Below are 40,720 nucleotides of genomic sequence, written 5' to 3' on the forward strand. Positions count from 1 at the left end.
CCCGGGTCACCACCCCCACCAGGGGGGTCAGCAGGAACAGCACGGCGAACCCGGCGGGCACCAGCAGGGTCAGCGGTGGCCGCCGGGCCACGCCGGGCCCGGAGCGGGTGGGGGTCATGCCGGTACGGGCGAGCGGCGTGACGCGTCCGGGAGGCGTTCCGGCGTTCCCGGGTGGTCGGACGAACAGCCCCCCGGCTCTGTTCGTCCGACCACCCCGACGGACGCCGGCGCGCGGTGGCGGGCGTCGTACGGGGGCCGGGCGCCCGGGGCCGGGCGGCTCACGGCTTCTCGAAGCCCTGGTCGGCCAGGTGGCGCCAACCCTTGGCGGAGGACAGCCACTTGGTGTACTCGCGGGCCTGCTCGGGATGCTTGGAGTTCTTGAGGGTGGCCGCCGGGTAGGACGCCAGCGCGTTCTGCTCGGTGGGGATGGCCACTTCGGCCACCTTGCCCTTGGCGCTGTGGGCGTCGGTGACGTACACGATCCCGGCGTCCGCCTCGTCCAGTCGCACCTTGCTCAGCACGGCTCGTACGTTGGCCTCCTCGGAGGCCGGCTTGACGTTGACCCGCTCCTTCTTCAGCACCTGCCGGGCGTAGTTGCCGACCGGTACGTCAGGGGCGCCCAGCACCACCTTCAGCCCCGAACGGGACAGGTCCTTCAGGGAGTTGACCTTCTCGGGGTTGCCCTTGGGGGTGACGATGGTCAGCCGGTTCCTGGCGATGACCTTCGGCGTACCGGTGTCCTTGTCGAGCTTGTCCATGGTCGGCTGGTCGGCGGTCACCAGCACGTCGGCCGGTACGCCCTGCCGTACCTGGGCGGCCAGTTCCTGGGAGCCGGCGAAGGAGAAGCGCAGCCGGACGTCGGGGTGCTCCTTCTCGAAGCTGGCCTTGCCCTTCTCGAAGGCGTCCGTCAACGAGGCCGCCGCCAGCACCGTGATGGTGCGTCTGTCGCCGCCGTTGTCGCCGGAGTCCTTGTCCGAGCCTCCGCAGCCGGTCAGTGGTACCAGCAGGGCCAGTACCGCGGCCCCGGTCCAGGTGGTCAACGTACGGCGTCGGGTGGGGAGTCGGTGTATCGGAACGCGGACCGTCATCAGGGGATGCCCTTCGGCTCGGAGATGGCTCGGGGTGCCTCGCGGGTCGTTCGGTTCACGGCAGGTCGATGTGGACGTTGGTGGACTTCACTCGTGCCACCGCCTCCATCCCGACGGTCAGCCCCAGTTCCTCAACGGCCTCCCGGGTCAGCAGGGACACCAGCCGGTGCGGGCCGGCCTGCACCTCGACCTGGGCGGCGATGTCGCCGACCTTGACCGCGGTGATGATCCCGGGGAAGGCGTTGCGGACGCTGGTGTAGTTGTCCGCGTCGTCGCCGTCGTCGGCCAGGGCCACCGCGAAGGCGGCCAGGTCGGCGCCCTCGATCTGACGCTTGCCGGCGCCGTCCCGCGAGGTGGGGAGGCGGCCACTGTCAGCCCAGCGGCGCACGGTGTCGGGGCTGACGCCCAGCAACCGCGCGGCCCGCCCGATGGAGTACGCGCACATGCCGCGAGATTACGGGTGCCCACCTCGCAACAGCAAGGCCATCCCCCGGGGTGTGGCTCGCAGATGCGGCCGGCACGTACCAGGGGTGCCGGAGGTGCCGGAGCGGGGTGGGGCACCACCGGTTCAGCGCGCGACGGACGGCGCCCCGGCCTACCGGGGCGCCCGGGGCCCGGCTCGCGCCCTACAGCGCGCCCCTCCTGGTGAGGTGGGTGAACGACAACCAGCCGGGCAGCACCGGCAGCCAGAAGGTCAGCAGCCGGAACAGCAGCACCGCCGGGGTGGCGATCTCCTTGGGCAGCCCGAAGGTGATCAACCCGGCGATCAGCGCCGCCTCCACCGCGCCCAGCCCGCCGGGGGTCGGGGCCGCCGAGCCCAGCGCGTTGCCCGCCAGGAACACCACGGCCAGGCTGGTGTAGCTCAACTCCCCGCCGAACGCCCGGATCGAGGCGTCCAGGCAGAGCACGAACGCGGTGCTCAGCAGCAACATGCCGCCCACGCCGGCCAGCAGCTTCTGCGGCCGTTGCAGCACGTCCAGGATGCGGGGCACCACCCCGGCGAACAGCGACCGCAATCGGTCCGACACGAACCGCCGCGAGGCCGGTATCGCGGTCACGATCAGCGTCAGCACCGCCACCGTCAACAGCCCGGCGATGACCGTACGGGACGGGGAGACCGTCGGCCCGTGCTGGGTGCCGGTGACGTAGCCGAAGGCCAGCAGCAGCACCACGTGCATCCCCAGGCCGAACAGCTGCGAGGCGCCCACGCTCGCCACCGCGTGCCCCGGCCGCACCCCGGCGCGCTGGAGGAACCGGGTGTTGAGGGCCACGCCGCCGATCGCCGCCGGCGCCACCAGCTTCACGAAGGAGGCGGCCACCTGGGCGATCACCGTCCGCAGGTACGACACCTTCTCCGGCACGAACCCCAGCAGCGACATCGCCGCCGCGAAGTAGCTCATCGAGCTGAACACCGCCGCCGCGGCCACCCAGCCCCACTCGGCGTCCTTGACGACCTGGCTGAACTCCACGTGGGACAGCTGGGTGGCCAGGAAGTACGCGGCCAGGGCACCGGCGATGAAACTCACCAGGGTCCGGGGCTTGATCCGCTCCAGCCGGGCCGGCTGCACCGGCGCCTGCGGGCGCACCAACAGCACCTGGCGCCGGATCTGCGCCAGCAGGTCCTCCTCCCGCGCCTCCTCCAACGCCTCGTCCAGCGCCCGCTTCTCCGCGTTCTTCTTGGCCCGCAACGAACGGCGGTCGGTGTGCGCCCGCTCCTTGTTGGCCCGGCTGGCCTCCAGCACCGCCAGCCGCTCCCGCTGCGCCCGGGCCTTCGCCCTCGCCCGCAGCACCGCCCGGGTACGGCGGCTCAGGGCGATCGGCTGCAACAGGGGCAGGGCGTCGGCCACCGCGTCCGGCCCGAGTACCGCCACGGCGCTGTCCACCGCCCGTACCGCGCCCACCCGCAGACCCAGGGTGGTCAGCAGCTGCGCCACGTCCATCCACAGCGCCAGGTCGCCGGCCGCGATCTCCCCGCCCCGCAGGTCGGTCAGGAACACCCGCCCCTCGCGGTCCACCAACAGCGCCTCGCCCACCAGCCGGCGGTGCGCGATACGTCGCGACTGAAGGGCCTCCACCTGCCGCCAGGCGTTCCTCAGCAGTTCGTCGCTGATCTCCTCGTCCGGCACCTCGTTGAGCGCCCGGCCGCCGATGTGCTCGTACACCAGCATCACCGCGTCCGGGCCCAGCTCCGAGGTGGCGATCAGCCGGGGGGCGTTGGCCCCGGCGGCGATCGCCGCGTAAGCCAACAGGGCCTCCTGCTCCAGCGCCTGCCGCAGCGACTGGAGGTTGCGCTGGGTGAGCCCGCGCAGCGCCAGCCGGCGCCAGGCCCGGTAGAAGTACCCCTGCGCCTGCTGTTCCCGGTCCACCACGGTCACGTCCAGGGGTGGGCCGTCCTCCAGGGTGACCTGGTAGCGCCGACCCCGGTCGACGTTCTCGTGCTGCTCCTCACCGGTCCCGGCCTCGCCGCCCCGGGGCTCCTCCACCCGCAGCGCGCTGACCGGCCGGAACCCGACCCGGCGTAGTCCGGCCAGCAGGTGCTGTCCGGTGGGTTGGACGTTGGGGGAGCCGACCGCGTACAGCGTGCCGTAGGCCACGGTCCAGCCGATCAGCAGGGTCACCACGATGGAGAAGGGCGTGGTGTAGCCGCCGACCAGCACCGCGAAGGCGTCCAGCAGCAGCACCGCCCACAGCAGTACCCGCCAGCGCGGGCGGCGGGCCATGCCGACCGCCGTCATGTAGGCGATCACCGGGGCGAGGTAGGTGTGTACCGGGGTGGTGAGGTCCCCGGTCGGCGCCGTCTTGATCAGGGTGTCGTGTACCGAGGCGGGGGCGGCCTCGGCCACCCACAGGTCGGTGACCAGGGAGGCGCCGTGCGCCAGTACGGCCGCCAGCACCCCGTCCGCGATCCGCAGCCCGTCCCGTTTGACCAGCCGCTCCACCGCGAACGCCACCGGCACCACCAGCACCGCCACACTGGCGGCGAACCCGGCGATGCTGATCAGCAACGGGGGAGCCTGGCCGGCCCCCTTGTCGATGTCCTCTTCCAGACCGGCCGTGGTGCCGTGCGCGAAGGCGGCGATCACCAGGACGAGGGCGATGGCCAGCAGCCCGGCGGCGGTACGCCACAGGTCCGAGGGCCGGTGCACCCGGGCCGCCAGCAGCGGCTCGTCGCTCTCCACCCGTTCCGGGTACCGCACCCGGGGCGCGACGAGCCCGACCACCGCGTCTTCCACTCCGCCGCCTGGAGCGCCCCCCGAGGGGGTGCTGTCCTGGCCGGGGTCGGGTGCGGTTCTCGGGGTCGGCGTTCCGGGGGAGGCCGTGGCGTCCCCGGTGGGGTGGGCGCCCCTGTCGTCGGGCTGGTCCGGGCCGGTACGTGGGCCGGGGTCCGGCGCGGTGTCCTCCGGGGCACCGTTCGAAGGGGTGCCCTGGGGTGCTGTTCGGGGGGTGTCCGTGCCGGGGTGGCCGCCGGGGTCCGGCGCGGTGTCCTGCGGGGCATCGTCCGAGGGGGTGCCCGAGGTGGTGCCCGGGTGGGCTCCCGTATCCGGGTCGGCGTCGGAGGGGTCGGTACCCGTGACCTCGTCCGGGGCGCCCGCCCCCGGCCCCGGGGCGGACCCCGGTTCGGGTTCGGGTTCGGGTTGTGGCTGGTGGACGTCGGGGGAGCCGTTCGCCTCGGCGGGGGTGTCGGCCGGACCCGGATGCTCCGCCTCCGCGCCCTGGCCCTCCGGCTCCCGGGCCCCGGACGCCCGCGCCGCGGACTCGCGGGAACTCACGGCTTCCCGCCGGGAACGCGCGACCGACCCCGAGCCCGTACCGTGCTCGGGCGGCTCCCCACCCGCCCCCTCGCCCCTCGTCTCATCCTGATCCCGTATCACTGAATGGTTCCTCGGCTCGCCCGGACCGGCCCCCGAGAAGGCGGCCCGTCCACGGCAACGGGGATGGCACCCCGAATGATGATGGTGGCACGACCGGGTGCCATCGCGCGGCGGCAGGGCACCCCTGCGCGCACCTCCCCGACGGTCACGCCCGGACCGGCCCGTACCTCCCCGGCCGCCCCCGGAACACGGGGTGAAGCCGGGGCCCGTACTCCGTGCCCCCGGCACCCGGCCGGCTGTCGGCGCCGTGCGGCAGGATGGGCCCCATGCCTGGGAACCAGAGCCCCGACCCACCGCTGCCGCAGTACGCCGAGCGGGTCCTCGCCGTGGCCGAAGCCATCCCACCCGGACGGGTGCTGACCTACGGCGACATCGCGGCCTGGCTGCGCGAGGAGGACGAGGAACTCCGCGACCTCCTGCCCGACCAGCGCGACGACCGACCCGCCCCCCGACGCGGAGCCCGCCAGGTCGGCCGGGTGATGGCCCTGTACGGAGGAGCCGTGCCCTGGTGGCGGGTGGTCCGCGCCGACGGCCACCTGCTCCCCGGAAGCGAACGCAGCGCCCTCCACCACTACCGGGGCGAGGGCACCCCGCTGCGGGAGCCCCGCCGCACCACCGGCTCCCCGGCCAACGGCACCCGTCCCCGGGTCGACGTACCCCGGGCCCGCTGGCAGGGCACCGGCCAGGACTGACCCCCGCGCCCCGCACCCCACCCGGGCGACCCCCGCACCCCGCACGACAGCTCCTCCCTGGAAGACCGTGACCACTCTCCCCTCCACCACATCCCGGGGAACCACCGCCGGCTACCGACTGGTGCGCCCCCGGCCCACCCCGAGCGGCCCCCCTGAAGGGGACTCCGCACAGCGCGCCGTGGTTGAGCATCCCGGGGGACCACTTCTGGTGCTCGCCGGTCCGGGCACCGGCAAGACCACCACCCTCGTGGAGGCGGTCACCGCACGGATACGCCAGGGAGTCGACCCCGAACGCCTGCTGGTGCTCACCTTCAGCCGCAAGGCCGCCGTACGACTGCGGGACCGGATGGCCGAACGGCTCGCCCACAGCACCCCCCAGGCCGTCCAGCCGCCCCGGGCGACCACCTTCCACTCCTACTGCTACGCCCTGGTGCGCGCCCAGCAGTCCACCGCCGACCCCGAACTGTTCGCCGAACCCCTGCGCCTGCTGTCCGGCCCCGAACAGGACCTGTACATCCGCGAACTGCTGGAGGGGGAACTCGCCCTGGAGGCGGCCGGCAGGGCCCGGGTCCGCTGGCCGGACGAACTGCGCGCCTGCCTCACCACCCGGGGCTTCGCCGACGAGGTCCGCGCCGTCCTCGCCCGCAGCCGCGAACTGGGCCTGGGCCCCCGCTCCCTGGACGCCTTCGCCCGCCGTATCGGCCGGCCCGACTGGCGCGCCGCCGCCCAGTTCCTCGCCGAGTACCTCGACGTACTCGACGCCCAGGGAGTGCTGGACTACGCCGAACTGGTCCACCGCGCCGTGCTGTTCGCCGAACGCGCCCCCCACGGCCCCCGCCCCTGGGACCACTACGACGCCATCTACGTCGACGAGTTCCAGGACACCGACGCCTCCCAGATCCGCCTGCTGCGCGCCCTCGCCGGCGGCGGTCGCACCCTGGTCGCCTTCGGCGACCCCGACCAGTCCATCTACGCCTTCCGAGGCGCCGACCTGGACGGCATCCTCACCTTCCCCGACACCTTCCGCCGCACCGACGGCCGACCCGCCCCCGTCGTCACCCTCCGCCAACACCACCGCTCCGGCGCCCGACTCCTGGCCACCACCCGCCACCTCACCCAGCGGATGCCCCTGGCCCGACTGCCGACCGAGGCCACCCGCGCCCACCGCGCCCCCCTGCCCCACCGCCCGGGCGGCACCGCCGAGATCTACACCTACCCCACCGCCAGCGCCGAACTGGACAACATCGCCGACCTGCTGCGCCGCGCCCACCTCGAACAGGGCGTGCCCTGGCGGGACATGGCCGTCCTGGTACGAGCCGGCGGACGCTCCCTGCCCGTCGTACGCCGCGCCCTCACCGCCGCCGGCGTCCCCCTCGACATCGACGGCGACGACCTGCCCCTGCACCGGGAACCGGCCGTCGCCCCCCTGCTCACCGCACTCCGCGCCACCGCCGAGGCCCCGGCCCCCGACGAGCACCCCGACCCCGAACCGCCCTGGATCAGCCCCGAGACCGCCCTCACCCTCCTCACCTCACCCCTGGGCGGCATGGACACCGCCGACCTCAGACGACTGGGCCGGGCCCTGCGCGAGGAGGAACGCGCCGCCGGCGCCCGAGTGCCCGCGCCCTCCGACGAACTCCTCGCCCGCGCCCTGTCCGATCCCCGCCGCCTCGCCACCCACGACCCCGCCCACGCCCGGGGCGCCCACCGGCTCGGGCAACTCCTCGCCGAGGTCCGCCGGCAACTGGCCGAGTCCGCCAGCCCCGCCGAACTGCTGTGGACCCTGTGGTCGGGCACCCACTGGCCCCAGCGACTGGAGCGCGCCGCCCTGCGCGGAGGCGTCGCCGGCCGGCACGCCGACCGCGACCTGGACGCCGTGTGCGCCCTGTTCGACGCCGCCGGCCGCGCCGAGGAACGCGGCGGAGGCGGCCGGGGCGTGATCAACTTCCTCGACGAACTCGACGCCCACGACATCGCCGCCGACACCCTCACCCCCCGCGCGGTACGCCCCGACGCGGTCACCCTGATGACCGCACACCGCTCCAAGGGACTGGAATGGCCCCTGGTCGTGGTGGCCGGAGTGCAGGAAGGCCTCTGGCCCGACCTCCGTCGACGCGGCTCCCTGCTGGAAGCCGACCGCATCGCCGCCGACGGGCTCTCCGAACCCCTCAGCCCCAAGGCCCTGCTGGCCGAGGAACGCCGCCTGTTCTACGTCGCCACCACCCGCGCCCGCGACCGCCTGGTCGTCACCGCCGTCCGCGCCCCCACCGAGGACGGCGACCAGCCCTCCCGCTTCCTCGACGAACTCGACGTACCCGTCAAGGACGTCGCCAGCCGCCCCCGACGCCCCCTGTCGGTGCCCGCCCTGGTCGCCGAACTCCGCGCCACCACCGTCGACCCCCAGGCCACCCCCGCACTGCGCGAGGCCGCCGCCCTCCGCCTCGCCCGCCTCGCCTCCCTCCACGACGACGGCCACCCCCTGGTGCCCGCCGCCCACCCCAGCCGCTGGTGGGGCCTACGCGAACCCACCCACTCCCACACCCCGCTACGCGACCGCGACCAGCCCCTGCCCCTGTCCGGCAGCGCCCTGGAACAACTCGCCCGCACCTGCTCCCTCCAGTGGTTCCTGGACCGCGAGGTCCGCGCCGGCGCCCCCGCCACCTCCGCCCAGGGCTTCGGCAATGTCGTCCACGTACTCGCCGACCAGGTCGCCTCCGGCAGCGCCCCCGCCGACCTGTCCGTACTGATGGAACGCCTGGACTCGGTGTGGGACGCCCTCGCCTTCGACGCCCCCTGGAAGTCCGCCCAGGAACACGAGCAGGCCCGCGCCGCCCTCGAACGCTTCCTGCGCTGGCACGTCGCCGAACGCGACCGCACCCCCGTCGGCACCGAACACGACTTCCAGGTCGACCTGCCCGCCGGCCCCCACACCGTGCGTGTCCGCGGCACCATGGACCGGCTGGAACGGGACGCCGAAGGCCACGCCTACGTCGTCGACTTCAAGACCGGCAAGAGCCGGCCCACCGGCCCCGAGGTCGCCCGCCACCCCCAACTCGCCGTCTACCAGCTCGCGGTACGTGCCGGCGCCGCCGACCCCCTCTTCGCCGGCGAACGCCCACCCCTGGGCGGCGCCGAACTGGTCCACCTGCGCCTGGGCGCCACCGCCAAGGACGGCGGCCCCGACGCCCCCGTCGTCCAACGGCAGGAACCACTGCCCCCCGACCCACCGTCCCCCACCACCGAGGGCACCACCGAGGGCACCACCGAGGGCACCACCGAGGGCACCACCGAGGGCACCACCAACTGGGTGGGCGAACTGCTGGCCGCCGCCGCCGGACGGGTACTCGACGAACGGTTCGCCCCCGAGACCGGCCAGCACTGCGCCCACTGCGCGTTCCGCGCCTCCTGCTCGGCCCAGCCGGAGGGGCAGCAGCTCATCGAGTGACCCGGCTGCGAGGATGCGGCCAGCAGGACGGCGCCCACCCCGCCCGGCCCACGCCGGACGCGGGCACAGCGGACACAGGCGGACACACACCGGTACAGCGGACCCACGGGAGTGACAGCAGTGACAGCCAAGACCCCGACCCTCCTGGCGGCCACCCTCTGCGTACTCGCCCTCACCGGCCTCACCGGCTGCGTCACCGCCGGCGACAAACCCGACCGCCGCTCCACCGACTCCGCCCAGGGCGACCACGCCCAGGACGGCAGCGCCCAACACCTCGCCACCCAGGCCGTCAAGGCCACCAAGGCCGCCCGCTCCCTGCGCCTCAAGGGCACCGTCCACACCGGCGGCGCCCCCGCCCTGATCAACCTGTCCCTCACCGCACGCGGCGACTGCACCGGCACCGTCGACGTCGGCCCCGGCACCGCCGAAGTACGACAGAAGGGCCGCCACAGCTACGTCAGAGCCAACAGCGCCTTCTACGACGCCGTCAGCGACGACCCCCGCGCCCGCCTCGCCGCCAAACTCCTCAAGGACCGCTGGGCCAAGGTCCCCAGAGCCGCCGGCAAGATCGCCGACAGGTCCCTGGACGGCCCCGGCGACCCCACCGTCTACTGCGAACTGTCCACCCTCCTGGACAAACTCGGCGTCGAGGACGCCCGCAGAGCCGTCAAACGCGAGGCCACCACCGTCGACGGACACCGCGTCATCCCCCTGGTACGCAAACGCGACACCGAGACCCAGACCTCCTACGTCGCCGCCAAGGGCAAGCCCTACCTGCGCAAGGTCGACCGCCGGGGAGGACCCGACACCGGCACCCTCACCTTCGGTGACTTCGGCACCAGCGTGCACGTCGACGTACCCACCGGATCCGACGTCGTCGACCTCGACAGCCTCGGCCAACTCCCCTGACCCACCAGGCGGTTGACCCACCACCCGACCCACCCACCCGACTCCCGGCCCCACCACCGGCACCCCGACCACCCGCCCGGGAGTTCCCCCGCCCACCTCCACTGTCCCCACCCCGCGCTAGCGTCGAGGACGTGCCCGCACCACTCACCCACCCCCCACAGCTCCGCGAGCTGCTGGACATCCCCTTCACCACCGAACAACTCGACTGCGTCACCGCCCCCGCCGCCCCCCAGGTCATCGTCGCCGGAGCCGGCTCCGGCAAGACCACCGTCATGGCCGCCCGAGTGGTGTGGCTCGTCGGCACCGGACAGGTCGACCCCGAACGCGTACTGGGCCTGACCTTCACCAACAAGGCCGCCGGCGAACTCGCCGACCGCGTACGCCGCGCACTGCTGCGCGCCGAGGTCCTCGACACCGACCCCGCCGACCCCGACGACACCCCCGGCGAACCCCTCATCTCCACCTACCACGCCTTCGCCGGCCGGCTCATCAAGGACCACGGACTCCGCCTCGGCATCGAACCCACCGCCCGCCTCCTGGCCGACGCCACCCGCTTCCAACTCGCCGCCGCCGTACTCACCAGCGCCACCGGCCCCTTCCACCACCTCACCGGCACCCTCGCCCACCACGTCGAGGAACTCCTCGCCCTCGACTCCGAACTCGCCGAACACCTGGTCACCCCCGCCCAACTCCGCGCCCACGACCAGGAACTGCTCGACCAACTCGACCAGCACCAGCTCAGCAACGACCGCCTCCGCCGCGTCCCCGACGCCGCCCGCGCCCGACTCGAACTCCTCGGACTGGTCGAGGAGTACCGCTCCCGCAAACGCGCCCGCGACCTCCTCGACTTCGGCGACCAGATCGCCTACGCCGCCACCCTCGCCCGCGACGTCCCCGAGGTCGGCCGACAGCTGAGGGAGGAGTTCGCCGTCGTCCTGCTGGACGAGTACCAGGACACCTCCGTCGCCCAACGCGTACTGCTCTCCCACCTGTTCGCCGGCCCCCCGGGAACCGGCGGCAGCGGCCACCCCGTCACCGCCGTCGGCGACCCCTGCCAGTCCATCTACGGCTGGCGCGGTGCCTCCGTCGCCAACCTCGACGACTTCCCCCACCACTTCCCCCTCCCCGACGGCACCCCCGCACCCCGCCACACCCTCAGCGAGAACCGCCGCAGCGGAGGCCGCCTCCTCCACCTCGCCAACGAACTCGCCGCTCCCCTCCGCCAACTCCACCAGGGCGTCCACCCCCTCCGCCCCGCCCCCGACGCCGAACACCACGGCCGCGTCCGCTGCGCCCTGCTCCCCACCCACGCCGAGGAACTGGACTGGCTCGCCGACCACCTGCGCCACCTGGTACACACCGGCACCCCACCCGGACAGATCGCCGTACTCTGCCGCACCGCCACCGACTTCGCCGCCATCCAGGCATCCCTCGTCGACCGCGAGGTCCCGGTGGAGGTCGTCGGGCTCTCCGGCCTGATCCACCTCCCCGAGGTCGCCGACCTCCTCGCCGTCTGCGAGGTACTCCAGGACCCCACCGCCAACGCCTCCCTGGTACGGCTGCTCACCGGCCCCCGCTGGCGCATCGGCCCCCGCGACCTCGCCCTCCTCGGACGGCGCGCCCGACTCCTGGTCGCCACCGGGCAGACCTCCGCCGACGACGACCCCGGACAACGGCTGGCCGACGCCGTCGAGGGCGTCGACCCCGCCGAGGTGACCTCGCTGGCCGACGCCCTGGACACCTTCCTCGACACCTCGCACGGCCCCGAACCCGGCGACCACCCCGACCACCTGCCCTTCTCCACCGAGGCCCGGATCCGCTTCGCCCACCTCGCCGCCGAACTGCGCGACCTACGCCGCTCCCTGGCCGACCCGCTGATGGACGTACTCCACCGCGTGCTGTCGGTCACCGGACTGGAGGTCGAACTCGCCGCCTCCCCACAGGCCCTGGCCGCCCGCCGCCGCGAGACCCTCCACTCCTTCCTGGACGTGGCCGCCGGCTTCGCCTCCCTGGACGGCGAGACCACCCTGCTGGCCTTCCTCGGCTTCCTGCGCACCGCCGCCCGCCACGACAAGGGCCTCGACAACTCCCTGCCCGGCGGGGAGGACACCGTGAAGGTCCTCACCGCCCACAAGGCCAAGGGGCTGGAGTGGGACGTGGTGGCCGTACCCGGCCTGGTCCACAAGCAGTTCCCCAACACCCGGGGGCGCGAGTCCTGGCTCTCCCGCCCCGGCGTGCTCCCCCACCCCCTCCGGGGAGACGCCGCCACCCTCCCCGCCGTCCACGAGTGGACCGCCAAGGACCGCAAGCGGTACGACGCCGAGTCCACCGAGCACCAGTCCGTGGAGGAACTCCGCCTCGGCTACGTCGCCTTCACCCGCCCCCGCTCCCTGCTGCTCGCCTCCGGCCACTGGTGGGGCCCCCAGCAGAAGCGCCCCCGTGGGCCGTCCTCCTTCCTGGAGGCGGTACGCCAACACTGCGAGCGGGGGCCGGAGTTCGGGGAGGTGGAGCACTGGGCCGACCCACCCGGCCCGGACGAGGAGAACCCCGCCCTGGCCCAGCCCGCCCGGGACCGCGACTGGCCGATGCCCCTGGACCCCGAGGCCCTGGCCCGACGCCGGGAGGCGGCACGTCGGGTACTCGCCCACCTCGGCCAACACGGCCCCATCCCCGCCCCCCGCCCCGCCCCGGGCGAGGGGCCCGGCCCCGAACGAGACGGCGGTACGGAGGAGCCCGGCCCTTCCGGGACAGCCCCGGAACGGTCGGCACACCCCGGCGCCGTCGGGGAGCCCGACCACCCCCCGGCGACGGGACCGGAAGGTCCCGGCCACCCCCCGCACGGAACGACCTCCGAGGGCGCACCCGAACCCTCCCACCACCGCCAGACCCCGAACCTCTCCGATACGGAGGAGGGGCCGGCGCACCCCCTTGAGCAAGCCCCCACAACCGAACCGTCCCCGTGGCGCGAGCCCATCAGCGAGAAGGCCCCGGTCGCCGGCCAGCCTGACGTACCGGACGACGGACCAGCCCCCGGGAGGGCCACCCCTCCCGGCGGGAACGGGAGGCTGGGCGACCGGGACGGCGAGGGGGAACCCCCGGGGCCGGCCGACCCCGGGGAGGGGCTCGACCCAGAGGAACAGCGACTGGTCTCCTCCTGGGACCGGGACCTGGAGGCGCTCGCGGTGGAGCTGCGCACCCAACGTGGTGCGGTGCGCGAGGTACCTCTGCCCTTCGCCCTCAGCGCCTCGCAGCTGTTGCGGCTGGCCGCCGACCCCGACGGCTTCGCCCGGGAGCTGGCCCGCCCCATGCCCCGGCCGCCCCAACCGGCGGCCCGTCGGGGGACGCGGTTCCACGCCTGGGTGGAGTCACGGTTCGAGGAACTGGAACTGCCCCTGCTGGAGCCGGACGAACTGCCGGGCGGGGACGAACGGGATCCGGTGGAGATCGCCGACGAACGGGACCTGGAGCAGCTGAAGGAGGCCTTCCTCCGCACCGGGTACGCCCACCGCACCCCGTACCGGGTGGAGGCCCCGTTCACCCTCAGCCTGGCCGGCCGGATCATCCGGGGCCGTATCGACGCGGTCTACCGCGACGAGCACGGCTACGAGGTCATCGACTGGAAGACTCACCGCCAACAGACGGCCGATCCACTCCAGTTGGCGATCTACCGACTGGCCTGGGCGGAGCAGCGGGGACTGGAGCCCTCCGAGGTGCGGGCGGCCTTCCTCTACGTCCGTACCGGTGAAGTGGTACACCCCCACCCCCTGCCCGGCCGCGCCGAGTTGGAGGAGCTGCTGGCCACCGACCCTCCCGACCCCCACCCGTCAGAGGACGGTTCGCCGGACGGCGACCACCTCGGAGAGGAGCCGGAGGAGCGCCTCGACTAGGGCGTTTCGTCTGGATCTTGGGAGACCAGGGAGCGCGGTTCTCGTGTGGTGGGCCGTGGGGCACAGCAAGGCGGAGGAGGAGTCGATGCGGCGCATCGGCGGCAGCGGCCCACGGCGACCCACCACGACAACGCGGCGAGGTGCGGCACGCCCGGTGGCACCGCACGCGAGCCTCGCGGTGATCCGAACGACACGCCCTGGTGGGCCCGGATGGTCTTGGGCCTCGGGTGGGGGACTTGGACTGGGGAGGTCTAGGGGGGCTTGGGGTGCGTGGGTGCCGGTGCGAGGCGGTGTGGGGGGGGGTGGGGGGGAGAGAGGAGGAGGCGGGCCGGGGTGGTCGGGGTGAGTGCGTTGGTGGGGGAGCCCGTTGGTGGGACAGCGCGTTGGTGAGTTGGGCTGGCGTGGGGAGGGAGGAGGCGTGCGGGGTACCGCTGGCGTGGGGGAGAGGGGCAGGGGTGACTCGGACCTGTGTGGGTGCCCGTAAGGGGTGAGGGGGCGGTGTTGGTTCGTTCGCGCTGATGTGGCGAGTCGGGGGTGGTGGGTTTTATGTCCGTAACTGCCTTGTGTGATGTGTCAGCGCCTGCTGTGGACAACTTACTTGGCGTTTGCGGCAGTTGGTGCATGATGGGTTCACCGCGGTGATCTCCGTTCCGGGTACCGTGCGGGCTCGCTGTGACCGGCTGCTTCCCGACCTCTCTTCGGAGGGTTGTGGAGCGGCGTCGTGGACAGCGAGCGGTTCGGAGATCTCGTTCCGTCCGGGGGCTGGCGCGCACCCCCGGACGCATCGGAGGAGGCGGTGGAGGGTGGGCATGGGGAAGGGGGAAGGGCCCAGAGGAACAACCAACGAACCAGACCCACCAAGCCCCGGAGGCTCACCCCCGGGGCCCGCTCCCACGTCCCCGCTTCTCCCTCCCTCGCTCCACGCCTCCCCGGCCTGTGCGCCCCGACCCCAAAGCTCCCCGCGACCCCCGCTCACCCCCCGCCCCGCGTCCTCACCCACCCCGAACCGGGCACAGGCGTCATGGCCCGCCCCCTCCGGCCAGCGCCCCGTCCCAGGTCCGAGTGGGATGCGTCACCGTGGCACCCCGCCGGGCGGGGAACCCCCGCGGCCCCGGATAGGGTCACGGCATGAGCACCACCCCGGCATCCGGTGACAGTGTTGTCCCGGACCCGTCCGTACGCGCGCACGTCGAGGCCCACCGACCGGCACTGGTCGAGGAGTTGTGCCACTGGCTCCGTATCCCCTCGGTGTCCATGGACCCGGCCCATGCCGAGGACGTGACCCGTAGCGCGGAGTGGCTGGCCGAGGCGTTGACCCGGTCCGGTTTCCCCACCGTGGAGGTCTGGAGTACGGCCGGGCACCCCTCGGTCTTCGCCGAGTGGCCCTCGGACGACCCGCAGGCGCCCACCGTGCTGGTTTACGGACACCACGACGTCCAGCCGGCGGCACGCGAGGACGGCTGGGACAGCGAACCCTTCGAACCGGAGATCCGGGGCGAGCGCCTCTACGGCCGGGGCGCGGCGGACGACAAGGGGCAGGTGCTGTTCCACACCCTGGGCGTCCGCGCTCATCTGGCCGCGACCGGTCGTGACACCCCGGCGGTGCACCTCAAGGTGCTGGTCGAGGGTGAGGAGGAGGCCGGGTCGCCGAACTTCGCGGACCTGGTGCGGGAGCGGGCGGACCGGCTGTCCTGCGACGTGGTGGTGGTGTCCGACACCGGGATGTGGGGCCCGGACACCCCGACGGTGTGTACCGGTATGCGCGGACTGGTGGAGTGCCAGGTCGACCTGTGGGGTCCCGACCAGGACATCCACTCCGGCTCCTTCGGTGGGGCGGTGCCCAACCCGGCGACCGAGGCGGCCCGGTTGGCCGCCGGTTTGCACGGGCCGGACCGCGCGGTCGCCGTTCCCGGTTTCTACGAGGGCGTCGTCGAACTCACCGAGGAGGAACGGCGGTTGTTCGCGCGACTGCCCTTCGACGAGCTGTCCTGGCTGGAGTCGGCGCACTCGCACGCCGCTCTGGGCGAGGAGGGCTACAGCACCCTGGAGAGGATCTGGGCCCGCCCCACCGCCGAGGTCAACGGCATCAGCGGCGGCTACCAGGGCCCCGGGGGCAAGACCATCGTCCCGGCCTCCGCCCGGTTGAAGCTGTCCTTCCGCACGGTGGCCGGACAGAGCGCGGAACACGTCCAGAAGGCCGTCGTGCAGTGGGTGGCGGAACAACTCCCGTACGGCGTACGGCACTCGGTGACCTTCTCCGGCACCACACGTCCCTGTCTGACCCCGCTGGACCATCCGGCGCTGCGCTCGCTGGCCCGCTCGATGGGCAGGGCCTTCGAACAGCGGGTGCTGTTCACCCGGGAGGGGGGTTCGGGCCCGGCCGCCGACCTCCAGGACGTACTGGGCGCACCCGTACTCTTCCTCGGCATCTCGGTGCCCTCCGACGGCTGGCACGCGCCGAACGAGAAGGTCGAGTTGCCGCTGCTGGCCAAGGGGGCGGAGACCGCCGCGCTGTTGTGGGAGGACCTGGCGCGCCACTGGCGCCCGGGTACGTGACCCCCGTCCGGGGCGCGTCAGGGCCCTGGACCGCTCGACCTCAGATCGCACCACCCAGCACCGGTTCCGGGCGGAGCCGGTCGACTCCAGGGGAGTAGGAAACAGCTGTGACGAGCTGGGCAGACCCGCGAGGTAGTGGCCCTTCCGTGTTGTTCAGCGGCACCGGCGGGATCGACCGGGCCGCGCACCACCGGATGGACGAGGCGTGGTTGGCGGCGGCCTGGAGCCACCCCACCACCCGCTGTTTCGTGGTGAGCGGCGGTCAGGCGCTGGTCGAGGACACCGAGGAGGGCGGCACCGACCTGGTGATGATGCCGTCGTTCGACGCCCCGTACACCGAGGAGCACCGGTTCTTCCTGGGCGTGGACGAGGACGGGGTGCGCTACTTCGCGCTACAGAAGGACAGCCTGCCGGGACGCATGGACCAGGCGGCCCGGCCGGCGGGCCTGCGGGAGGCGGGCCTGCTGCTGTCCGAGCGGGACGCGGAACTGATGGTGCACGCGGTGGCGTTGGAGAACTGGCAGCGGATGCACCGCTTCTGCTCCCGCTGCGGTGAACGCAGCCAGATCGCCGCCGCCGGCCACATCCGACGATGCCCGGCCTGCGGGGCGGAGCACTATCCGCGTACCGACCCGGCGGTGATCATGGCGGTCACCGACGAGGACGACCGCCTGCTGCTGGGGCGGCAGGTGCACTGGCCGGAGGGGCGGTTCTCCATCCTGGCCGGCTTCGTGGAGCCGGGGGAGTCCCTGGAGCGGGCGGTACGCCGCGAGGTGAGCGAGGAGGTGGGGGTGACCGTCGGCGAGGTGCGCTACGTGGCCAGTCAGCCCTGGCCGTTCCCGTCCAGCCTGATGCTCGGTTTCGAGGCGCGCGCCAGCTCCACCACGATCGAGGTGGACGGGGACGAGATCCACGAGGCCCGCTGGTTCTCCCGGGAGGAGCTGCGCGAGGGCTACGAGTCCGGGGAGGTGCTGCCGCCCTTCGGCATCTCCATCGCGGGCCGGCTCATCGAGCGCTGGTACGGAAGCCCGTTGCCGCACGACTGAGGCACGGCCGTGCCCCGGGCCCGTGACGTCCGACGCTGTCACGGGCCCGGGGCGCGCCGCCCGCCGGGGGCGGCGGACGCCTCAGGCGCCCACCTTCTCCTTGACCTGCGCCAGGGAGGGGTTGGTCAGGGTGCTGCCGTCGGGGAAGAGCAGGGTGGGAACGGTCTGGTTGCCGCCGTTCGCCTTCTCCACCAGGGCCGCCGACTCCGGGTCGTGTTCGATGTTGACCTCGGTGTAGGGGATGCCCTCGCGGTCCATCTGGCCCTTCAGCCTGCGGCAGTAGCCACACCAGGTGGTGCTGAACATGGTCACGGTGCCCGACATCCGCGTCTGCTCCTTCGTTCGCCGACTTCTCGCCGACGTTTCGCCGGCTCCTCGCCGTGGTGGCGGCGCGTCCTTCGCGCCACACTGCCAACGGTCGGGGGCGCCCAGGCATTCCCGTGTTCCGCTGCGACAACCGGGGCGACAACCGGGGCGACAGCCGGGGAACAACCGAGCCGGCCGCGGACGCCGGTCCACGCCAGCGGGGGCTGTCAGGGACTGACTCCTGTGATGAGTCGCCGTCGACTGTGGACAACGGGGACCACCTGTCGGCGGGCTTTGGCACCATGGCGGTCGTGACATCAGCCACCCACACCAGTCTCTTCCCCCAGGTGCCCGACTCCGCCGACGCGGTTCTCGACGGCCTCGACCCCGAGCAGCGCGAGGTGGCCACCACCCTGCGGGGCCCGGTCTGCGTGCTCGCCGGCGCGGGCACCGGCAAGACCCGGGCCATCACCCACCGCATCGCCTACGGGGTGCGTACGGGGATGCTGCCCGCCTCCAGCGTCCTCGCGGTCACCTTCACCAACCGCGCGGCCGGCGAGATGCGGGGGCGGCTGCGGCAGTTGGGCGCCACCGGGGTCCAGGCCCGTACGTTCCACGCCGCCGCCCTGCGCCAGTTGCGGTACTTCTGGCCCCGCGCCATCGGAGGGGAGCCGGCCCGACTGCTGGAGCGCAAGGTGCAGCTGGTGGCCGAGGCGGCGTCCCGCAGCCGGCTGCGGGTGGAGCGGCACGAACTCCGCGACCTCACCGGGGAGATCGAGTGGTCGAAGGTCACCCAGATCACCCCGGAGGACTACGGCCACGCGATCACCAAGGCCGGCCGGGAAGCCCCTCGCGACCCGGCGGAGATCAGCAAGGTCTACGGGATGTACGAGCAGCTCAAGCGGGACCGGGGGGTGATGGACTTCGAGGACGTGCTGCTGCTCACGGTCAGCATCCTGGAGGACCGCCCGGACATCGCGGACACCGTGCGGGGGCAGTACCAGCACTTCGTGGTCGACGAGTACCAGGACGTCAGCCCCCTCCAACAGCGGCTGCTGGAGGCCTGGTTGGGCGGACGGGACAGCCTGTGCGTGGTCGGTGACGCCAGCCAGACCATCTACTCCTTCACCGGCGCCACCCCCGACCACCTGCTGGACTTCCGCCTGCGCCACCCCGACGCCACCGTGGTCAAGCTGGTCCGGGACTACCGCTCCACCCCGCAGGTGGTGCACCTGGCCAACGGGCTGCTCGCCCAGTCCAGGGGCCGCGCGGCCGAGCACCGGCTGGAGCTGCGGTCCCAGCGGGAGGCCGGCCCCGAGCCGGCGTACCAGGAGTATCCCGACGAGCCCTCCGAGGCCGAGGGCACCGCTCGCCGCATCCGTCAGCTCATCGACGCGGGGACGCCGGCCAGCGAGATCGCGGTCCTCTTCCGGGTGAACGCCCAGTCCGAGGTGTACGAACAGGCGCTGGCGGACGCCGGGGTGGCCTACCAACTCCGGGGCGCCGAACGGTTCTTCGAGCGGCCGGAGATCCGGGAGGCCGGCGTCGCCCTGCGCGGCGCCGCCCGGGCCGGGGGCAACGATCCCCTGCTGGAGGAGGCGGTGAGCCTGGCCGACCAGGTGCGCGCCGTCCTCGGCACCAAGGGCTGGAGCCCCGAGCCACCCCAGGGGTCCGGTGCGGCCCGGGACCGCTGGGAGTCCCTGGCCGCCCTGGTGCGGCTGGCGGAGGACTTCGGCCGGGCCCAACCCGAGGCCGGCCTCACGGAGTTGGTGGCCGAACTGTCCGAGCGGGCCAACGCCCAGCACGCACCCACCGTCGAGGGGGTCACCCTGGCCTCCCTGCACGCGGCCAAGGGGCTGGAGTGGGACGCGGTGTTCCTGGTCGGGCTCACCGAGGGCATGATGCCGATCTCCCACGCCAAGACCGACGAGGGGGTGGAGGAGGAGCGCCGGCTGCTGTACGTCGGGGTGACCCGGGCCCGTACGTACCTGCACCTGTCCTGGTCGCTGTCCCGTTCCCCCGGTGGCCGCGCCTCACGGAAGCCCAGCCGCTTCCTCGGCGGGCTGCGGCCGGTCGCCGCCAGCGACTCCGCTCGGTCCGGTGGTGTGGAGCGGGGCCGGGGCCGTTCCGGGAAGCGGCGCGGGCCGGTGCGGTGCCGGGTGTGCGGTCGCACCCTGACCGACGCGGGCGAGGCCAAGCTGATGCGCTGCGAGGACTGCCCCTCCGACATGGACGAGGGGCTGTTCGAGAGGCTGCGGGAGTGGCGCTTGCAGCAGGCCAAGTTGCAGGGGCAGCCGGCGTTCTGCGTCTTCACCGACAAGACCCTGGTGGCCATCGCGGAGCGGGTGCCCTCGGACCGGTCGGAGCTGGCCACCATCTCCGGGGTGGGCGGCCGGAAGCTGGACCGCTACGGAGAGGCCGTACTGGCCCTGTGCGCGGGGGCGGACCCCTCGGAGGTCGGGGAGGAGCCGGACGGGCGGGAGCCTGGCGGGGAGCCGCCGGCCGACGCCGTGGGATCGGACGTCCCGGAAGCCGAGGTCCCCGCCGAGGTGGGCGGCGACCCCGTGCCGGACGCCGTCGCCGGTGACGGCCCCGACCCCGCTGAGCGGGGTCCCGGTGACGTGGAGGACGACCACCCCGACCGGGACGCCGAGGTGCCGTCGGGCGGGTTGCCGACCTCCTGGGAGCCGCCTCGGGACGGAAGTTCGGAATGATCACCTCCAGAACGTGTCACCGAAGCTGTTACGAACGGGGGCGAAAAATGGTTTGCGCCTTCGCCGCGCATACGCATAGCGTGCTGGGCACGGAAGAAGCGCGGCCTTTCGGGTTCGCTTCTCCCGTGTTGTACTCGTAGTTGAACAAGCCGGTCCGGTCTTCACGACTGGTCCCCCGAGACGCCGAGAGGAGGCGAGCCCCATGACCACATTGATCACCACCCCGATTCTGAACGGCCCTGAGGCTGCCGCCTCCTCCTGCCCGCTCGCCAACGAGCTGCCCGTGTCCGCCGTCAGTGGCGGCGTCAAGCATGACGTCCTGCTGGGTGCCGACCGTGTGGTCCGTGAGCGGAACATGCGACCGAGCAAGGCGTTTGCGGCAGTACAGCAGGCATCGGTGGGTCAGGCCGCCTATGTCGCCGCAGGCGCCTTCGCGGGACAGCAGAACAAGCAGATCCTCACGATCTGGGCCCTCCGCGGGCTTGAACCCTGGAGAGATCCAGCCTGATCGGCATGATCAGGTCGGTACCTTCCAGGGCCGCGGAACCCGAATCGGGATCCGCGGCCCTTCTGTTTGCCCCAGCGGATCGGCCACCGCCGATCACCACCGACGACAGAACAACAGACGAGGAAGACACCGAAGTGCCTATCAACGCCCAGGCCACCTCGCCACAGACCGACCCGATCCCGCCTGACGTCCCGGAGGACGCCTTGACCGCCCCGCTGTTCACCCTGACCGAGCTCGACGACGCCATCGACCGGCTTGGCGTCGCCGTGCCCTGCCGCTCCTACGACCCGGAGGTCTTCTTCGCCGAGTCCCCGGCCGACGTGGAGTACGCCAAGTCGCTGTGCCAGACCTGCCCGCTCAGGCAGGCCTGTCTGGACGGTGCCAAGGACCGCCGCGAGCCCTGGGGCGTCTGGGGCGGCGAGCTGTTCGTCCAGGGCGTTGTCGTACCCCGCAAGCGGCCCCGTGGCCGGCCCCGGAAGAACCCGGTCGTGGCATGACGGCCCCAGGAACCCTGGACCGCCCCGTGGCCAACGGACCGCGGCAGCACCGACGCTCACCGAAGCAGGAACCGATGATGGAAGAACGAGAGAAGGCCGCCGCACGGCAGACAGTCGCCGTGGCGCGCAGGAACAGGAACCGTGACATGAGGCTTGTGCAGGAAGCACTGGCGCGTGCCCATCTGAGGCAGCGACACAGGTCCGGCCCTCCGGGGCACGGCCCGGGCACCATGGCACGGGTGCAACGCCGGGCCGAGCGGGCCTCGTTGAGGGCGCGAAGGGTGCTGGTCAGGGCCGTGTGCCGCTGACCGTTCCCGATCGGAGTCGGTGATCGCACGGTGGGTCGGCCCCTGGTGGGCCGGCCCACCGTCGTGCGGAACCGGGGTGCCGCCGAGGTGGCCGCCCGGTGGTCGGCCGGTGCCCGACGGGGGTGGGCACCGGCTGCCGGTTCGTCGCCCGCCCTCCACCGGCCGTGGTGGTGGGCGGTTCCTTTTCGGTGTGCCCCGACCCTCCGCCCGAGGAGGCCTGCCGCGCTGCTTCAGGGGAAGGACTCGTTGCCCCGCTCGTCGTGACGTGGGCGGACCACGTACCGGAAGTGGGCCGCCTTCCCCGGGGGCACGTCACCGTGGAGGCGGGCGCCCAGTGGTCGACCGGCCCCTGGACGAGTGGTACCGGCCCCTCTTCCCGGGACGCTCGGGACGCCGCGACCTCGCGGCACCGTCCCCTGGTCCCGTATGCCGCCCACCCTCACGCGGCGGCGGGCGGGGCCAACCCCGGCACCGGCAACGGAGTTGTCCGTGTCCCCCCGTACGCCCGTGCGCGCCCCCGTGCACCCGAAGCCCACCGGTACGGCTGTCGCCCCCTACGGACTGGTGCCCGTACGACGGAAAGCGAGCCCTCTGGTGGACCTGGCGGAGGGAATCAGGCGGAACGCGGGTCGACGCTGTCCTCTCCGGTGCCGTCCTCCTCGGCCAGGCGGGCGTACTCCTCCTCTAGGAAGCCCGGCAGCCAGTCGATCAGCTCGGCCCGGAGGTTGACCGTCGCCCCGAGCTGGCACAGCACCCCGATGGTGCTCAGTGTGACCCGGTGGATCAGCAGGTAGGAGGGGGGCAGGTTGAGCTGGCGGCCCAACTGGTGGGCGGGGGAGCGGGTGTCGGCGAGCCGGCCGGCCTGGGCGCGCATCCACGCGCGGTCGAAGGCGAAGCCGTCCACGGCCGCCGGTTCGATCAGCGGCAGCAGGTAGTCCAGTACGCCCACCGGGTCCAGGTCGATGGTCTCCTTGACGAACCCCTCCTCGCACAGCTGGGCGTACACCTCCTCGGCCTCACCGGCGAGCGCCATCTCCAGCACCCAGCCGATGGTGGGCGGCAGCCCCTCCGGCAGGCGGTCGACGGTGCCGAAGTCCATCACGCCCAGCCGCCAGTGCTCCGGGTCGTCGCCCTCCATCACCAGGCGGAAGTTCCCGGGGTGCGGGTCGGCGTGCAGCAGCCCCGTACGGGCGGTGCCGGCGAACAGGAAGCGCGCCAACAACTGCCCGGCACGGTCCCGTTGGCGTTCGTCGCCGTCCCTGATGACCTCGGACAGGGGCGTACCGGACAGCCACTCGGTGACCAGCACCTCGTTCGCCTGGTGCACCACGTCCGGGATCAGTACGTCCGGGTCCTGGGCGAACTCCTCGGCGTAGGCCCGCTGCGCCTCGGCCTCCAGGGAGTAGTCCAGCTCCTCGCTGATCCGCTCCCGCAGCTCCGCCAGCAACGGCTTGACGTCCATGCCCGGCACCAACGGCCCCAACAGCCCGGCGAACCGCCCGAGTTGCTGGAGGTCCGAGAGCAGGGCGGGCCCGGCGCCCGGGTACTGCAACTTCACCGCGACCGGCCGGCCGTCGTGCCACACCGCGCGGTGCACCTGGCCGATGGACGCGGCGGCGGCCGGCTCGTCCTCGAACTCCCGGAAGAGTTCCCGCCAGTCCTCGCCCAGCCGTTGGGCCAGGGCGGCGTGCACCGAGGCGGTCGGCATTCCCGGAGCCGCCTCCTGCAACTTGGTCAACGCCGCGCGGTAGGGGCCGGCCACCTCCTCCGGCAGCGCCGACTCGAAGACCGACAGCGCCTGCCCGACCTTCATGGCCCCGCCCTTGAGCTCCCCCAGGACGCGGAACAGCTGGTCCGCCGTACGCTGCTGGATCTGCTGCCCGACCAGGTCGGAGGAGATCCCGCCCAGCCGCTTGCCCAGACCCCAGGTCGCCCGACCCGCGTAGCCCAGGGGCAGTGTGGCCAGCCTGGCCGTACGGGTGACCGCCTTGCGGGGTAGATCAGACATTCGCCCCTCCAACTCCCTGAACCGACCGGACAGCCCCCCGGAGGTTGCCGCTACGTGGCCATTGTGCTGTCTCCGGCCTTCTCCGTGGACGCCGGGACGGGTTCCGCTACCAAAGCGGCACCACATCCGCATTCCCGGTGGGCGTCGAAGGTCTCGGTCTCGGGGACCGGGGCGGGGGAGTCCAGCCGGTGCTGGCGGCCGGTGCCCCAGGTGCCCTCCCCGTCCAGCAGGCTCAGCGCGAGGGAGGCGGCGAACCCGGCCACCACCATGGCCAGCGCGGTGTCACAGGCCGGGGCCCCGCGAGGGGGCCGGCGCGGCGTACGCCACTGGGCGACCAGAGGTCCCCAGCCCGGACTGGAGTCGGCCCGCTGCCGGAACAGGCACTCCCCGCAGGGACTGCGACCGGGCAGCACCAGCGGGCCCACCACCCCGGTGCCCTCCAGCACCCCGGCGTACAGGTGGGGCACCCCGGTCGACAGCAGCTCTCGCGCCGAGGGCACGCAGGGGGAGTAGGCGTCCAGGCCCTCCCTGGGGGCGAGGACCACCAGTTGCGCGGTCCGCTCCGTACGGCCCCGGGACCTGGGGGAGCGGCGGGGCCCGGGGACGAGGCGGGCCGGGTCGGGGCGGTCGCGTGCGTGGTCGCGGTCTGGACCGGGGCCCGGGTCGGGGCGGTGCCGGCGCACCGTACGACGGGCGGCCGGCGCCCGCTGGTGTCCGGTCTGCTCGGGGCTCAGGCCCGCCGGGGCGAGGTCCCAGGGGTCGACGCGTCCGGTGTCGGTGACCTCCACGGCCCCGACCCCGGAGGAGGAGAGCGCCGCCGCGACCTGGGCGCCCACCCGTCCGGCGCCGCGCACCACCACCAGGGCGCCGGCCCGGGCGCGGAGGGTGTCGGCGGCGCCGCCGGGTGTGGGGTGCCGCAGCGACAGGGCGCTGAGGTCGGGGTGCAGCCGGGGGCCGAACTCGGCTCGGGCGGTGTGCTGGCCGTGGGCGTCCTCCACCAGGCCGGCGTGGCAGAGCCGGTCCAGCCACCGGTCGACCTCCCGGGTGGTCAGCCCCAGGGGCTGGGCGTCCAGTCGGAGCCGGGCGCGGTGCCGGGTGCCGTCCAGCAGTCGCAGGAAGTCCGTCATCCGTTGGTCCAGGGGCCCCAGCAGCCGGGCGTGCGCTGGGGTGACCCCGTACTGCAGGGTCGTGTGGTCCCGCCAGGCCCGTCGGAGCTGCGGCTTGATCATCGGGTGCACCGCTCGTGTCCCTTCCCCCGTGGTCGTCCTCGGGGTCAGCGTGGACCATCAGGCCGGGTGCGCGTCGGGCGTTGTCCACAGGCGGCACCGTTAGTCGTACGGATCGTGGACGGTGACCGCCACCGCGTGGGCGCTTCCTCCCGTTATGCGGCTTGTAGTGGGACTTTGGCCAGCACAGCGGGTAACGTCGAGGCGTGTCCGTGGACCCCCGAAGCAGTGACCAGCCGCGCCACACCGCCCCGTCGCCCCAGGCGCCCCCCGACTCTCCGGCCGCCTCGCGGGGCGGTGTGGAGGTGCGACGTAGCGCCCGCCGGAGGCGCACCGTCTCCGCCTACCGCGAGGGCGACCGCACCGTGGTCCTCATCCCCGCGCGGATGTCCGCCAAGGAGGAGCGGAAGTGGGTGGGCGTGATGCTGGAGAAGCTGGCCGCCCAGGAACGGCGGAGCCAGCTGGGCGACACCGAGCTGGCGGAGCGGGCCGAACAGCTCTCCCGGCGCTACCTCGACGGGCGGGCGCACCCCCGGTCGGTGCGGTGGGTGACCAACCAGAACACCCGCTGGGGTTCCTGCACCCCGTCCGAGGGCACCATCCGGCTGTCCCACCGGCTCCAGTCCATGCCCGAGTACGTGCGGGACTACGTGCTGCTGCACGAGCTGGCGCACCTGCTGGTGCCCGGCCACGGGCCGGACTTCTGGCGGCTGTTGGACTCCTATCCCCGCACCGAGCGGGCCCGGGGTTTCCTGGAGGGGGTCACGGAGGCGGAGCGCCGGTCCGTGCCCTCCGAGGACTGAAGGACTCTCACCCTCCCGGGTCACCGCCTCGGGTTAGCCTTGCGCGACACACTTCGGTACGCACAGGGACGGGGGACGGTCGTTACGTATGGCCAGGGAATTCCAGCGCGGACACAAGGCCAAGGTCAGTGACCTCACGGCGGGGACGGATCTGTACGTCGGGGTGCAGATCTCGGGGCCGGGTCTGACCTTCGACATCAGCTGTTTCGGGCTCGACGCCGAGGAACGGCTCTCCGATGACCGGTACTTCGTCTTCTTCAACCAGCCCAAGTCCCCCGAGGAGTCGATCCAGCAGCTCGGCCCGCAGGCGGGGGACACCGATTCCTTCCGGGTGACGCTGGACCGGGTCCCGGAGAACATCCACAAGCTGTCCTTCACCGCCACCCTCGACGGCGGCGGCCAGATGTCCCAGATCGCTCCGGGCTATCTGCGGATCGTCGCCGGTGGTGAGGAGGTCGCGCGGTATCCGTTCGACGGTGCGGAGTTCAGCACCGAACGGGCCGTGATGCTCGGCGACTTCTACCGCAAGGACGTCTGGCGGTTCGCCGCCGTGGGCCAGGGCTTCGACGGTGGTCTGGACGCCCTGCTGAAGAACTTCGGCGGGGAGGTGCTGGAGGAGTCCGAGCCCGAGCCCGCGCCCCAACAGGCCGGCGCGCAACCGGGGTTCGCCCCTCCGGGTGGGCCCGCGCCCGGCTTCGCCCCGCCGCCCGGTGGCGCGGCCCCGCCCCCGCCCCAGCAGCCCCAGGCGGCTCCGGCCCCCCAGCCCCCGGCGCCGGCCTTCGGTACCCCCGCCGCTCCGTCGCCCGCCCCCGACCCGCACAGCCAGCCCACCGTGGTCGCCCCCATGGCGCCCCCCGGTGCGGCCCCGCCCGGTTACGGCCAGCCCCCGGGTCCGCCGCAGGCGCCGGGCCAGCCAGGTCAGCCGGCCCCGACCAACCCGTACGCGCCCGCCCCGCAGGCACCGGGCCAGCCGGGCCAGCAGGCGCCCACCAATCCGTACGCCCCCGCCCCCCAGGCACCCGGCGGGGTGCCGCACCAGGCGCCGGGGCAGCCGATGGCCAACCCCTTCGGCCAGCAGGCGGCGGCGCCCCAGGTCCCGCAGGGGCCGGCGGCCGGTATGGGAGTGGTGTTGGAGCGGTTCAAGGAGGTGCCGACCGGACAGCGCTGGACGCTCCAGAACTCCGCGCTGATCCGCGCCGACCTGGGCGTGGACGGACAGCCGGTGCTGGCCCGCCAGGGCAGCATGGTGCTCTACCAGGGCAAGGTCGACTTCTCCTACAAGGGCGCCGGTTTCCGGGGCCGCATCGTCGGCAACGCCACCGGCCAGGAGATGCAGCTGATGCGCTGCACCGGCCGTGGTCAGGTGTTCTTCGCCGAGAACTCCGCCCATGTGCACCCGGTGGAACTCCAGGGCGACGCCATCTGCGTCTCCGCCGACAACGTGCTGGCCTTCGACGAGTCCCTCCAGCACGAGGTCCGGCGTATCGAGGGCCACGGCATCCCCGGCGGGGCGCTGTTCACCATGCAGTTCCAGGGCACCGGCACCGTGGTGGTCAAGACCCAGGGCAGCCCGGTGGTCCTCCCGGTCACCCCCACCACCTTCGCCGACGCCCAGGCCATCATCGCCTGGTCGGCCGGCTCGCAGGTGATCGTCACCAGCCAGGTCCGTATGCGGCGCAACGCCTATCCCGGCGACAGCGGGGAGAGCGTCAACCTCCAGTTCCGGGGCGCCCCCGGCAACTTCATCGTCGTCCAGCCGTACGAGGTCTGAGGGAGCCCGTCATGAACCAACCCACCATCGCGGGCTTCGCCCCCGCCCCGGTGTCCGCCCGCATGGAGAACCACGGCTCGCACATGGTGCGGGTCGCCATGCAGAGCGGACAGGACCTGTTCGCCCGACCCGGTTCGATGATCGCCTACGAGGGTTTCGTGCAGTACGAGGCCAACCCGCCGGCGGTGCGCCAGATGGCCTCCCAGTGGCTGTCCGGGGAGCGCGCCCCGCTGATGAAGTGCAGCGGCGACGGCCTGCTCTACCTCGCCGACTACGGGGCCGACGTCGTCTGCCTCAACCTCGCCAACGACTCCCTCTCGGTCAACGGCAGCAACCTGCTCGCCTTCGACGCCCACCTCCAGTGGGGCGTGGAGCGGGTCAAGGGACTGGCCAAGTTCGCCGGCCAGGGACTGTTCAACGTCGGTGTCTCCGGCACCGGTTGGGTCGCCCTCACCTCACGCGGTACCCCCATCGTGGTGCGCTGCGGAGGTGGGGAGGACGAGACCTACGTGGACCCCGACGCCCTGGTCGCCTGGTCCACCGGCCTGAAGATGAAGGGCAAGCGCAGTATGAAGGCCGGCGCCCTGATCGGCCGGGGCAGTGGCGAGGCGTACCAGATCGCCTTCTCCGGGGAGGGCTTCGTGGTGGTCCAGCCCAGCGAGGACAGCACCGACCGCATCCGTATCCGGGGCTGAGGGGGAGAGACGACGATGCAGAGTTCACTGTTCGGCTTCACCGAGGTGCAGACCGAGGACCGGTTCGCCCTCCAGAACCCGCAGTTGCTGCGGGTCGCCCTCACCGGGCACGAGGACGTGCTGGCCCGCAAGGGGGCCATGGTGGCGTACCAGGGGCTGCTGGAGTTCGACGCCGAGTACGTCAGCCGGCAACGCCGGCAGGCCCGCCGCCACACCGGCGAGGGCCTGGACCTGATGCGCTGCTCCGGGCAGGGCACCGTCTACCTGGCCAACCTCGCCCAGTACGTGCACCTGGTGGACGTGGACCACCAGGGCCTCACCGTGGACAGCGCCTACGTGCTGGCCATGGACTCCTCCCTGCACTGGGAGGTGATTGCCGTGGACAGCCAGTTCGGCATCTCCGGCACCGGCGCCTACAACCTCAGCATCACCGGTTCCGGCAAGGTCGCCCTGATGACCTCCGGCCAGCCGCTGATGCTCCAGGTGCGGCCGGACGCCTACGTCAACGCCGACGCCGACGCGGTGGTCGCCTGGTCCAACTCCCTGCGCGTCCAGATGCAGGCGCAGACCAGTTCCCAGAGCATCCGCCGTCGTCGGGGCCAGACCGGCGAGGGCTGGGAGCTGAGTTTCATGGGCGAGGGCTTCGCCCTGGTCCAGCCCAGCGAGCAACTCCCGCCCCAGGTGGCCGACATCGGCCAGGGCATCCGCGCCCAGTACGGCATGGGCCAGCAGGGCGCGGCCGGCCAGAACCAGGGCAACATCTGGAGCAACCGCTGACCGAGGGCCCGTCCCGGAAGGGGTCACCCCCACCCGGGACGGGCCACCAGCCTCGTCAGCCCGCCGTCGGGGAGGCGCCCCGGCGGTCCAGCAACTCCCGGGTGGCCTCCACCAGGGCCACCACCGACGCGTCGGCCACCGAGGCCACCTCCGGGTAGCCGAACCAGCGCAGGTCCCGGGACTCCTCGCTGATCGTCGGGGTCGCCCCGGCCGGGGCCAGGGCGGCGTACTGCACGTCCAGGTGCCAGGCGCAGGGCGTGTCGTGCCGGTCCAGCCGCACCGGACCGCCCTCCAACAGCCGCAGCCCGGCGATACCGGACTCCTCCTCGGCCTCGCGCAGCGCCACCCCCGCCAGGTCGCGGTCCCCCTCCTCGCAGTGGCCGCCCATCTGCAGCCACATCCCCAACTTCCGGTGCAGGGTGAGGAGTACGCGTTCCCCGGCCGGGTCCACCACCAGCGCGCTCCCGGTGAGGTGGCCGGACGCGCAGCGCCGCCACATCCCGTCCGGGTGCCGTTCCAGGTGGTCCAGGTAGGCCCGGCGCAGGTCGTCCTGCACCGGGTCCGGGGCGGACCAGTCCGTCAGGGTCCGCCGGGCTTCCTCCGCCAGGCTCAACGCTTCCCGCCGTTGTCGCCGTCGTCGCTGTTGTTGTCGCTCTTGTTGTCGCTCTTGTTGTCACGGCCGTTCTCGTCGCCGTCGCGCGGGTCCTCGCCCCGGGCCCCGGGGGCCTCGGGGCCGGTGCCCCCTCCACCGGACGGGCCCTGGTCCTTGGACAGCCGGTCACCCTCCCGGGCGGCGTCCCCCAGCAGCTTGTCCAGCTCGGTGAAGTCCGGCTGCTCGTGGTGGACGAAGCCGTCGGGGTCGTCCAGGTCCCCGGCGGTGGGCAGCATGTCCGGGTGCTCCCACAGGGCGTCCCGGCCGTCCACCCCCCGGGCGTCGGCCAGCGAGGCCCACAGCCGGGAGGCGTCCCGCAGTCGGCGGGGCCGCAGGCGCAGCCCGATCAGGGAGGCGAAGGTCTGCTCGGCCGGCCCCCCGGTGGCGCGCCGTCGGCGCAGGGTCTCCCGCAGGGCGGAGGCGGAGGGGAGGTGGGGTTCGGCGGCCTGGTGCACCACCGCGTCCACCCAGCCCTCGACCAGCGCGAGCGCGGTCTCCAACCGGGCCAGTGCGGCCTTCTGTTCGGGGGTGTCCTCGGGCTGGAACATGCCCTGCTGGAGGGCTTCCTGAAGCTCCTCGGGGTGCTGTGGGTCGAGCTGGCCGACCACGTCCTCCAGCTTGGAGGTGTCGACCTTGATGCCCCGGGCGTACCCCTCGACCGCGCCGAACAGGTGCGAGCGCAGCCACGGTACGTGGGCGAACAGCCGCTGGTGGGCGGCCTCCCGCAACGCCAGGTACAGCCGCACCTCGTCCTGCGGCACCCCGAGCCCCTCGCCCAGCGCCCGGACGTTCACCGGCAGCAGTGCCGCCTTGCCCTCCGGCCCCAGTGGCAGCCCCACGTCGGTGGAGCCCACCACCTCGCCGGCCAGCGTGCCCAGGGCCTGCCCGATCTGGGTGCCGAACATGGCGCCACCCATGGAACGCATCATCCCGATCAGCGGGCCGGCCATGGCCTGCATCTCCTCGGGCAGCACGTCGCCCATGGCGGTGCCCACCCGCTCGGCGACCGGGTCCACCAGTTCGCGCCACACCGGCAGGGTGGCCTCGACCCACTCCGCCCGGCTCCAGGCCACGGCGGTGTGCGAGCCGGAGGGCAGGGAGGTGGCACCGTCCAGCCACAGGTCCGCCAGCCGTACCGCCTCCTCGACGGTGGACCGTTCACCGGGGGTGACGCTGGAGTCCTTGCTGCCGTCCTGGGCGCCGGCGGCCACCGTCTGGCGGGCGATGTCCTGGGCGAGGTCCCAGTTGACCGGCCCGCCCTCGTAGCTCAACATCTGTCCGAGCCGCTGGAAGGCGGCACCCAGGTCGTTGGGGTCCATCCCCCCGGCCCCGCCGAGCGAGCCGAACATGGCCGCCAGCGGGTTGTCCGGGCCGGGCTGTCCGGGGCCACCGAACCCGAAGGGGTTCTGACCCTGGCCACCGCCCTTGCCCTCGCGCTTGTCGCGTCCGTCCCCGTCCTCGGGCTCCTCGGGAGGTACGCCAAATCCGAATGGGGTGTCACTCACGGGATTCCTCGGCTCTGTGTCGGGGTCGCGATCCAAAGCGTCCGCTGGGCTATGCCTCCAGCCTAGACACTCTCGGGCAGGATGGTGCCTGCGTCCTTGTACTAGAGCCAACCGCTGGAGACCCTCGGTGAGTTCCTCCGAAAACAACGTTCGCGCTGCGCGAACCCCCCTCGTCGCGGTGACAGGTGCGGCCTCGGGGGTGGGAGCGCTGCTGACCCGGAGGCTGGTGGCCTCCGAGGAGGTCAAGCGCGTACTGGCCATCGACGACCGCCGGGGCGAGGTCGCGGAGGCCGAGTGGCAGGTGGTCGACGTACGGGATCCGGCCCTGGCCGAGCGGCTGCGCCGCGAGGGCGAGCCGGCCGACGTACTGGTGCACCTGGCCATGGACGTGGACCTGGAGTCCCACCCCGCCGAGCGCACCGCCTACAACGTGCGCGGCACCCAGACCGTACTGACTGCCGCCGCGGCGGCCGGGGTACGCCGGGTGGTGCTGTGCACCTCGGCCATGGTCTACGGGGCGCACCCGGACAACGAGGTGCCGCTGCTGGAGGACGCCGAACTCCGTGCCACCGCCGACGCCACCACCGTCGGGGACCTGCTGGAGGTCGAGCGGCTCGCCCGCAGGGCCCGCCGCGCCCACCCGGGGCTGGAGGTGACGGTGGTCCGCCCGGCGATGCTGGTCGGCGGGGTGGACAGCGCCCTGACCCGGTACTTCGAGTCACCCCGGCTGCTGGTGGTCGCCGACTCCCGCCCCTGCTGGCAGTTCTGTCACGTCGAGGACCTGGTCAGCGCCCTGGAGTACGCGGCTCTGGAGAAGGTCACCGGGGAGGTGGCCGTCGGCTGCGACGGCTGGCTGGAGCAGGAGGAGGTGGAGGAGCTGAGTGGTATCCGCCGCATGGAGTTGCCCTCCACCGTGGCCCTGGGCGCCGCCTCCCGGCTGCACCGGATCGGGCTGACCCCCTCACCGGCCGGCGACCTGGCGTACACCATGCACCCCTGGGTGGTGAGCGGCTCCCGACTGCACGAGGCCGGGTGGCGGCCGTCCTGGACCAACGAGGAGGTGCTGGCCGCGCTGATGGAGGAGGTCGCCGGCCGGCACACGGTCGCCGGACGCCGGCTGGGCCGCAAGGACGCCACCGCCGCCGGGGCGGCCGGCGCCACTGTGGCGCTGCTGGGCACTGCCGCCCTGGTGCGCCGGGCCCGGAAGGCCCGACGGCGCCTGTGACCCGGCCGCGCCTGCGGGGCCCGGACCCACTCCGTGGGGGCCGGTGGTTTCCGCTCCGCCCGGTGGATGCGGCAGCATGAGGGCATGGCAGGCACCCACGACCACGTAGAGGGCGAACCGCTGCGGCTGGTCGCCCTGAGGGAGGCCCCGCTGTCCGTGGACGAGGTGTTCGCGGCGGTCGGTGACGACGCGGCGGGCGGCACCGCCCTGTTCGTGGGCACGGTGCGCGATCACGACGGTGAGGGCCGGCCACCGGTCACCGCTCTGGCCTACTCCGCCCACCCCGGTGCGGAACAGGTGCTGCGGGAGGTCGCGGAGAAGGTCGCGGCGGACTTCCCGGTGCGCGCGCTGGCCGCCGTCCACCGGGTGGGCGAGCTGAGGGTGGGGGACCTGGCGGTGGTGGTGGCGGTGTCCTGTCCGCACCGCGCGGAGGCGTTCGCGGCCAGTCGCCGACTGATCGACGACCTCAAGGAACGGGTGCCGATCTGGAAGCACCAGACCTTCGAGGACGGTACCCAGGAGTGGGTCGGAGCCTGCTGAACCGCTTGCTGAATCGTGACCGCCCCCGCTCCGTTGTTCCGCTCAAGGCCCCCGTAGACTGGGGTTGTTCGGCCGTCTAGGTGCCGACGGATGCGGCGAACGCATGACCCCACCGCGGTTGCAGAACCCTGGACCCCACCCCAGCGTTGAGTTCGCGGATGGTTAATCTGCTCATCGACGGTAAGCCGAACTGATACGGCAAACCTGACGGCTCGGGAGGTCAACAATGGCGGCAGTCTCCTGGTTGCTGATTCCACTGATCGCGGCGCTGAGTGCCAGTTTGTGGGCGAGCTGGGCCTCGCGGCGCAAGGCCACGCACCACGGCTCGGACGTCTCCGGCGTCGCTGGTTACGAACGCTTTCGGCAGGCCATGGAACGCCCACGCTCCTCGACTTCGGTGAACGGCTCCGACGACCGGGACGAGGCACCGGCGCAGCCGCTGGCGGCGCAGGGCTCCGTTTCCTCGGGGGGAGCCCAGCAGGGCGACTGACAGGCGTGTCCCGTACTGTCGTGCCATGCCACGCCGGACCGCCACGATGCTCACCTCGACGCTCGTCCTCATAGTCCTGATCGCCGCGGCGCTGCTGATCAAGGTGCCCTACGCGGAGATGTCCCCCGGGCCCACGGTCAACACCCTCGGCAAACACGGGGGCGAGCCGGTGCTCAGCTTCCCCGGGCGGGACGACAAGCGGATCAACTCCACGACCGGCAACCTCAACATGACCACGGTCAGCGTCACCCCGGCCGACTACCGGATGCACCTGGTCGAGGCGGTGGCCGGCTGGCTGGCCCACGACGACGTGGTGGTCCCGTACGAGACGCTGTACCCGGACGACCGCTCGGCCAGCGAGGTCGACAAGCAGAACGCCGAGGAGTTCAGCCAGTCCCAGGAGAGCGCCAAGGTGGCGGCCCTGCGCCAGGTCGGGGAGAAGGTCCGCGCCCGCGTGGTGGTCTCCTCGGTCGTGAAGGACAGCCCCTCCCAGGGGAAGCTGCACGCCGGGGACGTGATCCGCGCGGTGGACGGCCAGCGGGTCAACCAACCGCAGGACGTACGGCGGCTGGTGACCAAGCACCGTCCCGGACAGCAGGTGCGGTTCACCGTGGTGCCGGTGTCCAAGGCGAAGGCGGCGGAGAAGGCCGGCAAGGAGCCCCCGCGCGGTGACGAGTCCCGGGTGACGGTGCGGACTGCTCCCGCCCCCGACGACCGCAAGCGCGCCATGGTGGGCATCGAGTCCGGCGTGGACCACACCTTCCCGTTCCCCATCAAGATCAAGCTGGCCGACGTGGGCGGCCCCAGCGCCGGGTTGATGTTCGCGCTGGGCATCGTGGACAAGCTCCAGAAGACCGACCTGACCGGCGGTGCCTTCGTGGCCGGCACCGGCACCATCGACGACGAGGGCAAGGTCGGGGCCATCGGCGGCATACGGATGAAGACCATCGCCGCCCGGAAGGCCGGCGCCCGTTACTTCCTCACCCCCGAGGACAACTGCGCCACCGCCGCCAAGGGCAAGCCGGGCGGGCTGACCCTGGTCAAGGTGGACACCATCGAGGACGCCCTGGACGCGTTGAAGGGCATCCGGGACAAGGACTCCTCGGCCATCCCGAAGTGCGGCGGCTGAGGCACCAGCAGATCGGAACCCGTGGGGGCGCGCCGTGGTCGGTGCGCCCCCACCGGTGTCACTCCGCGAAGGTGGCGCCCAGCGCCTCCGCCAGCCCGGGCACCAGGTCCGGCCCGGTCAGCACCTCCTGGGGGCTGTCCTTCTCCCGCAGCCGCAACGCCGACTCCCGTCCCCCGTCCCGCAGTACGGCCACGGTCATCCGTACCTCCTGCCGCTCGGGGTGTTCGGCCACCCAGCGGGCCAGCTGTTCGTCGCTGAGGTCCTCGGGTACGGAGTCCTCCACGGAGGGCGGCAGCATCAGCCGTTCGAGGGTGAGCGCGCACCCGGTGACGGCGTCGGGCCAGGCGATGGTGCCGAGGAACTCGTCCAGTGGAGTGCCCGACGGCAGCTCCTCCTGCTCGATGGGGGTCAGCGACCCCTCGGGGGCCGACTCCCCCTCGTCCAGGCCGAGTTGGCGGGCGAGCGCGGGTTCCTGACCGCGCAGGCTGGCGGTGTCCACCAGGGCGAACAGCCGTGGGGGGAGGTCCCAGCCGAGACCGGAGACGTAGGTGTCGATCTCCAGGACGGCACGGGTGAGCGGTTGGGCGGCGACGGGCGCGCCGTCGTGATGCGGTTCGTTCATGCCCATATCGTGCCGGCTTTGACCCCGGAACCGGGAACTGAGTAAAGCTTGGTTAAGTTGCATGTAGTGAGGTCCCTGTGCGAGGGGCCGTGTTTTGCGTTTTCCCGTAGCGACTTTCGAGGTGCGCACCTTGGCTTTCCAGATGCCGGACCGGGGCTCAGGCGGCCCCACCGGGCCACGGATCAGAGTGAGACGACCATCGCGGCGTGCCCGGACGCTGTTGATGACGGCCGGGGTGCTGGCCGTCATCGTGATGCTGTTCGTGATGTTCGCCGGGTTCTGGACGGACTGGTTGTGGTACCGGTCCGTCGACTACAGCTCGGTCTTCACCAAGACCCTGCTCACCAAGACGGCGATGTTCGTCATCTTCGGTCTGCTGATGGGTGTGGCCGTAGGGCTGAACATCTGGCTGGCCCACCGGCTGCGCCCGCCGTTGAGCGCGATGTCGCTGGAGCAGCAGAACCTCGACCGCTACCGGATGGGGATCGCCCCGTACAAGAAGTGGATCCTGCTGGGGGTCACCGCCCTGGTCGCGCTGATCTCCGGTGCCTCCGCTGCCAGCCAGTGGCGCACCTGGCTGATGTGGATCAACGGTGTCCCGTTCGGGCAGAAGGATCCGCAGTTCGGGAAGGACGTCTCGTTCTACGCCTTCGATCTCCCGTGGTACCGCTTCTTGTTGAGCTTCGGCTTCGCGGCCACGGTGATCTCGCTGATCGCGGCGGCGCTGGTGCACTACCTCTACGGCGGGCTGCGGCTGACCAGCCCCGGTTCCCGGGCCACCGCGCAGGCCACCAGCCACCTGTCGGTGCTGATCGGTGTGTTCGTCGCCCTGAAGGCCGTCGCGTACTGGCTGGACCGGTACAGCCTGGCGGTGAAGTCCGGGGGCTTCAAGGCCACCGAGGACTGGACGGCTGACTGGACGGGCCTGCGCTATGTGGATGCCAACGCCTATCTGCCGGCCAAGACCATCCTGTTCTGCATCGCGCTGATCTGCGCGGTCCTGTTCTTCGCCACCCTGTGGCGGCGGACCTGGCAGCTGCCGGTGATCGGCTTCGGGCTGATGGTGCTCTCGGCCATCCTGATCGGCGGGGTCTACCCGGCCCTGGTGCAGCAGTTCCAGGTCAAGCCGAACGAGCAGGCCAAGGAAGCGCCGTACATCAAGAAGAACATCAAGGCCACCCGGGACGCCTACGACATCGGCGACTCGGACGTGAAGGACTACTCGGGCAAGAGCCCCGACTCCAACGAGGAGCTGCGGAAGGCCGCCAACACCACGGCCAGCATCCGTCTGCTCGACCCCAACGTGGTCTCGCCCACCTTCCAGCAGCAGCAACAGGTGCGTGGGTACTACGGCTTCCCCGCCACCCTGGACATCGACCGCTACGAGTCCAAGGGCAAGGAGCAGGACACCGTGGTGGGCCTGCGGGAGCTGAACATCCAGGGCATCCCGGAGCGCAACTGGATCAACGACCACTTCCGCTACACCCACGGGTACGGCATGGTCGCCGGCAAGGGCACCAGCATCGGTGAGGACGGCGGCCCGGACTACACCGAGCGGGACCTGCCGCCCAAGGGCGAGCTGGGCAAGTACCAGCCCCGTATCTACTACGGCGAGAAGACCAGCCAGTACTCCATCGTCGGCAGCGGCAAGGAGATCGACTACGCCGACGACAAGGGCGAGAAGACCTACACCTACAAGGGCAAGAGCGGGGTCAACCTCGCCAACCCGCTGAACCGCGCCGCCTACGCGGTGACGTTCAGCGAGCCCCAGTTCCTGTACTCGGGAGCGATCGGTGAGGGCTCGCGCATCCTCTACAACCGCACCCCCAAGGAGCGGGTGGAGGCGGTGGCGCCCTGGCTGACCATCGACGGCGACCCGTATCCGGCGGTGGTGAAGGGCAAGGTCAAGTGGATCGTGGACGCGTACACCACGACCAACGGCTACCCCTACGCCTCCCGCACCACCCTCGGGGACACCACCTCCGACTCGCTGACCCAGGACGGCCAGCGCTCGGTGATCGCCCAGGAGAACCACGTCAACTACATCCGCAACTCGGTGAAGGCCACGGTCGACGCCTACGACGGATCAGTGGAGATGTACACCTGGGACGAGAAGGACCCGGTGCTGAAGACCTGGAAGAAGGCCTTCCCGGGCACGGTGAAGGCGAAGAGCGAGATCAGCGACGAGTTGATGGACCACCTGCGGTACCCGCAGGACCTGTTCAAGGTGCAGCGTGAGCTGCTGACCCGCTACCACGTCACCTCGCCCACCCAGTTCTACAGCGGCAGTGAGCGCTGGCAGGTGCCGGACGACCCCACCAACCGTGGCAACTCCGTGCCTCCGTACTACCTGTCCCTCCAGATGCCGGACCAGAAGGCGCAGAAGTTCTCGTTGACCACGACCTTCGAACCCAACCGGAGAGAGAACCTCGGGGCCTACATGGCCGTGGTCGCCGACGCCCGAAGTTCGGACTACGGCAAGATCCGCATGTTGAAACTGCCACCCAACTCCCCGGTGTACGGCCCGAGTCAGGTGCAGAGCCAGTTCAACTCCAACGCGACCATCGCCGACAAGATCAACATCCTGAAGAGAGGCGACTCCGAGGTCGAGTACGGCAACCAGCTGACCGTGCCCCTCAGAGGCGGACTGCTCTACGTGGAGCCGGTCTACGTCCGGGGCGCCGGCAGTGACTTCCCGTTGCTGCGGAAGGTGTTGGTGACCTACGGCAAGAAGACGGCCTTCGAGGACACCCTCGGCCAGGCTCTGGACAAGGTGTTCGGGGTCAAGGACGACGGAGGCGGTGACGGTGACGGCGATTCCGACGGCGACACCGAGCAGCCACCGGACTCGCCCGGCTCGCCCTCGGTGGACGCGGCGCTGAAGGAGGCACAGGGCGCCTTCGACCGTAGCCAGAAGGCACTGTCGAAGAACCCGCCGGATTGGGACGCCTACGGCAAGGCCCAGAAGGATCTGCGGGCCGCGCTGAAGAAGGCGGCGGACGCCGAACAGAAGGCCGCGGACGACCAGAAGGGCAACAGCGAGAAGAACGACTGAGCCCGTGGTGCCCCTGGCCGAGGGTGGTCAGGGGCACCCCTGCGGGTGGTGTACTGTTAAGACACACAACGACGCGGGGTGGAGCAGCTCGGTAGCTCGCTGGGCTCATAACCCAGAGGTCGCAGGTTCAAATCCTGTCCCCGCTACTTGGAGAGAGGGGCCCGGATCCGATCAGGATCCGGGCCCCTCTTGTCGTTCCTCGTCGTTCCCGTCGGATGCGCACAGCTGTTTCCCCAAGTCCCGCCGGCGAGTGGGAAGTTCGGAACACGAATCTCCAAGAACCCATCGCCCCCAGGAGTTTGAGTAGTCTCCCTGTCGGGAAATCGACAAAACGCTGTAGTGACCTATCTAGCCGTGTGGTTTATCCAGATGTACGCGGGTTGCGGGTGATGCGACGATGGGATTCATGGGGGACGAGACAACCACCGCCTCGGTGGGCTCGGTGAGCGAGGTCGGCGAGAACACCGCCGCCTCTGCCCCCGTCCTGCCTCCGAACCCTGATCCCGCCGCGCTCAGTCAACTGGGCGCGGGCCTCCTCAGGCGCGGTGACCTCGACGGAGCCGAGGCCCCACTGCGCGCGGCCAGCTCCGCCGGTGACCGCGCTGCCGCCAACAACCTCGGCGTACTGCTGCACCAGCGCGGCCGGCCGGACGAGGCCGCCGGCTGGTGGCGGATAGCGGCGGTGGCCGGTTCGGCCGCCGCGGCACACGCCCTCGGCCGGCACTACCGCGAGACCGGCGACGAGCCCGGTGCCGAGTACTGGCTGCGCCAGTCCGCCAACTCCGGGCACGCGCTGGGTTCCTACGCCCTGGGCGACCTCTTGGAGCACCGCGGCGAGGAGAGCGGCGAGTCCTGGTTCCGCCGCGCCGCCGAACAGGGGCACCGCGAGGCCGCGTACCGGGTGGCCCAGATCCTCCGGGAGCGCGCCGAGGCCGACCCCGGCCCCACGCGGGGCACTTCGGGCCCCGTACCGGTGGCGGGAGGCGCCGGGGAGGCCGAGGAGCAGCTGGCGGAGGCCGAGCAGTGGTACCGCCAGGCCGCCGCCCGGGGGCACGGTCGTGCGGCGCTCCAGCTGGGCCTGATCCTGGAGAACCGGGGCGAGTCGAAGGAGGCCCGCCGCTGGTACCTGACCTCCGCCAAGCAGGGCGAGCCCCGGGCCGCCTGCGCCCTGGGGTTCCTGTTGCGGGACGCCGGCGACGAGTCCGGTGCCGCGCGGTGGTGGCGCAGGGCCGCCGAGAAGGGGGACGGCAACGCCGCCAACGCCCTGGGCGCCCTGCACGCGGCCCGGGGGGAGCGGCAGGCCGCCGAGCGGTGGTACCTCGCCGCCCTGGACGCCGGCGACGACAACGGCGCCTTCAACCTGGGCCTGCTCTGCGCGGCCCAGGGGCGGGCCTCGCAGGCCGAGCAGTGGTACCGCAGGGCCGCGTACGCCGGCCACCGCGAGGCCGCCAACGCCCTGGCGGTGCTGCTGTTGCAGCGGGGCGACGCAGAGGGGGCCGAGCCCTGGTTCTCCAAGGCGGCCGAGGCCGGCAGCGTGGACGCCTCGTTCAACCTCGGCATCCTGTACGGCGGTCGGGGCGAGACCGAGGTGGCCCGCCGTTGGTACCAGCGCGCCGCCGCCTCCGGCCACGCGGAGGCCGCCCTCCAGGAGGGCATGGCCCTGCTGGCCGAGGGCGACCCGCAGGGTGCCGAACGGCACCTGCGCTGCGCGGCCGGCGGAGGCAGCGTGGAGGGAGCCTTCCGGCTGGGCGCACTGCTGGAGAGCCGGCACGGCGGTCGCGAGGGACTGGACGGACTGGAGGTTCGGGAGGAGCGGCCCCAGGAGTTCGAGGAGTGGTACGAGCGGGCGGCCCACCAGGGGCACCGTCGGGCCCAGGTGCGCCTGGGCATCCACGCGGCGGACCAGGGCCGCCTGGTGGACGCCGCCCACTGGTACCGCACGGCCGCCGAGGCCGGCAGCCCGCACGGCGCCTTCAACCTGGGCCTGCTGCTGGCCCGGGAAGGCGCCGAGCCGGAGGCGGTGCTGTGGTGGCGGCGCGCGGCGGAGGCCGGCCACGGCCGGGCCGCCCTGCGGCTGGCGCTGATCCACGCCCGGGTGGGGGAGTTGGACGAGGGGCGCCGGTGGTGCGCCCGGGCCGTGGAACTGGGCCCGGCCGAGGTCGCCGAGCGGGCCGCGCGGCTGCGGGAAGCCCTGTGCGAGGACCTGTCGGCCTGAGCCGTACCGCCCTGGTCAGAGGGGTGGGGCGGCCGGTGCGCAACGGATTTGCGTCGGCCGCCCGGCGGCGGTTACTGTAAGGGCACACAACGACGCGGGGTGGAGCAGCTCGGTAGCTCGCTGGGCTCATAACCCAGAGGTCGCAGGTTCAAATCCTGTCCCCGCTACTTGGAGAGAGG

At 72.4% G+C, this 40,720-nt stretch carries 29 protein-coding genes and 2 tRNA genes (1 of these 31 running past the window's edge); 21 read left to right on the forward strand and 10 right to left on the reverse strand.

The annotated features are described in order from the left end of the window. The 4 genes from ABZT14_RS06570 to ABZT14_RS06585 form a co-directional block, all read right to left on the reverse strand. Window positions 1-118, reverse strand: the beginning of a protein-coding gene (locus ABZT14_RS06570; RefSeq protein ID WP_356297927.1) for an ABC transporter permease. Its footprint begins 698 nt before the window's first position; only the first 118 of its 816 coding nucleotides appear in the window; it begins with the start codon at window positions 116-118; its stop codon lies off the left edge, out of view. Between the two features lie 160 nt (window positions 119-278). Continuing rightward, entirely contained in the window at window positions 279-1,088 is an 810-nt protein-coding gene (modA, locus tag ABZT14_RS06575; RefSeq protein ID WP_356297929.1) for a molybdate ABC transporter substrate-binding protein, read from the reverse strand. Window positions 1,089-1,143: 55 nt separating this feature from the next. Continuing rightward, window positions 1,144-1,533 (reverse strand): helix-turn-helix transcriptional regulator, encoded by a 390-nt coding sequence (locus ABZT14_RS06580; protein ID WP_356297931.1) that lies wholly within the window; start codon window positions 1,531-1,533, stop codon window positions 1,144-1,146. A gap of 181 nt (window positions 1,534-1,714) precedes the next feature. Next, window positions 1,715-4,858: a lysylphosphatidylglycerol synthase domain-containing protein gene (locus ABZT14_RS06585; RefSeq protein WP_356297932.1), complete on the reverse strand. Its 3,144-nt coding sequence runs from the start codon at window positions 4,856-4,858 to the stop codon at window positions 1,715-1,717. A 368-nt stretch (window positions 4,859-5,226) separates the two neighbouring features. On the opposite strand from ABZT14_RS06585, the gene ABZT14_RS06590 reads away from it, so the two are divergent. The 6 genes from ABZT14_RS06590 to nudC all read left to right on the forward strand — a co-directional run bounded on the left by ABZT14_RS06590 (window position 5,227) and on the right by nudC (window position 17,495). Continuing rightward, the gene (locus ABZT14_RS06590; RefSeq protein ID WP_356297934.1) at window positions 5,227-5,652 is read left to right on the forward strand and encodes an MGMT family protein; all 426 of its coding nucleotides are present in this window, start codon (window positions 5,227-5,229) and stop codon (window positions 5,650-5,652) included. Window positions 5,653-5,773: 121 nt separating this feature from the next. Then, window positions 5,774-9,097 carry an ATP-dependent DNA helicase gene (locus ABZT14_RS06595; RefSeq protein ID WP_356298548.1) on the forward strand — a complete coding sequence of 1,108 codons (3,324 nt, stop codon included), beginning with the start codon at window positions 5,774-5,776 and terminating at the stop codon, window positions 9,095-9,097. 111 nt (window positions 9,098-9,208) lie between these two features. Continuing rightward, on the forward strand, window positions 9,209-10,006 hold the full coding sequence (locus ABZT14_RS06600) for a hypothetical protein (protein ID WP_356297936.1): 798 nt from the start codon (window positions 9,209-9,211) through the stop codon (window positions 10,004-10,006). Window positions 10,007-10,137: 131 nt separating this feature from the next. Continuing rightward, a complete protein-coding gene (locus ABZT14_RS06605) occupies window positions 10,138-13,893 on the forward strand; it encodes a UvrD-helicase domain-containing protein (RefSeq protein WP_356297938.1) in 3,756 nt (1,251 codons plus the stop codon). 1,128 nt (window positions 13,894-15,021) lie between these two features. Further along, a complete protein-coding gene (locus ABZT14_RS06610; RefSeq protein ID WP_356297940.1) occupies window positions 15,022-16,449 on the forward strand; it encodes a M20/M25/M40 family metallo-hydrolase in 1,428 nt (475 codons plus the stop codon). A gap of 194 nt (window positions 16,450-16,643) precedes the next feature. Continuing rightward, entirely contained in the window at window positions 16,644-17,495 is an 852-nt protein-coding gene (gene nudC / locus ABZT14_RS06615; RefSeq protein ID WP_356298550.1) for an NAD(+) diphosphatase, read from the forward strand. 81 nt (window positions 17,496-17,576) lie between these two features. Here nudC and ABZT14_RS06620 read toward each other — a convergent pair whose 3' ends face one another. Next, window positions 17,577-17,819: a mycoredoxin gene (locus ABZT14_RS06620; protein ID WP_356297942.1), complete on the reverse strand. Its 243-nt coding sequence runs from the start codon at window positions 17,817-17,819 to the stop codon at window positions 17,577-17,579. Between the two features lie 293 nt (window positions 17,820-18,112). Here ABZT14_RS06620 and ABZT14_RS06625 point away from each other — a divergent pair, with 293 nt between their 5' ends. The 3 genes from ABZT14_RS06625 (at window position 18,113) to ABZT14_RS06635 (ending at window position 21,520) form a co-directional block, all read left to right on the forward strand. Continuing rightward, a complete protein-coding gene (locus tag ABZT14_RS06625; RefSeq protein WP_356297943.1) occupies window positions 18,113-20,515 on the forward strand; it encodes a UvrD-helicase domain-containing protein in 2,403 nt (800 codons plus the stop codon). Window positions 20,516-20,717: 202 nt separating this feature from the next. Next, window positions 20,718-21,023 carry a hypothetical protein gene (locus ABZT14_RS06630; RefSeq protein ID WP_356297944.1) on the forward strand — a complete coding sequence of 102 codons (306 nt, stop codon included), beginning with the start codon at window positions 20,718-20,720 and terminating at the stop codon, window positions 21,021-21,023. A 134-nt stretch (window positions 21,024-21,157) separates the two neighbouring features. After that, window positions 21,158-21,520, forward strand: a complete 363-nt coding sequence (locus ABZT14_RS06635) for a WhiB family transcriptional regulator (RefSeq protein ID WP_356297946.1) — start codon at window positions 21,158-21,160, stop codon at window positions 21,518-21,520. 921 nt (window positions 21,521-22,441) lie between these two features. On the opposite strand, the gene ABZT14_RS06640 is transcribed toward ABZT14_RS06635, so the two are convergent. Further along, window positions 22,442-23,836: an AarF/ABC1/UbiB kinase family protein gene (locus ABZT14_RS06640; RefSeq protein ID WP_356297947.1), complete on the reverse strand. Its 1,395-nt coding sequence runs from the start codon at window positions 23,834-23,836 to the stop codon at window positions 22,442-22,444. A gap of 50 nt (window positions 23,837-23,886) precedes the next feature. After that, complete coding sequence (locus tag ABZT14_RS06645) at window positions 23,887-25,065, reverse strand: ThiF family adenylyltransferase (RefSeq protein WP_356297949.1); 1,179 nt, start codon at window positions 25,063-25,065, stop codon at window positions 23,887-23,889. A gap of 296 nt (window positions 25,066-25,361) precedes the next feature. Here ABZT14_RS06645 and ABZT14_RS06650 point away from each other — a divergent pair, with 296 nt between their 5' ends. The 4 genes from ABZT14_RS06650 (at window position 25,362) to ABZT14_RS06665 (ending at window position 29,108) form a co-directional block, all read left to right on the forward strand. Beyond that, window positions 25,362-25,865 carry a M48 family metallopeptidase gene (locus tag ABZT14_RS06650; protein ID WP_356298552.1) on the forward strand — a complete coding sequence of 168 codons (504 nt, stop codon included), beginning with the start codon at window positions 25,362-25,364 and terminating at the stop codon, window positions 25,863-25,865. 88 nt (window positions 25,866-25,953) lie between these two features. Continuing rightward, complete coding sequence (locus tag ABZT14_RS06655) at window positions 25,954-27,636, forward strand: TerD family protein (RefSeq protein WP_356297951.1); 1,683 nt, start codon at window positions 25,954-25,956, stop codon at window positions 27,634-27,636. 11 nt (window positions 27,637-27,647) lie between these two features. Continuing rightward, window positions 27,648-28,331, forward strand: coding sequence for an AIM24 family protein (locus ABZT14_RS06660; RefSeq protein ID WP_356297953.1), 684 nt, complete (start codon window positions 27,648-27,650; stop codon window positions 28,329-28,331). 15 nt (window positions 28,332-28,346) lie between these two features. Further along, on the forward strand, window positions 28,347-29,108 hold the full coding sequence (locus ABZT14_RS06665; RefSeq protein WP_356297954.1) for an AIM24 family protein: 762 nt from the start codon (window positions 28,347-28,349) through the stop codon (window positions 29,106-29,108). 55 nt (window positions 29,109-29,163) lie between these two features. Here the strand turns inward: ABZT14_RS06665 and ABZT14_RS06670 are convergent, their stop codons facing one another. Next, window positions 29,164-29,721 carry an NUDIX hydrolase gene (locus ABZT14_RS06670; protein ID WP_356297956.1) on the reverse strand — a complete coding sequence of 186 codons (558 nt, stop codon included), beginning with the start codon at window positions 29,719-29,721 and terminating at the stop codon, window positions 29,164-29,166. Further along, window positions 29,718-31,265, reverse strand: coding sequence for a zinc-dependent metalloprotease (locus ABZT14_RS06675; RefSeq protein WP_356297958.1), 1,548 nt, complete (start codon window positions 31,263-31,265; stop codon window positions 29,718-29,720). Before ABZT14_RS06675 ends, ABZT14_RS06670 begins: the two co-directional genes overlap by 4 nt. A 127-nt stretch (window positions 31,266-31,392) precedes the next feature. On the opposite strand from ABZT14_RS06675, the gene ABZT14_RS06680 reads away from it, so the two are divergent. The 4 genes from ABZT14_RS06680 (at window position 31,393) to ABZT14_RS06695 (ending at window position 34,649) form a co-directional block, all read left to right on the forward strand. Next, on the forward strand, window positions 31,393-32,490 hold the full coding sequence (locus ABZT14_RS06680) for an SDR family oxidoreductase (protein ID WP_356297959.1): 1,098 nt from the start codon (window positions 31,393-31,395) through the stop codon (window positions 32,488-32,490). Window positions 32,491-32,574: 84 nt separating this feature from the next. Beyond that, the gene (locus tag ABZT14_RS06685; RefSeq protein ID WP_356297961.1) at window positions 32,575-33,030 is read left to right on the forward strand and encodes a molybdenum cofactor biosynthesis protein MoaE; all 456 of its coding nucleotides are present in this window, start codon (window positions 32,575-32,577) and stop codon (window positions 33,028-33,030) included. A 226-nt stretch (window positions 33,031-33,256) separates the two neighbouring features. Then, window positions 33,257-33,520 (forward strand): hypothetical protein, encoded by a 264-nt coding sequence (locus ABZT14_RS06690; protein WP_356297963.1) that lies wholly within the window; start codon window positions 33,257-33,259, stop codon window positions 33,518-33,520. A gap of 25 nt (window positions 33,521-33,545) precedes the next feature. Next, complete coding sequence (locus tag ABZT14_RS06695; protein ID WP_356297965.1) at window positions 33,546-34,649, forward strand: PDZ domain-containing protein; 1,104 nt, start codon at window positions 33,546-33,548, stop codon at window positions 34,647-34,649. A 58-nt stretch (window positions 34,650-34,707) separates the two neighbouring features. On the opposite strand, the gene ABZT14_RS06700 is transcribed toward ABZT14_RS06695, so the two are convergent. Beyond that, window positions 34,708-35,271, reverse strand: coding sequence for a PPA1309 family protein (locus tag ABZT14_RS06700; protein ID WP_356297967.1), 564 nt, complete (start codon window positions 35,269-35,271; stop codon window positions 34,708-34,710). 121 nt (window positions 35,272-35,392) lie between these two features. Here ABZT14_RS06700 and ABZT14_RS06705 point away from each other — a divergent pair, with 121 nt between their 5' ends. From ABZT14_RS06705 to ABZT14_RS06720, 4 genes are all read left to right on the forward strand, one after another. Continuing rightward, window positions 35,393-38,326 carry a UPF0182 family protein gene (locus ABZT14_RS06705; RefSeq protein WP_356297969.1) on the forward strand — a complete coding sequence of 978 codons (2,934 nt, stop codon included), beginning with the start codon at window positions 35,393-35,395 and terminating at the stop codon, window positions 38,324-38,326. A 72-nt stretch (window positions 38,327-38,398) separates the two neighbouring features. Beyond that, window positions 38,399-38,472, forward strand: a tRNA-Met gene (locus tag ABZT14_RS06710). A 260-nt stretch (window positions 38,473-38,732) separates the two neighbouring features. After that, a complete protein-coding gene (locus tag ABZT14_RS06715; RefSeq protein WP_356297970.1) occupies window positions 38,733-40,541 on the forward strand; it encodes a tetratricopeptide repeat protein in 1,809 nt (602 codons plus the stop codon). A 93-nt stretch (window positions 40,542-40,634) separates the two neighbouring features. Beyond that, window positions 40,635-40,708, forward strand: a tRNA-Met gene (locus tag ABZT14_RS06720). The last annotated feature ends 12 nt before the right edge of the window (window positions 40,709-40,720 follow it).

Origin of the sequence: Streptomyces sp. NPDC005438 (genome assembly GCF_040606315.1) — a bacterium.
GTDB lineage: Bacteria > Actinomycetota > Actinomycetes > Streptomycetales > Streptomycetaceae > Streptomyces.

Coding starts and splice junctions, on each gene's coding strand:
- ABZT14_RS06580 (WP_356297931.1), bottom strand. CDS start 1,533: ATGTGCGCGTACTCCATCGGGCGGGCCGCGCGGTTGCTGGGCGTCAGC.
- ABZT14_RS06645 (WP_356297949.1), bottom strand. CDS start 25,065: ATGATCAAGCCGCAGCTCCGACGGGCCTGGCGGGACCACACGACCCTG.
- ABZT14_RS06700 (WP_356297967.1), bottom strand. CDS start 35,271: ATGAACGAACCGCATCACGACGGCGCGCCCGTCGCCGCCCAACCGCTC.
- nudC (WP_356298550.1), top strand. CDS start 16,644: ATGGACGAGGCGTGGTTGGCGGCGGCCTGGAGCCACCCCACCACCCGC.
- ABZT14_RS06665 (WP_356297954.1), top strand. CDS start 28,347: ATGCAGAGTTCACTGTTCGGCTTCACCGAGGTGCAGACCGAGGACCGG.
- ABZT14_RS06630 (WP_356297944.1), top strand. CDS start 20,718: ATGACCACATTGATCACCACCCCGATTCTGAACGGCCCTGAGGCTGCC.
- ABZT14_RS06590 (WP_356297934.1), top strand. CDS start 5,227: ATGCCTGGGAACCAGAGCCCCGACCCACCGCTGCCGCAGTACGCCGAG.
- ABZT14_RS06620 (WP_356297942.1), bottom strand. CDS start 17,819: ATGTCGGGCACCGTGACCATGTTCAGCACCACCTGGTGTGGCTACTGC.
- ABZT14_RS06715 (WP_356297970.1), top strand. CDS start 38,733: ATGGGGGACGAGACAACCACCGCCTCGGTGGGCTCGGTGAGCGAGGTC.
- ABZT14_RS06610 (WP_356297940.1), top strand. CDS start 15,022: ATGAGCACCACCCCGGCATCCGGTGACAGTGTTGTCCCGGACCCGTCC.
- ABZT14_RS06655 (WP_356297951.1), top strand. CDS start 25,954: ATGGCCAGGGAATTCCAGCGCGGACACAAGGCCAAGGTCAGTGACCTC.
- ABZT14_RS06640 (WP_356297947.1), bottom strand. CDS start 23,836: ATGTCTGATCTACCCCGCAAGGCGGTCACCCGTACGGCCAGGCTGGCC.
- ABZT14_RS06690 (WP_356297963.1), top strand. CDS start 33,257: ATGGCGGCAGTCTCCTGGTTGCTGATTCCACTGATCGCGGCGCTGAGT.
- ABZT14_RS06685 (WP_356297961.1), top strand. CDS start 32,575: ATGGCAGGCACCCACGACCACGTAGAGGGCGAACCGCTGCGGCTGGTC.
- ABZT14_RS06660 (WP_356297953.1), top strand. CDS start 27,648: ATGAACCAACCCACCATCGCGGGCTTCGCCCCCGCCCCGGTGTCCGCC.
- modA (WP_356297929.1), bottom strand. CDS start 1,088: ATGACGGTCCGCGTTCCGATACACCGACTCCCCACCCGACGCCGTACG.
- ABZT14_RS06695 (WP_356297965.1), top strand. CDS start 33,546: ATGCCACGCCGGACCGCCACGATGCTCACCTCGACGCTCGTCCTCATA.